57 protein-coding genes (1 of these 57 running past the window's edge) are annotated in these 57,671 nt (G+C 45.7%); 8 read left to right on the top strand and 49 right to left on the bottom strand.

The window, feature by feature from the left end; genetic code table 11:
* On the top strand, positions 1-104 hold the final stretch of the coding sequence (smrB, locus tag R7Q09_RS00285) for an endonuclease SmrB (RefSeq protein WP_005380539.1). 427 nt of this gene lie to the left of the window's left edge; only the last 104 of its 531 coding nucleotides appear in the window; its start codon lies off the left edge, out of view; it ends in the stop codon at positions 102-104.
* Positions 105-200: 96 nt separating this feature from the next.
* Here the strand turns inward: smrB and sixA are convergent, their stop codons facing one another.
* Entirely contained in the window at positions 201-665 is a 465-nt protein-coding gene (gene sixA, locus R7Q09_RS00280) for a phosphohistidine phosphatase SixA (RefSeq protein WP_005380537.1), read from the bottom strand.
* A gap of 374 nt (positions 666-1,039) precedes the next feature.
* Here sixA and R7Q09_RS00275 point away from each other — a divergent pair, with 374 nt between their 5' ends.
* Both R7Q09_RS00275 and R7Q09_RS00270 read left to right on the top strand, forming a co-directional pair.
* Positions 1,040-3,817, top strand: coding sequence for an insulinase family protein (locus R7Q09_RS00275; protein ID WP_213868038.1), 2,778 nt, complete (start codon positions 1,040-1,042; stop codon positions 3,815-3,817).
* 167 nt (positions 3,818-3,984) lie between these two features.
* Positions 3,985-4,239 carry a hypothetical protein gene (locus R7Q09_RS00270; protein WP_005384444.1) on the top strand — a complete coding sequence of 85 codons (255 nt, stop codon included), beginning with the start codon at positions 3,985-3,987 and terminating at the stop codon, positions 4,237-4,239.
* A 62-nt stretch (positions 4,240-4,301) separates the two neighbouring features.
* Here R7Q09_RS00270 and fadJ read toward each other — a convergent pair whose 3' ends face one another.
* Both fadJ and fadI read right to left on the bottom strand, forming a co-directional pair.
* Positions 4,302-6,413 (bottom strand): fatty acid oxidation complex subunit alpha FadJ, encoded by a 2,112-nt coding sequence (gene fadJ, locus R7Q09_RS00265; RefSeq protein WP_005380532.1) that lies wholly within the window; start codon positions 6,411-6,413, stop codon positions 4,302-4,304.
* Positions 6,413-7,720, bottom strand: a complete 1,308-nt coding sequence (fadI, locus tag R7Q09_RS00260; RefSeq protein WP_005384447.1) for an acetyl-CoA C-acyltransferase FadI — start codon at positions 7,718-7,720, stop codon at positions 6,413-6,415. Before fadI ends, fadJ begins: the two co-directional genes overlap by 1 nt.
* 720 nt (positions 7,721-8,440) lie before the next feature.
* Between fadI and R7Q09_RS00255 the strand changes: the two genes are divergently transcribed.
* The 4 genes from R7Q09_RS00255 to R7Q09_RS00240 all read left to right on the top strand — a co-directional run bounded on the left by R7Q09_RS00255 (position 8,441) and on the right by R7Q09_RS00240 (position 12,941).
* Positions 8,441-9,016, top strand: coding sequence for a sigma-70 family RNA polymerase sigma factor (locus R7Q09_RS00255; RefSeq protein ID WP_005380528.1), 576 nt, complete (start codon positions 8,441-8,443; stop codon positions 9,014-9,016).
* On the top strand, positions 9,009-9,740 hold the full coding sequence (locus R7Q09_RS00250; RefSeq protein WP_025767180.1) for a DUF3379 domain-containing protein: 732 nt from the start codon (positions 9,009-9,011) through the stop codon (positions 9,738-9,740). The genes R7Q09_RS00255 and R7Q09_RS00250 overlap by 8 nt, the downstream gene beginning before the upstream one ends.
* A gap of 297 nt (positions 9,741-10,037) precedes the next feature.
* On the top strand, positions 10,038-11,315 hold the full coding sequence (locus R7Q09_RS00245; RefSeq protein WP_213963847.1) for an outer membrane protein transport protein: 1,278 nt from the start codon (positions 10,038-10,040) through the stop codon (positions 11,313-11,315).
* Positions 11,316-11,624: 309 nt separating this feature from the next.
* Positions 11,625-12,941 (top strand): outer membrane protein transport protein, encoded by a 1,317-nt coding sequence (locus R7Q09_RS00240; RefSeq protein WP_054576273.1) that lies wholly within the window; start codon positions 11,625-11,627, stop codon positions 12,939-12,941.
* Between the two features lie 74 nt (positions 12,942-13,015).
* Here the strand turns inward: R7Q09_RS00240 and R7Q09_RS00235 are convergent, their stop codons facing one another.
* The 31 genes from R7Q09_RS00235 to R7Q09_RS00085 form a co-directional block, all read right to left on the bottom strand.
* Positions 13,016-13,789 carry a VacJ family lipoprotein gene (locus R7Q09_RS00235; protein WP_005380523.1) on the bottom strand — a complete coding sequence of 258 codons (774 nt, stop codon included), beginning with the start codon at positions 13,787-13,789 and terminating at the stop codon, positions 13,016-13,018.
* Positions 13,790-14,005: 216 nt separating this feature from the next.
* Positions 14,006-15,220, bottom strand: coding sequence for a c-type cytochrome biogenesis protein CcmI (ccmI, locus tag R7Q09_RS00230; protein WP_258483206.1), 1,215 nt, complete (start codon positions 15,218-15,220; stop codon positions 14,006-14,008).
* Entirely contained in the window at positions 15,220-15,705 is a 486-nt protein-coding gene (locus R7Q09_RS00225) for a cytochrome c-type biogenesis protein (RefSeq protein ID WP_005380519.1), read from the bottom strand. Before R7Q09_RS00225 ends, ccmI begins: the two co-directional genes overlap by 1 nt.
* Complete coding sequence (locus R7Q09_RS00220; RefSeq protein WP_005380518.1) at positions 15,702-16,256, bottom strand: DsbE family thiol:disulfide interchange protein; 555 nt, start codon at positions 16,254-16,256, stop codon at positions 15,702-15,704. Before R7Q09_RS00220 ends, R7Q09_RS00225 begins: the two co-directional genes overlap by 4 nt.
* A 1-nt stretch (position 16,257) precedes the next feature.
* Complete coding sequence (locus R7Q09_RS00215; RefSeq protein ID WP_017635943.1) at positions 16,258-18,234, bottom strand: heme lyase CcmF/NrfE family subunit; 1,977 nt, start codon at positions 18,232-18,234, stop codon at positions 16,258-16,260.
* On the bottom strand, positions 18,231-18,716 hold the full coding sequence (gene ccmE, locus R7Q09_RS00210) for a cytochrome c maturation protein CcmE (RefSeq protein WP_005380516.1): 486 nt from the start codon (positions 18,714-18,716) through the stop codon (positions 18,231-18,233). The genes R7Q09_RS00215 and ccmE overlap by 4 nt, the downstream gene beginning before the upstream one ends.
* Complete coding sequence (ccmD, locus tag R7Q09_RS00205; RefSeq protein ID WP_005380515.1) at positions 18,713-18,919, bottom strand: heme exporter protein CcmD; 207 nt, start codon at positions 18,917-18,919, stop codon at positions 18,713-18,715. Before ccmD ends, ccmE begins: the two co-directional genes overlap by 4 nt.
* A gap of 11 nt (positions 18,920-18,930) precedes the next feature.
* Positions 18,931-19,674 (bottom strand): heme ABC transporter permease, encoded by a 744-nt coding sequence (locus R7Q09_RS00200; protein ID WP_005380513.1) that lies wholly within the window; start codon positions 19,672-19,674, stop codon positions 18,931-18,933.
* A 109-nt stretch (positions 19,675-19,783) separates the two neighbouring features.
* A complete protein-coding gene (ccmB, locus tag R7Q09_RS00195) occupies positions 19,784-20,452 on the bottom strand; it encodes a heme exporter protein CcmB (protein ID WP_005380512.1) in 669 nt (222 codons plus the stop codon).
* A gap of 1 nt (position 20,453) precedes the next feature.
* The gene (gene ccmA, locus R7Q09_RS00190; protein WP_005380511.1) at positions 20,454-21,071 is read right to left on the bottom strand and encodes a cytochrome c biogenesis heme-transporting ATPase CcmA; all 618 of its coding nucleotides are present in this window, start codon (positions 21,069-21,071) and stop codon (positions 20,454-20,456) included.
* A gap of 289 nt (positions 21,072-21,360) precedes the next feature.
* Positions 21,361-21,855: a DUF2802 domain-containing protein gene (locus tag R7Q09_RS00185; RefSeq protein WP_025998721.1), complete on the bottom strand. Its 495-nt coding sequence runs from the start codon at positions 21,853-21,855 to the stop codon at positions 21,361-21,363.
* A complete protein-coding gene (locus tag R7Q09_RS00180; RefSeq protein WP_005380507.1) occupies positions 21,855-22,349 on the bottom strand; it encodes a chemotaxis protein CheW in 495 nt (164 codons plus the stop codon). Before R7Q09_RS00180 ends, R7Q09_RS00185 begins: the two co-directional genes overlap by 1 nt.
* A 35-nt stretch (positions 22,350-22,384) precedes the next feature.
* A complete protein-coding gene (locus R7Q09_RS00175) occupies positions 22,385-23,449 on the bottom strand; it encodes a chemotaxis protein CheW (RefSeq protein WP_170897468.1) in 1,065 nt (354 codons plus the stop codon).
* On the bottom strand, positions 23,439-24,218 hold the full coding sequence (locus tag R7Q09_RS00170) for a ParA family protein (protein WP_005380505.1): 780 nt from the start codon (positions 24,216-24,218) through the stop codon (positions 23,439-23,441). Before R7Q09_RS00170 ends, R7Q09_RS00175 begins: the two co-directional genes overlap by 11 nt.
* An 8-nt stretch (positions 24,219-24,226) precedes the next feature.
* Complete coding sequence (locus R7Q09_RS00165; RefSeq protein WP_213904021.1) at positions 24,227-25,339, bottom strand: chemotaxis response regulator protein-glutamate methylesterase; 1,113 nt, start codon at positions 25,337-25,339, stop codon at positions 24,227-24,229.
* A gap of 29 nt (positions 25,340-25,368) precedes the next feature.
* Positions 25,369-27,609 carry a chemotaxis protein CheA gene (locus R7Q09_RS00160; protein ID WP_064368703.1) on the bottom strand — a complete coding sequence of 747 codons (2,241 nt, stop codon included), beginning with the start codon at positions 27,607-27,609 and terminating at the stop codon, positions 25,369-25,371.
* Positions 27,610-27,618: 9 nt separating this feature from the next.
* On the bottom strand, positions 27,619-28,359 hold the full coding sequence (locus R7Q09_RS00155) for a protein phosphatase CheZ (protein WP_005380502.1): 741 nt from the start codon (positions 28,357-28,359) through the stop codon (positions 27,619-27,621).
* A 118-nt stretch (positions 28,360-28,477) separates the two neighbouring features.
* Entirely contained in the window at positions 28,478-28,846 is a 369-nt protein-coding gene (gene cheY, locus R7Q09_RS00150; protein WP_017635949.1) for a chemotaxis response regulator CheY, read from the bottom strand.
* Between the two features lie 45 nt (positions 28,847-28,891).
* Complete coding sequence (locus R7Q09_RS00145) at positions 28,892-29,626, bottom strand: RNA polymerase sigma factor FliA (protein WP_262591448.1); 735 nt, start codon at positions 29,624-29,626, stop codon at positions 28,892-28,894.
* On the bottom strand, positions 29,619-30,506 hold the full coding sequence (locus R7Q09_RS00140) for a MinD/ParA family protein (RefSeq protein ID WP_005380498.1): 888 nt from the start codon (positions 30,504-30,506) through the stop codon (positions 29,619-29,621). Before R7Q09_RS00140 ends, R7Q09_RS00145 begins: the two co-directional genes overlap by 8 nt.
* A 14-nt stretch (positions 30,507-30,520) precedes the next feature.
* A complete protein-coding gene (flhF, locus tag R7Q09_RS00135; protein ID WP_033907111.1) occupies positions 30,521-32,038 on the bottom strand; it encodes a flagellar biosynthesis protein FlhF in 1,518 nt (505 codons plus the stop codon).
* 28 nt (positions 32,039-32,066) lie between these two features.
* Positions 32,067-34,166, bottom strand: coding sequence for a flagellar biosynthesis protein FlhA (gene flhA, locus R7Q09_RS00130; protein ID WP_025998722.1), 2,100 nt, complete (start codon positions 34,164-34,166; stop codon positions 32,067-32,069).
* 210 nt (positions 34,167-34,376) lie between these two features.
* Entirely contained in the window at positions 34,377-35,507 is a 1,131-nt protein-coding gene (gene flhB, locus R7Q09_RS00125) for a flagellar biosynthesis protein FlhB (protein WP_005380490.1), read from the bottom strand.
* 3 nt (positions 35,508-35,510) lie between these two features.
* A complete protein-coding gene (gene fliR / locus R7Q09_RS00120) occupies positions 35,511-36,293 on the bottom strand; it encodes a flagellar biosynthetic protein FliR (protein ID WP_005384463.1) in 783 nt (260 codons plus the stop codon).
* Between the two features lie 8 nt (positions 36,294-36,301).
* Complete coding sequence (fliQ, locus tag R7Q09_RS00115) at positions 36,302-36,571, bottom strand: flagellar biosynthesis protein FliQ (RefSeq protein WP_005380488.1); 270 nt, start codon at positions 36,569-36,571, stop codon at positions 36,302-36,304.
* 24 nt (positions 36,572-36,595) lie between these two features.
* On the bottom strand, positions 36,596-37,465 hold the full coding sequence (fliP, locus tag R7Q09_RS00110) for a flagellar type III secretion system pore protein FliP (protein WP_005380487.1): 870 nt from the start codon (positions 37,463-37,465) through the stop codon (positions 36,596-36,598).
* Positions 37,452-37,865, bottom strand: coding sequence for a flagellar biosynthetic protein FliO (gene fliO, locus R7Q09_RS00105; protein WP_005380480.1), 414 nt, complete (start codon positions 37,863-37,865; stop codon positions 37,452-37,454). The genes fliP and fliO overlap by 14 nt, the downstream gene beginning before the upstream one ends.
* Before the next feature lies 1 nt (position 37,866).
* On the bottom strand, positions 37,867-38,277 hold the full coding sequence (gene fliN / locus R7Q09_RS00100; RefSeq protein WP_213885534.1) for a flagellar motor switch protein FliN: 411 nt from the start codon (positions 38,275-38,277) through the stop codon (positions 37,867-37,869).
* A 58-nt stretch (positions 38,278-38,335) separates the two neighbouring features.
* The gene (fliM, locus tag R7Q09_RS00095; RefSeq protein WP_005380478.1) at positions 38,336-39,382 is read right to left on the bottom strand and encodes a flagellar motor switch protein FliM; all 1,047 of its coding nucleotides are present in this window, start codon (positions 39,380-39,382) and stop codon (positions 38,336-38,338) included.
* 7 nt (positions 39,383-39,389) lie between these two features.
* A complete protein-coding gene (fliL, locus tag R7Q09_RS00090; RefSeq protein WP_104975528.1) occupies positions 39,390-39,893 on the bottom strand; it encodes a flagellar basal body-associated protein FliL in 504 nt (167 codons plus the stop codon).
* A gap of 85 nt (positions 39,894-39,978) precedes the next feature.
* The gene (locus R7Q09_RS00085) at positions 39,979-41,832 is read right to left on the bottom strand and encodes a flagellar hook-length control protein FliK (RefSeq protein ID WP_318071166.1); all 1,854 of its coding nucleotides are present in this window, start codon (positions 41,830-41,832) and stop codon (positions 39,979-39,981) included.
* Positions 41,833-42,112: 280 nt separating this feature from the next.
* Here R7Q09_RS00085 and R7Q09_RS00080 point away from each other — a divergent pair, with 280 nt between their 5' ends.
* On the top strand, positions 42,113-42,427 hold the full coding sequence (locus tag R7Q09_RS00080) for an NIPSNAP family protein (RefSeq protein ID WP_005380475.1): 315 nt from the start codon (positions 42,113-42,115) through the stop codon (positions 42,425-42,427).
* 40 nt (positions 42,428-42,467) lie between these two features.
* On the opposite strand, the gene fliJ is transcribed toward R7Q09_RS00080, so the two are convergent.
* The 15 genes from fliJ to R7Q09_RS00005 form a co-directional block, all read right to left on the bottom strand.
* Positions 42,468-42,911 (bottom strand): flagellar export protein FliJ, encoded by a 444-nt coding sequence (gene fliJ, locus R7Q09_RS00075; RefSeq protein WP_005380474.1) that lies wholly within the window; start codon positions 42,909-42,911, stop codon positions 42,468-42,470.
* Positions 42,912-42,917: 6 nt separating this feature from the next.
* Positions 42,918-44,237 carry a flagellar protein export ATPase FliI gene (fliI, locus tag R7Q09_RS00070; RefSeq protein ID WP_005384474.1) on the bottom strand — a complete coding sequence of 440 codons (1,320 nt, stop codon included), beginning with the start codon at positions 44,235-44,237 and terminating at the stop codon, positions 42,918-42,920.
* Between the two features lie 3 nt (positions 44,238-44,240).
* The gene (gene fliH, locus R7Q09_RS00065) at positions 44,241-45,041 is read right to left on the bottom strand and encodes a flagellar assembly protein FliH (RefSeq protein ID WP_005394317.1); all 801 of its coding nucleotides are present in this window, start codon (positions 45,039-45,041) and stop codon (positions 44,241-44,243) included.
* A gap of 71 nt (positions 45,042-45,112) precedes the next feature.
* Positions 45,113-46,168 carry a flagellar motor switch protein FliG gene (gene fliG, locus R7Q09_RS00060; RefSeq protein ID WP_005380470.1) on the bottom strand — a complete coding sequence of 352 codons (1,056 nt, stop codon included), beginning with the start codon at positions 46,166-46,168 and terminating at the stop codon, positions 45,113-45,115.
* Positions 46,161-47,903 (bottom strand): flagellar basal-body MS-ring/collar protein FliF, encoded by a 1,743-nt coding sequence (gene fliF / locus R7Q09_RS00055; protein ID WP_005380462.1) that lies wholly within the window; start codon positions 47,901-47,903, stop codon positions 46,161-46,163. Before fliF ends, fliG begins: the two co-directional genes overlap by 8 nt.
* Before the next feature lie 14 nt (positions 47,904-47,917).
* On the bottom strand, positions 47,918-48,229 hold the full coding sequence (fliE, locus tag R7Q09_RS00050; protein ID WP_005384482.1) for a flagellar hook-basal body complex protein FliE: 312 nt from the start codon (positions 48,227-48,229) through the stop codon (positions 47,918-47,920).
* A gap of 122 nt (positions 48,230-48,351) precedes the next feature.
* Positions 48,352-49,761 (bottom strand): sigma-54-dependent transcriptional regulator, encoded by a 1,410-nt coding sequence (locus tag R7Q09_RS00045; RefSeq protein WP_005394318.1) that lies wholly within the window; start codon positions 49,759-49,761, stop codon positions 48,352-48,354.
* Between the two features lie 36 nt (positions 49,762-49,797).
* The gene (locus R7Q09_RS00040; protein ID WP_005380459.1) at positions 49,798-50,829 is read right to left on the bottom strand and encodes a sensor histidine kinase; all 1,032 of its coding nucleotides are present in this window, start codon (positions 50,827-50,829) and stop codon (positions 49,798-49,800) included.
* 199 nt (positions 50,830-51,028) lie between these two features.
* Positions 51,029-52,495 carry a sigma-54 dependent transcriptional regulator gene (locus tag R7Q09_RS00035; RefSeq protein ID WP_005384490.1) on the bottom strand — a complete coding sequence of 489 codons (1,467 nt, stop codon included), beginning with the start codon at positions 52,493-52,495 and terminating at the stop codon, positions 51,029-51,031.
* A 287-nt stretch (positions 52,496-52,782) separates the two neighbouring features.
* Positions 52,783-53,193, bottom strand: coding sequence for a flagellar export chaperone FliS (gene fliS / locus R7Q09_RS00030; protein WP_005380457.1), 411 nt, complete (start codon positions 53,191-53,193; stop codon positions 52,783-52,785).
* 12 nt (positions 53,194-53,205) lie between these two features.
* Complete coding sequence (locus R7Q09_RS00025; RefSeq protein WP_005380456.1) at positions 53,206-53,511, bottom strand: flagellar protein FliT; 306 nt, start codon at positions 53,509-53,511, stop codon at positions 53,206-53,208.
* A 3-nt stretch (positions 53,512-53,514) separates the two neighbouring features.
* Positions 53,515-55,509, bottom strand: coding sequence for a flagellar filament capping protein FliD (fliD, locus tag R7Q09_RS00020; RefSeq protein ID WP_047102855.1), 1,995 nt, complete (start codon positions 55,507-55,509; stop codon positions 53,515-53,517).
* 21 nt (positions 55,510-55,530) lie between these two features.
* A complete protein-coding gene (gene flaG / locus R7Q09_RS00015; protein ID WP_005384493.1) occupies positions 55,531-55,965 on the bottom strand; it encodes a flagellar protein FlaG in 435 nt (144 codons plus the stop codon).
* Positions 55,966-56,057: 92 nt separating this feature from the next.
* Positions 56,058-57,188, bottom strand: a complete 1,131-nt coding sequence (locus R7Q09_RS00010) for a flagellin (protein ID WP_005380449.1) — start codon at positions 57,186-57,188, stop codon at positions 56,058-56,060.
* A gap of 288 nt (positions 57,189-57,476) precedes the next feature.
* A partial coding sequence (locus R7Q09_RS00005) for a flagellin (protein WP_031855108.1) occupies positions 57,477-57,671 on the bottom strand: 195 nt, incomplete at its 5' end.

Raw genomic sequence — 57,671 nt, 5'->3', positions numbered from 1 at the left:
TTTGGTTAGCACAGCATCCTGACGTTATGGCTTTTCACCAAGCGCCACTAGAATTTGGTGGTGATGGTGCGTTGTTAGTGTTGCTTTCAATTCCTGAAAAGTAACAAGCTTGCTGTAGACACGACGAAACGAAAAGGCAGGGATCTCCTGCCTTTCTTATTCGGTCTCTAATTTGCAAACGCTTATTTTGGTTTAGACACTTATGGCGTAATATGCCATAGCACTTCACCATTTTGTGTTTGTAAATCATATTCAATGCACACTAGGCCTGATGTAGGAAACATCGGAGGTGTCATGTCTTTTACAAACTCTGAAGTCAGATAACCGACCAAAGGCAAATGCGATACGAACAAAAGCGAGTCCAATTGTTCGACTTCGATTAACGCACTTGCGAAATCGAAGACATGCTCGGACTGGCCATAAGGTGTAATATCTTCACAAGTTTCAATGCTTTTTGCAGAGAAATACGCACTGATCTCTTGCCAAGTTTGTTGAGCTCTAATGTACGGACTCACCAACACTTTATCGAATTGCGCAAAACCCTGTTCTTTACAGGCTCTAGCAACCGCTTCTGATTCGACTCTGCCTCTTGGGGTCAATTGTCGTGCTGCGTCTGAATCTGCAAAATGCTCGGCTTCACCGTGACGCATGATGAATATTTTCATGTTATTTCCTAGGGATAGCTAACGCTACCAAAAGGTTGACTGCTATCTTTATTAGATAGACGGGGCTAACTTTAACAATGACGAAACAAAAATATTGATATAATTATCTGTTCATTATACCAATTCGCTTGTTAAAGATAGCGACTTTCTTAACAATCTATTAAAAGAATGTACTCAGTTCATCACACTATTTAACTGTGCAATGAGTTCAGAGCATTCACTCAAACAGTTCTTCCCCATACGCAAACGCGATGGGCCTGTGCAGAAGTCTACGAATAACAAAAATACGGCAAGCAGTATTTGTCGAAACGCAAACTTTGCGCCCCCCGCGAGGGGAGCCTAAATTACTGTAATGCGAAATCTGGAGACGCATCGTGCATCTAAGTCCTAACGATTCAAATCAATACCGCTACATTACCTTGAGCAATGAACTGCGTGTACTGCTGATTCATTCCGATACAGCTCAACAGTCGGCAGCTGCTCTGGCAGTGAACGTTGGACACTTCGACGACCCAAACGATCGCCAAGGTCTGGCACACTATTTAGAACACATGCTTTTTTTGGGTACGGAAAAATACCCTAAAGTGGGCGAGTTTCAAAGCTATATTAGCCAACACGGTGGAACAAACAACGCTTGGACTGGTACAGAGCACACTTGTTTCTTTTTCAATATTGCTCCAAATGCCTTTGAAAGTGCCTTAGATCGATTTAGCCAATTTTTTACCGCACCTTTGTTTAACGAAGAAGCATTAGACAAAGAACGCCAGGCTGTCGACTCCGAATACAAGCTCAAACTCAATGATGATTCTCGTCGCCTGTATCAAGTTAACAAAGAAGTCATCAATCCAGAGCACCCGTTTTCAAAATTCTCTGTCGGAAACTTAGATACTCTTGGCGACCGAGATGGTAAATCCATCCGCGACGAAATTGTGGAGTTTCACCACTCTCAGTATTCCGCCGATTTGATGACACTGACTCTATTTGGGCCACAGCCGCTCGATGAACAGCAAGCTTGGGTAGAAGCCATGTTTGCCGACATCCCAAATCACCATCTTCGTGGAAAATCGATTGATGTACCGATCGGCACTGAGGAAAGCACGGGCATTTTGGTTCAAGTCGAGCCGCTCAAAGAGTTCCGTAAACTAATTCTCACATTCCCCATGCCGGGAATGGATGCGCATTATAGCGTGAAGCCACTCTCCTACTTTGCTCACCTGTTGGGTTATGAAGGAGAAGGCAGTTTGATGCTTCAACTCAAAGAAAAAGGCTGGATTACTTCTCTCTCAGCGGGCGGCGGCGCGAGTGGCAGTAACTACCGAGACTTTACCGTAAGCTGCACCCTGACGCCAAACGGCTTAGATCATGTTGATGATATCGTTCAAGCAGTTTTTCAATACCTCTCGATGATCAAACAAGACGGGTTAGATGAATGGCGCTATCTCGAAAAACAAGCGGTATTAGAATCGGCTTTCCGCTTCCAAGAGCCATCGCGCCCAATGGATCTCGTCAGCCATCTGGTGATCAACATGCAGCACTATCAACCGGAAGACACGGTTTATGGTGACTACAAAATGGCGGGCTACGATGAAGAGTTACAGCGTTCATTGCTGCGATACTTAACCATCGATAATGTGCGCGTCACTTTGATTGCTAAAGGCCTGGAATACAATCGTACTGCCGAATGGTACTTTACCCCGTACTCCGTCACGCCTTTTAGTGAAAGCCAACGTCGTTTCTATCAACAAATCGATCCAAGCTGGCAATTCGTCTTACCGGAAAAGAACCCTTATATTTGCTACGATCTCGACCCCATGCCACTCGAAAATGGTGATTCACTGCCAGAGTTGATTGAGGATCTCGAAGGGTTTCGGCTGTGGCATTTGCAAGATGACGAATTTCGCGTGCCCAAAGGTGTCGTTTATGTCGCTATCGACAGCTCTCATGCCGTTGCATCACCAAAGAACATCGTCAAAACGCGCTTATGTGTAGAGATGTTCCTCGATTCGCTAGCAAAAGAAACCTATCAAGCAGAAATCGCAGGGATGGGTTACAACATGTATGCTCACCAAGGTGGCGTGACCTTAACCCTCTCAGGGTTCAGTCAAAAGCTGCCTCAGTTGCTAGAAGTGATTCTGCACCGTTTTGCTTCTCGAGATTTCAGCCCTGCTCGCTTTGAAACCATCAAACAACAATTGTTACGAAACTGGAGAAATGCTTCACAAGATCGCCCTATTTCGCAGCTGTTTAACGCACTTACTGGGTTACTTCAACCCAATAACCCGCCTTTCGCAACCTTAGTCGAAGCGCTAGAAGAAATCGAAGTCGATGAACTCTCGGTATTCGTAGAATCCATTCTTGCAGAACTGCACGTTGAAATGTTTGTTTACGGAGACTGGCAACGCCAGCAAGCCCATGACATGGCTACGACCTTGAAGGATGCTCTAAGAGTTAACGAGCAACGTTATGAAGAGGCACTTCGCCCGCTCATTATGCTAGGTAAAAATGGCAGTTTTCAACGTGAGGTGCATTGTAACCAGCAAGATTCCGCGGTCGTTATTTACCACCAGTGCGAGGATATTGAGCCTCGTAGTATCGCGCTATACTCATTGGCCAATCACCTTATGTCGGCAACGTTTTTCCACGAAATCCGTACCAAGCAGCAATTAGGTTACATGGTAGGCACTGGCAATATGCCGCTAAATCGTCACCCTGGTATTGTACTATATGTGCAGTCACCTAATGCAGCACCTGCCGAGCTGGTTACCTCAATCGATGAGTTTTTAAATGCCTTTTATATGGTGTTGTTAGAGTTAAACGATTACCAATGGCACAGCAGTAAGCGCGGCTTGTGGAACCAAATAGCAACGCCGGACACCACACTTCGAGGTCGGGCTCAACGTCTTTGGGTTGCGATAGGAAACAAAGACACTGAGTTTAACCAACGTGACAAGGTACTTGCGGAGTTGAAGAAGCTGACGCGCGCAGACATGATTCGCTTCGTTGTGAACGAATTGAAACCTCGTACTGCAAATCGTTTGATCATGCACTCTCAAGGTCAAGCGCATTCGGAGGCTCCGCGCATCCATCTAGGACAAGAAATAGGATCGATTGAAGAGTTCCAACTTCGGCCAAAAGATTGCGGCTTGGGGTGATCTAGTTGCGCAGAAATAAAATTGTCGATTACTAGAATGAACCTACAAACCCATGAGGTTGTCGGTCTCATAGATTGAATCGGCACCATAATTGGCAGAAAATTGAAATTGCGCCATTGCGGCTTATGCTCTAATTACCGCACTAAAAATAACTTAATGAGGTAATCATGAAAAAAGCACTTTTACTTGTGGCTCTTATACTGCCATTGGCATCTGCTCACGCTGAAATCTCAGTCAAAGGCGATGGTTTCGAACTAAGTGACGACTGTGTGCGCCTTAGCGGAGACAATGTATCCATCAAATCAGATGATTGCTCTTCAAAACAGTGGAATGATAAAGACAAAAAAGGTAATAGCAGCGTTCATGGGGACGACAACCCTGGTAAAGGCCACAATAAAGATAAGAAAGACAAGAAGAAGTAACCATTTCTTCTTTATGAAAAAGGCTTGCCACTGGCAAGCCTTTTTCTCTACCGAAGCAACGTTTAATAGAACGTTGTCCCTTCACCAGCTCGAGTAAGCAAGCCATCACATGGCGCGTAACGATCGCCATACTTCGATGCAAACTCATTCATTTTCTCTACGAGCTCTTTAATGCCAAATTGGTCCATGTAACGGAACGGACCACCCAAGAACGGTGGGAAACCAATACCAAATATCGCGCCAATATCGCCGTCACGTGGCGAGCGAATGATACCATCATCCAAACAACGTACCGCTTCATTCAGCATTGGCAGCACACAGCGCAACGCAATATCGTTATCGCTTAGCTTAGATTCAGGGTCGAGCTTAAGCAGTTTGTAAACCGATTTGTCGACATCTTTCTTCTTGCCCTTGTAAGTGTAAAACCCCTTACCACTCTTGCGTCCTTTACGTCCATCATTTAACAAGATATCAAACACATCCGGCCCTTTGAATCGGTCACCTAACTCATTAACCAGGATCGGCATAATTTTCGCGCCAATGTCGACACCAACTTCATCCAACAACGTAATCGGGCCAACAGGGAAACCAAAATCAAGCAACGCCGTATCAATCTTTTCGATCGGTTCGTTAGCCAACAAAATATGCGCCGCTTCGTTCATGTATGGAGCAAGAATGCGGTTCACGTAAAAGCCCGCTTTGTCTTTCACTACGATCGGGGTTTTACCTTGCTTCTTAGCAAGTGCAACAACTGTTGAAACGGTTTCATCTGACGTCGTTTCATGCGGAATCACTTCCACCAACGGCATTTTTTCTACCGGGCTGAAGTAATGCAAACCCACTACGTTTTCTGGACGCTCCGCTTTTTCTGCAATTTTGTGGATAGGCAACGAAGAAGTATTGGTCGCAAAGATAGTTTCTGTCTTAGCGTTCGCTTCAATGTCCGCCACCATTTTTTGCTTAAGATCTAAGTCTTCAAAAACGGCTTCAATTACGACATCAATATGATTAAAACTGGTAAAATCGACACCACCAGACAGTTGCAGCATTTTCGCTTGCAGATCGGCCTTGGATAGAATGCGACGTTTGCGCTGTTTCTCAAATAACTTGTAGTTGTAGTTGAGCGCGTTTAAAACGCCATCGTTGCTAACGTCTTTGATGCGAACAGGTACTTTTGCTTTTGCAACAGACACATGGCTGATTCCGGCGCCCATCAGACCACCACCAAGCACACCAACTTTATGAACTGGTGCTGGTTTCGCATCCGTGCCATTTTCTTTCTTCATTTCTGTTGTGGCAAAGAAGATCGAACGGAGCGCTTTTGACTCTGAGCTCATCACAAGCTCACCGAAGCGCTTCGCTTCAAGCTCTTGACCTTTAGCGAAGCCTTTCTCTAAGCCATGTTGAATAACTTCTAGAATTGCAACCGTTGCTGGATAGTTACCGCGAGTTTTTTGATTCGTTTTCTTCGCAGCTTGCTCAAATACAAACTTGCGCCCTAGCCCGCTACCAGACATCACCTTTTCTTTCGTCGATAGCTTTTTCGTGCCCTTGTTTTTACCTTTGTCGATAAACTGTTTTGCTACGTCGAGCAAAATGGTGTCAGGCACACAGGCGTCCACAACGCCCAATTTTTTAGCTTTCTTCGCACGAAGTTGTTTACCCGTCAGGATCAAGTCCAACGACGGTAACAGGCCAATCAAACGTGGCAGACGCTGAGTACCACCAGAACCTGGCAATAAACCAAGTTGTACTTCTGGCAGACCTAAACGCGTTTTGTCAGAATCCGTACAAACACGATAATCACATGCAAGAGCCAGTTCTAAACCACCGCCCAAACATGGGCCATGAATAGCCGCAACGACAGGATACGGTAAGTCCGATAGCTGCTGGAATAAATCCTGACCTTGCCTTGCTAAGTCTTCCGCTTCACTTGCTGTGGTGCATGCTTCTAGCATTCGAACATCTGCGCCCGCAACAAAATTGTCCGGTTTTAAGGAGTGGATGATCATCCCTTTAATACCACTGGAGTCTTTTAGCTGAGCAAAAATTTCTTTCATTTCGTCAGCAAAAGCCGCCTGCAGCGTATTCATTTTTTCATTAGGAACATCAATTGCTAACCAAGCAATATTTTGCTCATCAACCTTTAGACTAAATGCTTTTTGCTCGCTCATTACTCAACCTCCAGAATCATTGCCGCACCAAGACCACCAGCAGCACATGCGGTATTCAATGCAATACCACCGCCACGGCGTTTTAGTTCTCGTAGGGTTTGCGTCATCATACGCGCACCAGTCGCAGCAAATGGGTGACCATAAGCAATTGATCCGCCAAGCACGTTGAACTTATCCATGTCAATTTCACCAATCGCTTTTGAGCGACCAAGGTTTTCTTGAGCAAACTTATCGGAAGCAAACATCTTCACATTCGCCAATGCTTGAGCAGCAAAGGCCTCGTGCATGTCGATCAACGTCAGGTCTGACAGTTCCAAGCCTGTATTTTCAAGCACTTTCGCTGTGGCATAAGTCGGCCCCATCAGCATGTCCTTTTCCACGCCGATAGCAGAGAATGCATAACCTCGGATGTAACCAAGAATCTCCATTCCGAGCTCTTTCGCTTTACCTTCTCGCATCAACATCACTGCCGCACCACCATCAGTCAATGGCGTACTGTTCGCAGCCGTAACACTGCCATACTGACGATCAAACGCAGGTCGCAATTTCGCGTATCCCTCAACCGTTGAGTCATGACGAATATTGTTATCTTCCGAAATCCACTTTTTGTATGGTTCAGGGAAAGCCGTCATCACTTCATCTTGGATTTTTCCTTCTTTCCAAGCTTGAGAAGCCAGCGTATGAGAACGATGTGCAAGCGCATCCTGTTCTGCGCGAGAAATACCATGTGTTTTAGCCATTTGCTCTGCAGTTTGTCCCATGGATAAACCCGTAGAGTACTCTGCTACTGCTGGTGGCACTGGCATCAGGTCTTTAAAGCTCAAGTTTTTGAGGATACTAAGCTTCTGACCCATTGTTTTTGTCTTACTAAGAGCAAGCAGATTAGCGGCCAGTTTCTTTGATACGCCAATAGGCAGGACGGAAGAAGAGTCTGCACCACCAGCAATACCAATATCGATGGTTCCCGCCATGATGCTTTCTGCGACATTAACCGCCGCTTGAAAACTCGTCGCACACGCTCGAGTCACACTGTATGCATCAGTATGGATGTTCATACCAGTGCCTAATACGATTTCTCGTGCGATGTTTGGCGCTTCAGGCATTTGTACTACTTGTCCAAATACCACTTGTTCGATTAGCTTCGGATCAATATCTGTTCGAGCAAGCATTTCGCTTACTACCATTTTCCCTAAATCGACCGCTGGCACTTGGCTAAATTCCGTGCTTTGACGAGCAAAGGGAGTTCGAAGCCCCGCGACAATAGCGACACGCTCACCATTGCGTGTTTTTACTTCCTGCTTGCCCATTGTTTCTCCTTAAATACAAGAGGTCTGACCTGATGCATTGTAATGAATTTGTTAAATTTATCAAACGTGCGTTTAAATAAACGTGAAGCAAGTAGTTCAATTACTCTACTTCTTTGATTCTTATGCGATTACTAATGGTTAACTATAGAGAGTTAAAACGGTAAGAGGTATACGGAAAGTAAAATCGAAGCAAAAAAAAACCACACATAACTGTGTGGTCGGAATATCTATAAAACAATTAACTTACGCCAATTGAAAAGTAATCAGTTTCCTGATTAGGAGAAAGTAAAGTCAGCCTTCAAAAGGAAGTGTCATCTTGCTCAACATGTTAGTCGCAATGACTAACGAGATGACAAGGTGTACTATAACCCCTTCACTGCTTGATATTTTGAAATAGATCAATTTTATAGTGATTTTACGAGTTTTAAGCTCACCTAAAGCGATTATTGATTCAAAACAATTCAAGAATCCACCATCAGAAGTCCCTTTTAATGCTCCATCGAGTGAACTTATCCAAGCCATTGATTACTAATGATGATATTGTTAACAATATATATCAATTCGTGTTCGATGATATCTGACATTTGCGTATACACTTTTAGGTAACCACATGGCTTATTGTGTCAAAGGGGTTGCATGACAAATCCTGCAACCAAAACCGCTAAGCGATGAAGCAAGTAAAGTCATGCTCAGAACAAATAAGAAACTCACAGAGCGAGGATGGAGGCTCCTGTGGCCATATTAAAAATGTTTGGAAAGAAAAATTCCAACAGTCCGGTCAACTCTGATATGGACAAGCAAAGAAAATACGAAGCGCTCGTCCGAGGGTATCATCGTGACTTGTACCGCTACGCATATTGGTTGTGCAAAGATAAAGCGGTCGCGGAAGATCTAGTTCAGGAAACCTGTCTTAGAGCTTGGAAGTCACTCGATAGCCTCCAGGACGAAAAAGCTGCCAAGTCTTGGCTCATCACAATATTGAGACGAGAAAATGCGCGCCGCTTCGAACGTAAACAATTTGATTTAGTTGATATCGATGACTACGGCAATGATGCTAAAGTTAGCGATGACTCACATCATCAGCAAGAATGGCTGCAGGCACAGATCATGAAGCTCGATGTTGAATACCGTGAGCCTTTATTTCTCCAAGTTGTTGGTGGTTTCAGTGGAGAAGAAATTGGCGACATTCTTGATTTAAATAAAAACACAGTGATGACTCGACTATTTCGCGCTCGTAATCAACTTAAAGAGATGTTGGATTCTCAAGATACCAAGAGAGGACAAAAGAATGGATGATTTAGAATTTCGTCGTCGTATTTTGTCGGATCCAAAACAAAAGGATGAAGAGATTCTGCAAGCTTTAGCTGGTAGCGACGCCAACAATAAGTTTGTTGATGACGTTTTGGATCTCGATGTAAAAATTAAACAAGCCATGAATGTGGATGTACCCGAAGATCTCGCAGATAAGATTTTATTTAGCCAGACGTCGAGTGCACTTGATGAAGAGAAGGTCGTCAGACCAAACTTTGTCCGCAAAGCAATGGCACTTGCCGCTTCTATTGCGTTCACCGCAGGGTTATTAGTTGGTCAAGTAAACTGGGGAAATGTTTTGGTGTCTCCAGCACAAGCCAGTTTAGCGGATACCGCGATGAAACACGTAATTCATGAAGAACCGTTTGTTCGTCATCTTGATGAGGATGTACCGAGCTCGCAAATTAATGCGAAAATGTCGCCATTTCATTACCAGTTTAGTGAAAACTTTCCATATCACGTTTACTACCTAAACCACTGCGGTTTTGGTGAATCCAATGCGGTGCATATGGTGTTCCAAGGTCCAAAAGGTAAAGTAACGTTATTTATTACTGGTATTCCAAGCGAACAAAGTACCGACTTTAATAAGGATGGCATGACCGGAATCGTTCAGCCCGTCGGGAGTTCAAGCCTGATTTTAGTCGGGGAAGAAGGTGAAAATATTGATGCGCTCGCTACGACTCTTGCATCAATGATTAAGCCGATGTAACAACTTCGACGATTTCCAGCCTTCAAAAGGTTAAATGCCGCTAAATGATCTTATTTAGCGGCATTTTTGTATAAATAGAACGCAAAACATTCACCATCGATATACCATTTAGAGCTTAAACTCTAAATTATGCATTTTAAGTGCAATTTCCCGTCTTTTAGACATCATTTCTGCAATTTTTATTCAATTTTATCCAATGGTCGGATTTGTCCAAGCAATTATTGATACTACTATCTGCGCCACTGAGCAAAAGCTCAATTTATCGTCCAAAGAGACGAATCTAATAAGGAAAAACAAATGACTCAGAACACGCGTCTGTTTAAAAAGACTCTCCTAGCAGTAACGGTAGCTTTTGCCTCAGGTCAATCGATGGCAGCGGGTTTCCAAATCAACGCTCAATCAGCAACTGGCATCGGCCGTGCATTTGCTGGTGATGCAGTAATCGCAGATAATGCAGCAGTAATGGCTCGTAACCCAGCAGCAATGGCTCTGTTTGATAAAATGGAACTTTCGCTAGGTTTCGAAAGCATTACTTCAATGATTGAAGTGAAAGATGCGAAATATTGTGGTTCAACGTGCCAAGTAGCACCAACACTGTTCAAGCCTGTCGACTCAAACTATGACGACGCTGGCGATACTTCTATTGCACCGAACATTCATCTAATCGTTCCTGTAAATGACAAGTTTGCATGGGGCGTAAACGCATACTCTAATTTCGGTACTAAAACAGAATTCGACAATAGCTTTGCGGCAAAAGAATATGGCGGCTTAACTGATGTTAAGAGCGTAAACTTTGGCCTTGCAGGTTCTTACCGTCTCAATGAACATTGGAGCTTTGGTGCTGGTTTAGATTTAATCTACGGCCAAGGTACAATGAAGCGTGAACATGCTGCAATAGGCACACTCGTCGATGTAGACGAAGCTGATGGTTGGGCTGTAGGTTTCAATGTTGGTACTGTGTACGAGCTAGATGAAAACAATCGATTTGGTCTTGCATACCGTCATAGTCCAGAAATGGAAGCAAAAGACGATAAAGGTCAAAAAATCACACTACCTTTACCAGATATGGCCGAGTTCTCTGGCTTCCACAAAATTCAAGACACTAAGTTTGCTGTACACTACAGCATCCAATACATTGGCTGGGAAACTTTCGATCAAATTGAATTCTCTAACTTAAAAGGCTCTCCTCTTGGCTCATCGTACGATAAACAGTACCAGTGGCAAGATGGTTGGCACTACTCGATTGGTGGTACATATTACCTAAGTAATAACTGGACACTTCGTGCTGGTTACATGTACGACACGAGCGCCCAAGCTGACTTAACGTCTGTTTCCGTTCCTGACTCAGATCGCCAATGGTTCTCTACCGGCTTTACTTATCACATTGATAGTAAATCAAATGTCGACTTTGGCTTTACGTACCTAATGGGTAAAGATGTTGAGGTAAATGAATCAACACCTAACCCAATGTACAACCCAAGTGACGCTCAAAGCCCTCAAAATATCTCGAGCTTGTCAGCAACAACACGCGCTGATGCTATTCTATTCGGCTTACAATACAGCCGTAGCTTCTAAACGCTTCGCTGTTAGTTAGTAGAAAAATACTTTATATAAAAGGCTGGATTTCCAGCCTTTTTTCATATCTGCGATTTATTGCCCACTCAATTTGAGTGAACACGTGTATCTAAATCTCACAATTAGGACGCACAACTGTTCGCTGAGTTCCGTTTACAAGCCCTTCACAGTTAGATTATTAAACCACACAAATAGCATTTAAAAGCATAATATTCCAAATGACCACTTGCGCTGGATTTTCATTTCTAAAGTAAAAACTCTACCTTTAAACTTTTGTCCCACGTTATAAACAAATCAGCGAACATTCGAATGAAAACCAACAAGACTCTTCTATCAACAGCAGTGGCATTAAGCCTACTTGGCGCAACGGGCATGGCTAACGCAGCAGGTTTCCAACTTGCTGAATATTCTGCAACAGGCCTAGGTCGAGCATATGCTGGTGAAGCTGCAATGGCTGACAACGCAAGTGCACAATGGCGTAACCCAGCAATGCTAACTTATTTGGAAGGCACTCAAGTGTCCGTTGGTGCAATCTATGTGAACCCAAATATTGATATTGAAGGTGATGTAAACTTCCACGGTAGCACTTCTTCTGCATCTTCAGATGACTTCGCACATGATGCAATCATTCCAAACTTCTACCTATCACACCAATATAATGAGAAATTCGCGATTGGTTTGGCATTTGGCACCAACTACGGCATGGAAACCGATTTAGGTAAAGGCTTTGGTGCATCGCACTTTGGTAACGAAGCAAGCGTAACGACAATGGAAGCGAACTTAAACGCAGCTTACAAAGTCAATGAATCGATCAGCGTTGGTGGTGGTATCCGTTACATCATCGGCGAAGGCAGCTTTGGCGCAGCAGCTCCTAAGAATAACGTTGTAGGGTTAAACCCTGAAACTAATCAACCAATCAGTGTTCCTCAAGGTACCGCTCTAAAATACATGGAAGGTGACGATACCGCTTGGGGCTGGCAAGTTGGTACAGCATGGCAGATCAATGAAAATAACCGTATCGGATTCGCGTACAAATCTGAAGTTGAACTGAAGCTTGAAGGCCATGCTGAAGGTCTTGGTTTTGGCTTCGGTACTTCTGAACGCGACAACGGCTACATGTATCTAAACCTGCCTGCAACGGCTGAGTTGGCAAGCTTCCACCAAGTAACAGACCAACTTGCATTACACGCAAGCGTTAACTGGACGGATTGGAGCTCTTTCGAGAAATTGGAAGCACGTCTAAATACTGCTGGCACGCATATGGTTAAAGTAGAAAACTGGGAAGACAACTATCGCTTTGCTGTTGGTGCCACTTACCAGCTTGATCCTAAGCTAGCGCTACGCACTGGTATTGCATACGATACTTCAGCGGTAAGCGACAAAAACCGTACGATCACTATTCCAGAAACTGACCGCACTTGGCTAAGTATTGGCGCAACGTACGATTGGACGAAAGACTTCAGCCTAGACGCTGGCTTCACCTATATTTTTGCGAAAGACGCACCAATCGTTGAGTCTCGTGGTTACAAGTCAGACGACACTGCAGAACAAGTCGGTGGCCAATTCGTAGGCGAAACTACGGGTAATGTTTGGCTAATCGGTGTTCAAGCAAACTACCGTTTCTAACCAAGCTGCAAAATACAAAAAAGGCTTAGCATCAGCTAAGCCTTTTTTCATTTCTCTATTGTGAAGAACAACGCTTAAAAGTCTTCTAGGTATTCGTCTAAATACTCTTCTTCTTCGATGTTAACTTCTTCTACCGTTTCAACTTCTGCTTTAAAGTTTTGACGCTGGATATAAACATCGCGAGTAAGAATATATGGATCCGGCGACGAGTCTAGCTGCGCTTCTTGCGGTACTAATAAAGCACGCTTCTCCATTCCTTCAAACGCCCACTTACCCAAACTCGCCCAGAAGTTGAGATAAGAGAGGGGTAAATACGTACTATCTACGGTATCTGTCACTTCACGTAAGGTATACGGACCATAACCTGGAACCATGAAGTAAGGACCATTTCCAACACCATAGTGGCCTACCGCATCACTGAACGCTTTCTCGTCGTACTTCGTAATACCCGCGGCACTTGCAATATCGAATAAACCGAAAATACCGAACGTCGAGTTAATCCAAAAACGGTTAAAGTGGTCCACAGCTTTCGTACCATTACCCATGATTAAGTTATTAACCATGCTTGCTGGCTCATCTAAGTTCGATAAGAAGTTAGCGATACCAGAACGAATAGGAACTGGCGTGTATTCTACATACGCAAGTGATACAGGACGAACCAAATACGGATCTAAATATTCGTAGTTGAGTTCCCACATGGTTCGGTTAAAGCCTTCCAACGGGTCATACACATCAGAAGTCGTTTGATTTGTTTCTTGTCCTGTTACTGCTTCATCAGGCGCACTTGAACAGCCAACCAGTCCAACGGCTAACAGCAACAAGAAGGTAGATTTACCCTTGTTATACATTTTATTTTCCATAACGACTATTAATGTACCTAAGTCACCCCGATTAACCATTGTACGTATGTTGAGCAGGATACATAGTAAAGATGACTCAGATATGGGAATAAATAAAGGCCAGCAATCGCTGGCCTTCGGTATTCTACTCGATCGTTTAGAGTCATACCACTAAAGGCAACTGACTCTACCTCGTTGTCATGTTTCAGAGACAGATGTTAACAATTAATACTGCTGATCAATGGTCACTTCTACTGGTGCGCCAAATTCAACTACGTCACTTTCTCCGTGCCAATCTTGATCACGCGTTGCTACGTTACCGTCAGAATCTACACGCACACGGACGATTAGCTTATCGAGTGAAGATAACTTTTGCCCTTGCATCATGGCATTGCCATCATCTAATACGACTGTGCGAGGGAAAGTACCTAGCGGATAACGAGCAGCAGCCACAGGCATTGGGGAGCCATCTGAACGATGTACTGACACAATCAGAACTGCGTTTGGATCCAACTGAGCATTTGGTGCCACATCAATTGTCACAGCTACACTCTTATCTGGTGAAACCGCTTCGCCCATTTGCTTACGAGCACTCTCAATACTGCGTGACAACATCTCGTAGCGGCTATCTTCTGGACCAATCATTTGCTGCATGATTCCCCAGTACTTGATGGCAGCCGGGAAGTCTTGACGCTCAAACGCATCGAACGCCAACAAAGAAAACACACGCAGATCGACATAGTCTTGCTGCATCAGCTTGCCGAGTAATGAGCGAGCCGTCGCTTGATCCATTTCCTCTTGAGACAGCATCAGAGCTTGTGCATAACCCAACATCACATCTGGGTCTTTTGGCTCTAGGTGGTACGATTTTTCCATCGCATCGATAGCTGTGGTGACATCACGATTTGCTAACGCAATACGACCTAGCAGTAACCAACCTGTCGAGTCTTCCGGCTGGTAATGTAAGCGAGTTCGAAGGGCAAGGGTCAAATCCGCCATTTCATCGTCACTCAGCGGCTCAGAAGAAGCCGACATCAGCTTTTTCGATAACTCAGGTAGATTTGCAGACACTTCTTGCCATTGAACAATATCGTCTGACGCGCCAAATTTATAATACAAACCATAGCTCAGCACCACCGTCAGAATTACCGATGGAACTAAAACCGCGATTGGAGAAACCTTAGTTTCTTTTTGCGCTTTATCACCAGGGATATCGTCAAGCAGTGATTGCTTTAGATCAGAAATCAGTTCGTCTTCACTTTCAACTAGACCTTCGTCAGTTTCTTCTGCAAGCTCAGATAGTCGGTCTTTATAAAATGCCTTGTTAAGCTCATCGCGTAACACATCATCATTGTTCGCTTTTTGTTTAAGCAGCGGCAAAGCCACCAGCGCACAAGCAATAAGCGTGAGAACAACGGTGGAAATCCAAAATAGTGTCATTACTTCTTATCTCCGTTGTTCTCTTCTTCAAGCAATGCTTTTAAACGAGCTTCTTTTTGCTCATCCCATTGCTCGTCACTGCTCGCTTTTGCCTTAACTTTAGATTTACGGCTACGCAGCACAATCAAACCAAAACCACCCAGTACTACAGCGAGTGGCCCTAGCCACAAAATCGCAGTCGCGACCGTAAATGGTGGGTTGTAAGTCACGAAGTTACCGTAACGGGCGATCATGTAATCAACAATCTCATCTTTGGACTTACCTTCTTTGGTCATTTCGTACACCTTATGGCGTAAGTCCTGAGCAAGTTCAGCGTTAGAATCCGAGATCGTGTTGTTCTGACATTTAGGGCAACGGAGCGTATGGCTTAACTCTTTGAACTGCTGTTCTTGTTCCAAATTATCAAACTCGTACACTTCAATGGCCGCATGAGCAGCAAGAGATAATGTCATCGCAGCAAAAACGGCAAGAATTAGCTTTCTCATTGCTTCGCCTCCTCAACCAATTTGTTGTAAAGCGGCTCCAGTGTTTCTGACCAATTACGTGGGTTTACATCCCCTACATGGCGATAGCGAATCACACCATTTGCATCAATAATGAATGTTTCTGGAGCACCATAAACACCAAGGTCAAGGCCAAGCATACCACTGCCATCAAATAGGCTGATCAAGTACGGGTTGCCGAGATCATTCAGCCAACCTATTGCTTTATTACGATCATCTTTGTAATTCATACCGATGATCTTAACGCCCTTACCCGCCAATTCGTTTAGGTATTTATGCTCTGCATAACACGTTGGGCACCACGTTGCCCAAACGTTCAAGAGCAACGGTTCACCTTTAAAAATTGATTGGTCGTACTGTTTTCCAGGCTCAGCCAGATCTTCTAAATGAAATTCAGGAACTGGCTTGCCAACCAAAACCGACTCCAATTTAGTTGGATCATCGCCCTCTTGATTACGCATTAATTGGGTTGCGAAAATGCCCGCTAGAATCATGAAAGCGACAAGCGGAATAAATAAGATTTTCTTATTCATGTTATGCCTCCTGCTCTTTTGACTTCGCGTTTTTCTTCGGCGATTTACGGAAGCGGTAGCGTTTATCAGAAATCGCTAGTGCGCCGCCTAATGCCATAATCAAAGAGCCAGCCCAAATCCAACGAACGAACGGTTTATAGTAAATACGAACAGCCCAAGATCGGTTGTCGTCTAAACGTTCACCCATTGCAATGTATAAGTCGCGGCTAATACCACGGTCAATGGCTGCTTCAGTCATCATAGACTTAGCCGTACGGTAGAAGCGCTTCTCTGCGTGAAGCGTATTCACGTATTTGCCATCGTGTGTGATCTCAAAGTCTGCGATGTAGCCATCGTAGTTTGGACCATCTTTATCACGCAAGCCTGAGAAGTAGAAATCATAGCCTTGAATTTGGAAGTGTTCGCCAGGTGCTAAACGTACATCACGCTCGATGCTGTAGTTCTGTACCATCGCAATACCGATAACAGATACCGCCAGACCAACATGACCCAACATCATTGCCCAGTGGCTACGTTGCAGCTTGCGAACACCTTCACTAAAGCTATGACGGTGCGTTGCGCGCTCGTACAGTTCAAAGCCATGCATCGCAATAATCCAAATCGCCATCACCCAACCAATGTAAGCCATGGTTGAGAAGAAATCGGCAAACAGGTACACGCATAGCGCGGCCAAGGCGAAAGCAAGCACACCTGAAACGAGCATTGGTTTCACAAGTTTAGATAAATTGTCTCGCTTCCAACGAATAAGAGGACCAATACCAAGCAGAAAAGCAAATGGCATCATTAACCACGCAAATAGCATGTCAAAGAATGGCGCACCGATAGAGACCGACCCCAAACCAAGCTGCTTGTGTACGAGCGGCAACAGTGTCCCCACTAACACCACAACAAGAGCGGCGATAAGTAATACATTGTTGGCTAAGAGCGCATTTTCACGTGAGACTAAGTCGAAGTTACCTCGTACACGCACTGCTGCCCCTTTTACGGCAAACAGCAATAAAGAGCCGCCGATAACGAAAACGAGGAAGCCTAGAATAAACATACCGCGCGACGGGTCAGACGCGAACGCGTGCACCGATACTAAAATACCGGAACGGACTAAGAAGGTGCCCAACAAACTCAACGAAAATGCAGAGATTGCCAATAGTACCGTCCACGCTTTAAATGTGCCGCGTTTTTCTGTCACGGCAAGAGAGTGCATTAATGCGGTACCCGCTAACCAAGGCATGAATGATGCGTTTTCTACTGGGTCCCAGAACCACCAGCCACCCCAGCCAAGTTCGTAGTAAGCCCACCAAGAACCCAGTGCGATACCAAGTGTTAAAAATACCCATGCAGCGGTTGTCCAAGGACGAGACCAACGAGCCCAAGCCGTATCAAGGCGTCCGGTCATTAGGGATGCGATCGCAAAAGAGAACGCAACCGAGAAACCAACATAGCCCATGTAAAGCATTGGCGGGTGAACAATCAAACCAGGGTCTTGAAGCAGAGGGTTCAAGTCACGTCCGTCAACCGGGAAGAACGGTAACGTACGTAGGAATGGATTTGACGTTAAGATGATAAACAGTAGGAAACCCACTGAGATCATGCCCATAACAGCAAGTACACGTGCAACCGACTCTTGCGGCATACCACGACTAAACGTCGCTACAGCGACAGTCCAAGCAGCTTGGATTAAAACCCATAGCAACAGTGAACCTTCGTGTGCACCCCATACTGCGGTTAAACGGTAGTACCAAGGGAGCTGACTATTCGAGTTGCTCGCTACATACTGTAACGTGAAGTCGTTGGTATAAAATCCCCAACATAAAATGGCGAAAGAGAACAACAGCATCAGGAACATAGACCAAGATAGCGGTCGCGCTGTGTTCATGAGCATGGTGTTATTATTCGATGCTCCCCACAATGGCAATACGCTCAACAGCACTGCCATTGCAAGCGAAAGAATGAGAGCAAAGTGACCGATTTCAGCAATCATTGGCCGCTTCCTTGTTTCTGTTCGGTGCTGTATTGAAGCGGTTCATGCGTTTTCTTCATCGCTTCTGCAATTTCTGGTGGCATGTATTCTTCATCGTGCTTCGCTAGGACCTCAAATGCCTCAACTGTCGTGGCATCTTTCAGTACACCTTGAGCAACAATACCCTGCCCTTCACGGAACAAGTCAGGAAGAATACCGTCATAGGTAATCGTCACTTTCGGACCGACATCGTGCAGGTCAAAACTCACTTTCAAAGAATTAGGATCTCGACGAACTGAGCCCACAACCACCATTCCACCGATACGCAGACGCTGGCCTACTTCTGGCTTGGTGCCATCTGGCTTACCATTAACCAATTCCGTTGGAGTGTAGAAAAGGTCCATATTTTGGTTAAGCGCATAAAGTATCAAACCAATGGTGGCACTAATACCGATAAAGATCGCTAGTACAATACCTAGCCTCTTTTTACGTCTCGGGTTCATAAGGTGTTCTCCATGTTCTTCGCTGCGTCGATACGAGCTTGACGGTCAATTTTTGCTTTCACTTCTTTCAATAATGCATCACCGCGGCGAAGGCTAGTGATCAGAAGAATCAGCATGGATAAGAAAGTAATACCAAACGCACTCCATACGTATGATGCGTAGCCACCCATGGCAAAAAAGTCGCTCAGAGATTCAAAATGCATAATCAGTTACCTCACTGAGTTTGTTCTGTTGCGAGTTTGCGCACCCAAGGGCGGTGACTTTCTTTACTGATGATTTCGTTACGAAAACGGACCATCGTCACGGCACCAAAGAAGAACGCAAAGCCAAAGATGTTCAGCAATAACGGCCAAAGCATGTCGGATGAAATAGAAGGTTGTTCAAATTTCGTGATCGTCGCACCTTGATGAAGCGTGTTCCACCATTCCACGGAAAAGTGAATGATAGGTAGGTTTACTACGCCTACGATCGCTAAAATACCAGCAGCTTTTGCGGCGGTTTTTTGATCGTCAAACGCATGGTAAAGCGCAATCACACCAAGGTAGAGAAATAGAAGAATCAATTCAGATGTAAGACGGGCATCCCATACCCACCAAGTGCCCCACATAGGCTTGCCCCAAACAGCACCTGTAAGTAGAGCAATAAAAGTAAATACTGCACCAATCGGAGCCATCGCAAGTGCCGCCATATCAGATAGGCGAACTTGCCATACTAGGCCAATAAATGCAGCGATCGCCATCGACATATAAACGCCCATAGACCAAATAGCTGATGGGACATGAATGTAGATGATTCGGAAACTGTCACCTTGTTGGTAATCTGAAGGCGCAAATGCAAGCCCCCAAACCGTACCAACCGATAAGCATACGAGGGCCAATACAGAAAACCAAGGCAGAAACTTACCACTCAAACGATAAGCTGCTTCTGGCTTGGCATAAGGATGTAGCCATTTCCACATGTTTTGTTCTCACTCTTACTTCAGGGACACTGTCTAAAGGGTTGAGACCGTAGCAGTGCTTTAATAATAATTCTTTGATCAAGCGCCGCTTCATTGGCACTTTATTGAGTTAGTTGACACTAACTCGTAATGCGGCACTGATGGCAAAAGGCGTTAATGTCATCGCCCCCATTAGCATCGCACCTAAAATCGCTAGTTGACCGTTATACGCCATACCGAGTGCGGCAGCATCAATTGCCGATGTTGCGAAAATCAAAATTGGGATGTAGAGCGGAAGAATAAGCAAACTCAAAAGAACGCCACCCTTTTGCAACCCAACAGTCAACGCCACACCAATGGCACCAATAAAACTTAGTGTTGGTGTACCGATCATCAAGGTTAATACAACCGATAGCCAAGTATTGAAGTCGAGCGAAAGTAAAACCGCCAATAATGGGCTAATTAAAATCAGAGGTAACCCTGTTAACAACCAATGTGCTATGACCTTTGAAACCACTACAAGTTGCAATGGAATCGGCATTAGCATCATTTGTTCTAGTGCACCGTCTTGAAAATCATCACGAAATAGACGCTCTAATGATAATAAGGCGGACAGCAATGCGGCAACCCAAACGATGCCCGCTGCAATACGTGCTAACAAATTAGGCTCTGGTCCAATACTCAGAGGAAAGAGAGTAATGACAATAATAAAGAACCACAGCGGGTTCAGAATGTCTGCCTGACGGCGAAATGCGATTAGGAGCTCACGACGAATGATGGTGGTCATCGAGGAAATCATATCAGTCACCCAGCTTTATTTTTCTAAGTTTCGGGCTGTCCGCAAACATATCTTGATGCGTCGTCAACACAACAATACCGCCATTATCAGCATGACTTGCGAACAAAGATTCAAGCACCTTGACACCTTGCTTATCAATGGCAGTCAACGGCTCATCTAAGATCCATAAAATTTGCTTACTGAGCCATAACCTTGCCAATGCGACTCGTCGTTGCTGACCTGCGGAAAGTTGTGCTACAGGCACATCTTCTCGACCAGCTAATCCTACTTGAGTCAAAGCGATAAAGATTTCTTCGTCTGAAGAGCGATTATTTTGAATAGATTGATAAAAACGTAAGTTTTCTAATGCGGTAAGCTCTCGTTTCACTCCTGTTTGATGTCCTAAGAAAAGCAGATCTTGATGGAAAACATCACGAGATTTTTCAACCTCTTCGCCTTTCCATTTAATGACACCTTCTTCTCTATCACCTAACCCTGTCACAATCCGTAGCAATGTAGTTTTACCAGTACCATTACGCCCTTCGATCTGGACCAATTCACCAGGCTTAATTTCAAACTGCAGGTTTTCAAACAGAACCCTTTCATCACGGATTGCTGTCAGGTTAGACACTTCTAACATAGAGCTTCAACTAAAAAATGAACGAGCCGCTATATTAGCACAGCTTAGTTATGACAAAACAGGATAAGAGGGCTAGGTTACATGTAAGTTCATGTATTTTTGTTAATTAATCATCACACTTTAATAAAATTAACTATAAGTAGTTATAAGCGCTCATTTTGAATTTGAGAGGCCAGAGCTAAGAGCAAGATCGACTGAAGGTTATCTAGGGTTGTATTTAAGAAGAGCATTAGCGGCTAAAAACAAAAAAGAGGCGTAATAACGCCTCTTTTTTATCGCTTGATAACCTTTAGCGTCGACGACGTCCACGCGCTGGATATTCTGCGTCATCTGATGGCTGACCACTTAATGGTGGAATCTTCTCTTTCCCTGCCAGTTTCTTCTGCAGTGAAAGCATCAACTCAGCTTCGGCTTTTGGTAGTTCGCACTCTTCAATCAGCTCGTTGATATCAGCGCCAAGCTGTACCATTTTAGAAGCGCGACTGTACAAGCGACCATCAGTATCAGCGTGTTCGAGTTCGCGAATTCTCTCGTTTAAGTGCTGAATAATGTCTTGTTGCTCCGTCACTTTTTGCCCAAGACCAACAACAACCGAGCGCACTTCGAGTAACTGCTTACTCAACTTTTGCACTTCTTTATCTGCGTGTCGAGATTGAGCTCGTTGTTGGTCTAACTGCTTTTGTAACCCCGAGCGAATCCGCAGTTGCAAAACAACCAATACTAACACGATAAAAGCGACGCCACCCGCAAGGAATGGAGCAGATAAAAGAGTCTCTTCAGCCATTAAAGGTGAGCCATCTCGTCCCACTCGTCATCTGTTAGCAGCTTGTTCAAATCTACAAGGATAAGAAGCTTGCCGTCACGGTTGCTCACACCCTGGATGAACTTCGCACTCTCGTCGGTACCAACTGAAGGCGTCGTATCAATTTCAGAAGAACGCAGATAAACGACTTCTGCCACGCTATCTACTAAGATACCAATCACTTGACGCTCAGACTCGATCACAATAATACGAGTGTTGTCGGTGACTTCGCCTTCCATCAGGCCAAAACGTGAACGTGTATCGATAACAGTAACTACATTACCGCGTAGGTTGATGATACCAAGTACATAATCTGGTGCACCTGGAACAGGGGCAATTTCAGTATAACGAAGTACTTCACGAACTTGCATTACGTTGATGCCGTACGTTTCTTCTTCTAGCTGGAACGTCACCCACTGAAGAACTTCGTCATTCGATGCATCTTTCTTCACTTCTACTTCAAAAGCTTGAGACATAGTTAATCCTCGTTAATGTCGTTCCCGACTTAAATCTAATTCAGTGATTTGACATCTAAACCGGCGTTTAGCATGTCAATGAGCGCCTGGACATGAATTAAGGCACACATTTTTTCTTTTACCATGCCCGCTAGCCAAGGGCGTTTACCCGCCTGCTCACGCCAGCGAACCTTGTCGATATTAAGCGTTTCCGTCCCCATTAATTGGTTACTGGCCAACCCCCACATGCTCTCACCAAGCATGACGACATATTGGTAGTTATCTTTATAGCTATCATCACGAAGCTTATCTGCCATCACCCATTTCGCGGTATCGACGACATCAAACTGTTGCTCGCGATTTGTTTGTAGCCCCAAATACCAGGCGGGTTTTCCTATCAAATGGTTAAGCTCGCTAATGCGATGAATACCACCTAACTCATCAAGAGGTACAGCAAACGTGACACCATTCACATCAAAGTAAAGAACTTGGAAGTCCTCACTTCGCTTCGTGCTTTCCCAGACCGTTGGTATATCGGAATCTGCTTGTGTTTCGAGTTCAGTATCGACGTTCGATTCTATATTGATACTTTGTTCGATCACTGCGTGAGGTTCATCCACCTCTGGTTGCGCTTCCTCAAAAACTGGCTCATCAATCACCCAGTCCTGTATTTCCTCAACACCCTGAAGCTCAGGCACCTCACTAAAGGTTTGTACCTCAGGCTCAGCCGCTTTTATCTCTGCTGCAATATCAATCGTATTTTGTTCAAGAATACTATCAATATCCAACTCAGCCACTGGGTTGCTTGCTTCAAGCTGACTTAATAGCCTTTGAACATCTTCCAGGTTTGGAGCTTCCAACTCTGGCGGATATGTTTCTTGAAACTGGTACGTTTCTGGCTCCGAGTATTGTAGCTGTAATTCTGGCTCTGGCTCTGGCTCTGGCTCTGGCTCTGGCTCTGGCTCTGGCTCTGGCTCTGGCTCTGGCTCTGCAGATGATACCTCTTGAGCCAACAGGTCAAGGTCTTCCTCAAGAGTCGTTATTTCAGTTTCATCATCCAGTAATGCATTAAAGTAGTCATCAAGTGCTTGTTCACTGGACAGCACATCATTACTGCTCATCGAACGCCAACCTCTCCAGGTAAATCAGTAGCTGTTTATAGGCAAACACACCACGACTACCAGAAGCAAAATGCGACGCTGGCAAGTGCTTTAAACTGGCATCGCGGAACTTGGTATCAATAGGCACCGCTGAGGTCCACACTTGATTTGGGTAATCTTTTTTCAGTTGCATCAATGTCTGCAATGACGCTTTCGTGCGCTTATCGTACATGGTTGGGACGATAGTCACTTTGAAACCGCCCGGGCGAGATTTTTGCATAATGGTTAGCGTACGCATCATGCGCTCTAGACCTTTCATTGCCAAAAACTCTGTTTGAACAGGAATCAAAATTCGGTCACTGGCTGCCAACGCGTTCACCATCATCACGCCAAGGATTGGCGGACAGTCAATCAACACATAGTCATAGTCTTGTGAGACAGTTTGCAGCGCCCGTTTTAAGATTAATCCCATACCACTGCGATTACCCATTACGCGATCAAGCGTGGCAAGGGACATATGCGCGGGAATGATATCCATTCCTTCCAGCTCTGTTTCTAAAATCAACGGCTTAACCGTCTCACGAGAAAACGTCTTCAACTGGAATAAATCAAATAGGCTCGAAGTTACTGCATCAGGATCATAACCGAGATAAGTAGTCAGTGAGGCGTGAGGATCAGTATCAACCATCAATACTCGATGGCCTTTCTGGCTCAATAAGCCCGCCAATGTCACTGTTGAGGTGGTTTTACCCACGCCTCCTTTCTGGTTAGCTACACTCCAAACAATCATGATGAATCCTAAGCTAGGCCAACTTCCACCAACATGCGTTCAGCAATGCGGTCAAGCGGTAAATCTTCTGAAGAAATGCCTGCTTTAGCAACCGCTTGGGGCATGCCATAAACAACACAACTGTCTTCATCTTGTGCCCAAATTGTTGAGCCTGAAGACTTCAACATGCGAGCGCCCTCACGACCGTCTGCACCCATGCCTGTCAACACTAAAGAGAGCACTTTGTCGCCATATACTTTTGCGGCAGAACCAAAAGTCACATCCACACATGGTTTGTAGTTCATGCGGTCGCCGCCATCAATAATGCGAAGACGAGCAGCGCCCGCTCGTCCATCCACCATCATTTGTTTCCCACCTGGTGCAAGGTATGCCACACCGGGCTGTAACACATCGCCATCTTGTGCTTCTTTCACTTGAATCTTACACAAGGTGTTCAAACGACTGGCAAACGCAGCAGTAAACGTTGCTGGCATGTGTTGAATCAATACAATCGGATGCGGATAGTTCATCGGCAAACGCGTCAGAATTTTTTGTAGAGCAACGGGGCCACCTGTTGATGTTCCAATTGCCGTCAGTTGATACTTCTTACCAGAAGCACGGTACTTTGTCGCAGCAGGTCGAGTTGGTGTTGGAGTCACAGGTGAAGCCGTTCTTGAACCTAATGGTCGAGTAGTCGTGCTGGTACTCGCTGTTGGGCGAGCGATAGGTCGACGCATGAAAGCGCGCTTCGAGGCAATCTGAATCACACGCTGTTGAAGTAATGACACCGCTTCTTCACGGTTACGCGCAATGTCCTCAAACTTTTTCGGTAAGAAGTCCAATGCGCCCGCATCTAGCGCATCAAGCGTAGCTTTCGCCCCGTCGTGGGTCAGGGACGAAAACATTAGAATTGGCGTTGGAGCAGCGGCCATTATTTCACGTACAGCTGTAATGCCATCCATCACTGGCATTTCAATATCCATCGTGATGACGTCAGGTTTGAGAGATTTGGCTTTCTCAACCGCCTCTCTACCATTTACCGCAACGTCAATCACTTCTAGGCGCGATTCTGAGTTGATGATTTCGCTCACGCGACGTCGGAAAAAACTCGAATCATCAACGACTAGTACTTTAATCGCCATCTTATTCCTTTTAATAACGTCAGCTTTGCTTAAAGGCGTGAAGCCGCAGCATATCGCTTAAGTAAATCAGGCACATCTAGAATTAATGCAATATGGCCATCGCTAGTAATTGTCGCACCAGCCATACCTGGAGTGCCCTGTAATAGATTATCGAGTGGCTTAATAACCACTTCTTCTTGACCAATAAGCGTATCCACAACAAAACCAACGCGCTGGTTACCAATCTGTACAATCACCACGTGACCGTGACCAGTACGCTCTTGGACGTTTTGCGATTTGGATGCCAACCAGTTTTGTAAGTAAAATAGTGGGATAGATTTCTCACGCACAATAATCGTCAGCTGACCATCTACCACGTTTGTACGACTAAGATCCAAGTGGAAAATTTCACTCACCGAAGCCAGTGGTAGAGCAAAAGGATGACCGCCAACACCAACCATCAGAGTCGGTAAAATCGCTAACGTTAGTGGTACTTTGATCGTAATCTTAGTGCCCTTGCCTAGCTCAGAATCGATATCGATTGAACCGTTTAAGGTATTGATCGCCGTCTTAACCACGTCCATACCCACACCACGACCAGAGATGTCAGAAATTTTATCTTTACTTGAGAAACCAGGTGCGAAGATAAGGTTGAAGCACTCTTTATCTGTTAAACGTGCCGCCGCATCTTCATCCATCATGCCACGCTTCACCGCGATGCCACGCAGTTTGTTCGGGTCCATACCGCCACCATCATCTACGATGGATAGTTCAATATGGTCCCCTTCTTGCGATGCTGACAAAATCACTTTACCTGTGCGTGATTTGCCGGCCTTCGCGCGTGCGTCTGGCATTTCAATACCGTGATCAACCGAGTTACGTACCAAGTGAATCAACGGATCGGCCAATGCTTCTACAAGGTTCTTATCGAGATCGGTTTCTTCACCGCGCATTTCTAGCACGATGTCTTTATTTAGGTTACGAGCCAAGTCACGAACAACGCGTGGGAAGCGGCCAAACACTTTCTTAATTGGCTGCATACGCGTTTTCATTACCGCGCCTTGTAGATCCGCAGTTACCACGTCAAGGTTAGCGACCGCTTTGGACATCTCTTCGTTGTCGCTATTCAAACCAAGGCTTAGTAGACGGTTACGCACCAATACGAGCTCACCCACCATGTTCATGATGGTATCAAGCGTCGAGGTATCAACACGAACGGTTGCTTCAGCCTGAGGTTTTTTAACCGCTGGTGCTTTGGCTTCTTCTTTTACCGCGACTGGTTTAGATTCTGGCTTTGGTGCTGGCGCTGCTTGAACAGGTGCTGGCTTAGCAACAGGCTCAGGTTTCGCAGGGCTTTGCTCTACGTTTGCTGAAGCAGGCTTCGTTGCCATGTCCAATTCTTCTAGCGTTGGGCCTTTACCTGAACCATGTAGCTCATCGAGTAACTTTTCGAACTCTTCGTCCGTCATTAAGTCACTGTCTTGATTTGATGAAGATGCCACTGGAGCGGAAGGCTCTGCCGCTTTAGGTGGCTCTACTGGTACGGATGCAGATGCAGCAGCCTCTGCCGTAGAAGGGCTTTTTCCTACACCGTGCAGTTCATCGAGTAAACGTTCAAACTCATCATCAGTGATATCACCACTTTCAACTGATGGCGCACTCGATTGAGGCGGTTCAGATGGCGTTGTAGATGTCGCAGACATTGAAGCGCCTGGCGCTGAACCTTTACCATGAAGCTCATCAAGTAGCTTTTCGAATTCGTCTTGGGTAATTTCATCAACAGAGCCGACACTTGATGGTGCTGACGGCGCAGCAGGTTCTTCGATGATAGGCTCGGGAATAATAGGCTCTGGAGTAGCCACTGGTTCTTCAACTACGGTTGCCGCTACTTCATCTTCTGACTCAGGTTTGCATAGACGATGAAGTTCTTCAAGAAGCTCAGGGTCCGCAGCTTCTAACGGCTCACGATCTTGAACAGCCTGGAACTGGGTATTAACCGTATCCAAGGCTTTTAGCATCGTATCCATTAAGTTTTGCGTTACCGTGCGTTGACCGTTTCGTAAAACGTCGAACACGTTCTCCGCACCATGACAAGTATCGACTAGCTCTGCCAATGAAAGGAAGCCGGCACCGCCTTTTACGGTATGAAACCCGCGGAAAATAGCATTAAGTAAGTCTTTGTCTTCTGGGTTATTTTCCAATTCAACCAACTGCTCAGAAAGCAGCTCGAGAATTTCCCCAGCCTCAATGAGAAAGTCCTGAAGAATATCTTCGTCTAAATCGTAGCTCATACGTTACCTTTAAAATCCAAGACTGGACAACAAGTCATCGACTTCGTCCTGCGATGAAACCGCATCTTCTCTCAGTTCTGGATGAAGAATCGGGCCTTCGGCTTCGCTTGTTTGTGTATTCTTTTTATCTGCCGGTTCTGACAAAACTTGAATATGTTCTTCAAGTTTATTTCCAGAGAATACGGTTAGGATTTCCACTAAGCGGCCTTCAACTTCATTAACCAACGTAATTACGCGGCGAATGATTTGGCCAGTTAGGTCTTGGAAGTCTTGCGCCATGAGAATTTCGGTCAATTGGCCGCGCAATTCAGTGCTGTCACCTTCGACTTGCACTAATAGCCCGTCGATTCGGTGACACAGTGCTTTAAATTCGCTTAATTCTATGCGCCCGTGCATGAGTTCATTCCATTGAGGACGAACTTTTAGAAGGCAATCATGCAGGTTGTCAGCGATAGGAAGGCAGCAGTCGACCGCATCCATTGTTTTGTTGGCTGCAAGCTCTGTCTTCTCGATCACATAATTGAGACGATCCCTAGCATTAGGGATTTCGTCTTTCGCAATTTCGGTCATGCGCTGATCGAGACTGAACTGCTTGAGTGATTCGTGAAGGTCTCGAGTTAACGCTCCAATTTCTTGCAGCATTGGGTTATCGGCACCTTCGTAGATCGAGGCAACAAGCATATTGGCTTGGTCTTGTTCCCCGTTTTCTAGCATTTGAACGAGTGACTTCGCCTGCTCTAGTGAGATCATTCTGAATAGACCCTTTTACGTTTAGTTCTTCTTATCACTTTGAAAACGCTAAACGAGTCATTTAATAGGTATTTAATAATTGGTATGAATGACTCGAATAACAAAGAGAAAGAGAGAGTTATAAACGCTCGAAAATTTTATCTAATTTTTCTTTTAATGTTGCAGCAGTAAATGGCTTAACAATGTAGCCGTTTACACCTGCTTGAGCAGCTTCAATGATCTGCTCACGCTTCGCTTCAGCCGTGATCATTAGAACTGGCAGATGCTTAAGTTCTGCATCCGCGCGGATGTGTTTAAGCAAATCGATGCCTTGCATACCTGGCATGTTCCAGTCAGTTACAACAAAATCGAAGTCACCTTTTTTCAGCATTGGTAATGCGGTTAAACCATCGTCCGCTTCTTGAGTGTTATTGAAACCCAAGTCACGAAGCAGGTTTTTAACAATACGGCGCATTGTTGAGAAATCATCAACAATAAGGATCTTCATGTTTTTATTCAAAATTGCCTCCACTGAATCGTAAAATCAGTGTTTTTAGTCATTTTGTGTCCACGCACTGAGCTTGGTACGTAAACGTTGCATCGCTTGACTCAGTATTTGACTTACGCGAGATTCGCTTACGCCTAACACATCGCCAATTTCTTTCAAATTGAGTTCTTCATCATAATAAAGCGAAAGAACCAAAGCTTCACGCTCTGGAAGCTGTTTTATTGATTCAACCAGTGCTTTTCGAAATGATTCATCAACTACCCCTTTGAATGGGTTGCTGTCATCGGTTTCATCCACTGGTGAAATCACATCATCAGAAACGCCTAAATCTTCAATACCGACTAATTTTGAGCAGTTGATATCGGTAAGAGCACTATGATATTGATCCAGTGTCATACCGAGATGCGTGGCTACTTCAGAATCAGTAGGATCTCGATTTAATTCGCCTTCCAGCTCCGCAATCGCTTGGTTAATCTCTCGATTATTTTTATGAACAGAACGCGGTACCCAATCGCCTTTACGCATGTCATCTAACATTGCGCCACGAATACGGATACCTGCATAAGTTTCAAAGCTCGCACCTTTAGAACCATCATAATTCTGCTGAGCTTCGATAAGACCGATCATGCCGGCCTGAATTAAATCCTCTACCTGAACACTCGGCGGTAAACGGCCTAGTAGGTGGTGAGCAATGCGCTTAACCAACACTGAATAACGTTCAATGAACGCCTGCTGGCTATTAAATTTGCCATGTTGGTCATAGGTTATCGCTTTATTCACCAAAAGGGTCCTCTGCGAATTCGGTACGATTTAACAGCCTTTCCACAAAAAATTCCAAGTGTCCACTTGGTGTTTTCGGTAGTGGCCACGTCAACGCTTTGTTTGCTAGTGAGCTGATAGCTAAAGCGGCAGGCGAGCGTGGGAACGCATCAACGACAATTTTTTGTCTTTTTACAGCCTGTCGTACTTTATCATCTAATGGAATACATGCTACGAGTTCAAGGCTAACATTCAAGAATCGCTCTGTGACTAGTGTCAACTTTGCAAACAATTCTCGCCCTTCACGGTAGCTTCTGACCATATTTGCTACAACTTTAAAGCGTTGAACTTGGTGTTCTTTACTCAACAGCTTGATTAATGCATAGGCATCTGTGATTGACGTCGGTTCATCACACACAACTACAACCACATCTTGAGCTGCTCGCGAAAAACTGATTACCATGTCAGAGATACCAGCAGCGGTATCAATCAGCAGGACATCCATTTCGTCTTCAAGACTACCAAATGCTCGAATGAGTCCAGCATGCTGAGCGTGAGAAAGCTCTGTCATGCTCTGTGTGCCAGAAGTTGCAGGAATTATCTTTATACCATAAGGCCCTTCGACAATCGCATCTTTTAGCTCACATTCACCCGCTAAGACATGTCCTAGATTACGTTTTGCACGAATTCCGAGCATCACGTCCACATTGGCCAGACCTAAATCAGCGTCGAGAACCATCACCTTCTTGCCTTGGCGAGCCATACAAATCGCCAGACCCAGTGTTACGTTTGATTTCCCCACACCACCTTTGCCGCCAGTAACAGCAATCACTTTGGTCAACGATGGTTGTGTTAAGCGACGGAGGCCGCTTGCTTGATCGTGTATCATATTCTCAGTCATAGTAGTCCGCCGCCTTAGAGTCCTTCACTGTCACTGTTCCAAAAGTGAGGTTCGTTCTCTGTCGACTTCTCTAACAGTTCATTTGCTTTCGCAAGCATATATTTTGGTTGCGCTATCACAATGTCTTCTGGTACGCGCTGACCATTAGCGATGTAAGCTACTGGCATTGCGTTTTGAATCACTACACTGATGAATTCGCCTAGGCTTAATGACTCATCAAGCTTCGTCATAATACAACCCGAAAGTGGTATACGTCGGAAGTGATCCAGCGTTTCTTGTAGAACACGACGTTGTGCGGTAGCCGGCAAAACAAGGTAGCTGTGAATCACTTCTCCGCTCTCTTGCATTAGAGTGTCGAGCTGCTCGGAAAGCCTCACATCTCGTTGCCCCATCCCTGCCGTATCGACCAAAATCAGTCTTCTGTTTCTTAGCTGATATATAACATCGGCTAACTCGTTAGAATCTTTAGCAACTCTTACGGGACAACCCATGATTCTTCCATAAATTGAGAGCTGCTCATGTGCACCTATGCGATATGTATCTGTTGTCACAAGGGCCACATTGTCGGCACCGTATTCCATGGCTGCGCGTGCTGCGAGTTTCGCTACGGTTGTTGTTTTCCCAACCCCCGTCGGACCCAACAATGCGACTACGCCACCACGTTTTAAAATGTCCTGTTTAGGAATATTGATTTGATCCGCCACCAGCGACAATAACGCTTTCCACGCTCGCGCTGGCTTTGTATCTTCCGGAATATAACAGGCCATCTGGTCTGCTAACTCCGGAGAAACGCCCATTCGCTCTAAGCGCTTAATCAGCATTGCTCTTAGCGGCTCACGGCGTTCTACTTCTTGCCACATCAGGCCAGAAACTTGGTGCTCCAACAGACGACGAATTGACGTCATCTCTTCGCGCATGCTTTCTAGCTCATCGGCCGATTCGTCACGCTCATCACTTGGGCGACGTCGGTCATATCGCGTCGGGTCCAGCTTGGGCGTCGGACGTTCAAATCGATTGTCCTGTGCGATTAGCTTCGCCAAAGGTGAATCTGGTTGATATGGCGCTGGCTTTTCTTGGTTGTAGCCGTCGCGATGCTTATTTTGGCGTTGCAGCAAAGCAGAGAGCGAATCTTCATTTTCCGCTACGTGGTCGTCAGCATCTGCTGCACCACCGCTATATTGCTTAAGCATATTAGCGAATCGCTGCGTCATTGAGCCTGTTTTTTCATTGTTACTGTTATTACTGTTCAGGCTAATTTTATCTTCATCTAAATGACGATCTTGGTAACGATCAGCAGAAGACGATGACATTTGACGATGTTCGTTATAGCGATTCGATTGAGAAGCACCGCGATTTTGCTGTGACGCTGCGCTTGCTTGAGACGGATTAGATTCACTATCTATCGCCGCAACAATCGCTACTCCACCAGCCACTTTCTTGTTTGACATGATCACCGCTTCCGCGCCTAACTCCTCTTTCACTTGGAGCAGCGCCGTTCTCATGTCTTTGGCAAAAAATCGCTTTATTTTCAAACTATGAATCCATTAATGATGCGTGAGATCAGTTACCCACGGCTTGCACAATTCTGATCTGTTTTTCATCCGGGATTTCTTGGTAAGACAGTACCCGGAGATTAGGTATTGTGTTCTTCACAAATTTCGCCAACGTCGAGCGTAATACACCAGAAGTAAGCAGAACGGCAGGTTCGCCTTTCAGTTCTTGTTCCTGTGTCGCTTGGCTTAGTGAAGATTGCAATCGCTCAGCGAGTCCCGGTTCAATCCCCGCGGATTCGCCTCCTGATGCTTGCATAGTTTGATGCAATATTTGTTCCAGTTCGGGAATCAAAGTAATCACTGGTAACTCAGGCTCTATACCATTGATTTCTTGAACAATTAGACGTTTAAGACTAATTCGAACTGCTGCCGTCAATATGTCAGCTTCTTGACTCTTACTTGAGTACTCAGCCAAAGTTTGAACAATCGTGCGAATATCGCGGATTGGAATGGCCTCGTTTAACAAGTTTTGTAGGACTTTCACCACCACACCTAATGGTAATTGGTCAGGAACAAAGTTCTCGACCAACTTAGGCGCGCTGCGTCCTAACATTTCTAATAAATTCTCTACTTCTTCATGACCAATTAGCTGTGACGCGTTGTTGGTCAATAGCTGGCTCAGATGCGTCGCTAATACCGTTGATGAATCAACAACCGTATAACCCAGAGCCTGCGCGTGCTCACGCTGATCTTCTCGGATCCATACGGCTTCCAGTCCAAAAGCAGGGTCAATGGTTGGTTCACCATCAATCATGCCATACACCTGACCTGGGTTAATCGCTAGCTCTTGATCCGGACGGATCTCTGCTTCGCCCACCGCAACCCCCATCAATGTAATTCGGTAACTGTTTGGGGTCAGCTCAAGATTGTCACGAATATGAACCGCTGGAATTAGGAACCCAAAATCTTGCGATAACTTTTTACGCACGCCTTTTACGCGCTCTAACAGTTCCCCACCTTGGTCTCTGTCCACCAAAGGGATTAAGCGATAACCGACTTCCAAGCCAATAATATCGACTGGCTGGACGTCATCCCAAGACAGTTCGCGCTGTGAGGAAGGTTCTGTACCTTCATCTGCTGTTGCTGGTAAAGCGGGCTCTTTCGCTTTCTGCTTCTGCCGTTTGTCGATGAAATATGCCGCTGCACCGGCCGCGACTGCCAGGCTCAAAAACGCAAAGTGCGGCATGCCCGGTACGATGCCCATCACACCAAGAATAGCTGCAGTAATCATCAGCGCTTTTGGGTTGTCGAACATCTGGAAGACCAGTTGTTCCCCCATGTCTTCATCGGTGTTTTGGCGCGTCACCATCATTGCCGCTGCAATCGACAGCAATAGCGATGGGATTTGTGCGACCAAACCATCACCGATTGTCAGTAAGGTATAGATTTCAATCGCTTCACCGAAACCCAATCCATACTGCGCCATACCGATCGACAGACCGCCGACGATGTTGATAAACAGAATCAAAATACCGGCAATCGCGTCCCCTTTTACGAACTTCGAGGCACCATCCATCGAGCCATAGAAATCCGCTTCTTTGGTCACTTCAAAACGACGAACTCTTGCCTGCTCTTGGTCTATCAATCCGGCATTCAAGTCCGCATCAATCGCCATTTGCTTACCCGGCAACGCATCAAGCGTAAAGCGAGCACTTACCTCAGAGATACGACCCGCACCTTTGGTCACCACCATAAAGTTGATGATCATTAAGATGAGGAAAACCACTAGGCCGACCGCGTAGTTACCACCAATAACGACGTTACCGAACGCCTCAATTACGTTACCTGCCGCATTACCGCCTTCATGACCATGCAGTAAGACGACACGAGTCGAGGCAACGTTCAAAGCCAAGCGGAGCAACGTGGCGATCAGCAATACCGTTGGAAAAGCAGCGAAGTCCAAAGGGCGACGTGTGTAAACGGTCACTAACAACACCACCATCGACAGCGCGATGTTAAAGGTGAAGAACATATCCAGCAAAAATGCTGGAATCGGCAGTACCACCATCGCTAGGGTGGCCAAAACCATCACCGGAGCACCAATAGCTGGCATTTCACGTTGAGGGATTCGTGGCAATTTATCTGCAAACGGCAGGCTTAACTTCATACTGCGAGAGATCTCAATCGATTGAAGCGTCACGTAAGCTCTTACTATTAATACGCGACCGCTTTAGCCTAAAAGTTTAGGTAGGGTTGATAATTAAAGCGTTTTAAGCAATCTATGTACCATAATTAGCGCCAAAATAATGACTAAACACTCAAATAGAGCTTAGCTTTTGATCAAACGAGCTTTTTTAAGGCTTTACCGCTTTTCGTATCAATGACGGTGCTCGGGTGGGATTGGCAAATCATAATCTTGAATTTTCGGGCGCTGTCCACCTCGTTTTCGGTATTGCTTCAATTGGAATACAAATGCCAAAACCTGAGCGACGGCAGTAAACAACCCATCGGGGATCTCTTGCTCGAGCTCTGTCGTGTGGTACAACGCACGAGCCAAAGGTGGTGCGGGCACAATCGTAATGTCATGTTCGCGGGCGACTTCTCGAATCTTCATCGCCATGTGGTCAGTACCTTTAGCGATCACGACTGGCGCACGGTCTGTCTTCTGCTTATAACGAAGCGCTACCGAGAAGTGCTCAGGGTTAGTAACAATAACATCAGCTTGAGGAACATCCGCCATCATTCGACGTTGAGCCGCTTCCCTTTGCAACATACGAATACGGCCTTTCACTTCCGGCTTACCTTCAGTCTCTTTGTATTCGTCTTTGACTTCTTGCTTGGTCATTTTTAACTGATCGGCGTGCTGCCAAATTTGAAATGGAATATCGATGGCAACCACAATCAATAGCGAGCAACTGATCAGCAAAATAAAGTTCAGCAAAATATCTAAAGCATGGAAGATGTTTTGCGGATACACATCCATGCTCAATTGAATCAGATCGGCCTGCGATGCTTGGATCAAATAGATGGCGACACCAGTGACCAGAACCACTTTAAGGATTGATTTGATCAACTCTACCCAGCTTTGCATGCCAACCATTCGCTTTAAGCCGCTAAGCGGATTCATTTTCGACAGCTTGGGCATGGCCGCTTGGGCAGAAAAACTGATTCCTCCCACACCTGCTGCTCCAATCATGGCGGCGGTAAACAATGTCGCTAACACCAAAAATAGTGGGAACAACAAATCACTCATCGCGCCCAAAGCGATATCAAACAGTTTTGCAGTATCGAAAATCTCTTCTCGTTGAAGATCAAATAAACGGCTCATGATGGAAAACAATGAACGTGCTAACGCCTCGCCAAACCACATCAATGAAATGGCGCCAACGATCAGCACAGATGCTGATGCGAGCTCTTTAGATCGAGCGACCTGCCCCTTTTCTCTGGCTTGTTGTAACCGTCGGGGCGTGGCTTCTTCGGTGCGTTCCTGACCGTCTGATTCTGCCAAATCTTAGCACTCCAAGCGAATAAGCCGACAAATCTGCGCCTCACCCACTGTCCAGAACATTTCATAATGACTGTATAGACCAGCCAGTATGTACCAACAAAGTAATAGACCCACCATCAAAGCAAAAGCAAAACCAAGCGAGAAGATATTCAGCTGTGGTGCGGCACGGGTCATTACACCAAACGACAAGTTAATGGTCAGTAGCGCAATAATGCCAGATAGAGACATACTCAGTGCCGTTTGGAACATAATACCAAGCCAGCCTGCCATTTCACGGAAATCAACCGCGTTGAGCGAGCCGGAGCCAATCGGCAAAGTTTTAAAACTGAACACCACCAATTGCAGCATTTTTAAGTGTCCATCGGTGGCAAGGAAAAACATTGTCGTTAAGAACATGAATAACTGGCCAAGCAATGGCGTGTTCTGACCATTTGCGGGATCAACCATAGAAGCAAAGCCCAAACTTGATTGCATACCCAATATTTGACCAAGTAGGACAAAGGTTTGAATCATAAATTGAGTAACCATACCCATCGCTATGCCGATGATCATTTGCTCGGCAATGGTCATGAAGCCACGAAACGAGAGTAGCTCAATGTCTTGAGGTACGGCGGGGATAGCTGGCATGACAGCGAAAGTGATGGCTAAACCGAGGTAAAGGCGGATTCTTGGCGAAACAAATCGGGCCCCGGTTACTGTCATCACCATCAACATGGATGAGATACGAACATAGGGCCAGAAGTAGTTTGCGATCCAATCTAAGACAACGCTAGTGGGGTACTCCATAGGCGCCTCTAATAAAGCACCTGAGGTAAGCGTTCAATCAAGCCATAGAAATATTCCATCAACATTTGCGTCATCCAATGCCCAAACAGCATCAGGGCCAAAAGCGTGACAATCAAACGCGGTAAGAAGCTCAATGTTTGTTCGTTGATGGATGTCGCAGCTTGAAAAATCGCAACTACAAGGCCGATAAGCAAGCTTGGGATGATAATGGCGCAGACCATGATAAGCACCATCCAAAGTGCTTCACGGAAAAGCTCGACAAACATTTCTGGTGTCATGTCTTATCCTCTATCTGCGCTTAACTAAAGGGCAAAGCTGCCCGCGAGTGTCGAGAGTATCAAGTTCCAACCATCGACCAATACGAACAACATCAACTTGAACGGCAACGAAACAATCATTGGTGACAACATCATCATACCCATTGCCATCAGTACCGAAGCGACTACAAGGTCAATAATCAAAAACGGCAAGAAGAGCATAAAGCCAATTTGGAATGCAGTTTTTAGCTCTGAGGTGATAAAAGCCGGAATCAACACCGCCATCGACACATCTTCTGGATTCTCGACTTGCTCTCCTGACATGGTTACGAACGTCTCCAAATCTTTGATTCGGGTCTGCTTAAGCATAAATGCTTTCATTGGCGCTTGTGCAGCATCAAACGCTTCTCGCGCCGTAACTTGCTCGTTCAAATAAGGCTGAACAGCTTTGTCGTTGATTTCGTTCAGGACAGGAGACATAACAAAAAAGGTCAAAAACAGCGCAATACCAATAATAACCTGATTAGAAGGCGTTTGTTGCAAACCCATTGCCTGACGCAATATCGACATCACCACCACAATTCGAGTGAACGAGGTCATCAGAATCACCATGGCAGGCAAGAAGCCAAGCATGGTCATTAACGCTAAAATTTGTAGTGTAACCGAGTAGTCTTCACTGCCATCAGGGTTCGTGGTCATGGTGAATGCTGGAATACCACCGCCACTAGAAACGGACATAGCACGGCTAGCACCAGTATCACTTTGCATAGCCTGAACTGTAACACTACTTCCATCGGCTAAGTTATCTGGCAGCGCTGACTCCTCTGCTTCAGCAAAGGTAAATGAAGAAAACAGCACGCCGACAAAAAGTAACAACGTACTCAGGAGCAAACGAATTGGATTACCCTTTGTCATGTTTTTTGATCAGCTGGCTAAATTGAGTCGCAAAAGCATTGGTCGCCAACTCTTCCTCTTTCAGTGGCTTATCTAACTTGGCTAAAGTTTGGATCGATTGGCTAGTAATCCCAACCAAAAACTGTTCTTCACCCACTTGAACTACTGCGATTCTTTCTTTTGTACCCACTGGCAACTGACTCACTATACGCAAGCCCTTTTGTTGTCCCATCGCTGGCACTTGCATACGTTTCAGCAACCAAGCCAGTAAAAGAATCACGCCGATTACAAGCACAAGCGAGCCAAGTGTCGTCGCAAGATCCAGATTATTTGGTGCGGCAGCAAATGCATAAGGAGCACTTAGCATTAAGCTCAGTGCTCCAGTGATTTGCTTCAGTCGCATTTTGATTGAACGACTCATCTTAACGCAGCTTCTTAATTCGTTCAGTTTGGCTGATCACATCCGTCAAACGGATACCAAACTTATCGTTGACGACCACGACTTCGCCGTGAGCAATCAAAGTACCGTTAACCAATACGTCGAGCGACTCACCGGCTAGACGATCCAACTCAACAACCGAACCTTGGTTAAGCTGCAACAGGTTCCGAATGCTAATTTGAGAACGACCGACTTCCATCGAAATCGTCACCGGGATATCCATAATAGTGTCGAGTTTACGACGCTCATCTTCGCTAATTGGGCTTGAAGTGTCTTTTAGCTCTTCCAGTGGCGCAGCCAATACTTCATCTACGTCTACAGAAGGGGAAGACGGGTCTTCGCCAAGAGCGGCTGCCCATTCGTCTGCTAGCTTTTGATCGTCACTTGGTTCCATTTTTCTATCCTGTGTTACGCCTTACTCATGCCATAGCATGTCTATTTAATAAGGTATCTTAATGGTCTATATCGTCTTCACTCTCAAGCTCGGACATGATGTCTTTACCTAAGAAAGCTAAATCTGTTTTGACGACATGTGGGCGCTCAATTTCCTCAGAAATTTGCACCGCTAATTTGTCTTCCGAACGACCCATTTTTACGCGATAGGTCGGTAGGTCTTCTACAAACATCGTCGCATGTTCTGGCATTTCAATCGGGATGATATCGCCCGGTTGCAGCTCCATGAGATCACGCAAAGAAATGTCTTTTTCGAGCAAGTTCACGCGGAAGTTAACCGGACAATCCATGATCTCTTCACGTAGTGCTGAGCTCCAGCGAACGTCCGTTTCCATCTTGTCGGACTGAACACCTGCATCCAATAGTTCACGGATAGGCTCAACCATGGAGTAAGGCATAACGACATGAAAATCGCCGCCACCGCCGTCAACTTCTATATGGAATGAACTCACGACAATCACTTCTGTCGGGCTGACAATGTTTGCCATGCTTGGGTTTACTTCAGAGTCGAGATATTCGAACTCTACCCCCATCACTGGCGACCACGCTTCTTTATAATCTTCAAATACAATTTTCAGTAACAACTGAATGATGCGGCGTTCCGTTGGGGTAAATTCGCGGCCTTCGATTTTGGCGTGGAATCGACCATCACCGCCAAAGAAGTTTTCTACCAGAATAAAGACTAAACGAGCCTCCATGGTGATCAACGCAGTGCCTTTTAACGGACGAAAACGCACCATGTTCAAACTGGTTGGCACGTACAATGTGTTCTGGTATTCACCAAACTTCATCATCTGCACGCCATTGATCGACACCTCTGCCGTTTTACGCAGCATATTAAACAGACTAATACGCATGTGCCGTGCGAAGCGCTCGTTGATAAGTTCGAGCGTCGGCATTCGACCACGTACGATTCTGTCTTGCGACGAGAAATCAAAATTGACGGCACCCTCAGTGTCGTTTTCTATCGGTTCATCGACGTCATCAACATCGTCAACCCCATGCAATAGCGCATCAATTTCGTCTTGGCTTAATAGATCGGTCACGTTTTACCTATTGAATAACAAAATCTGTAAACAGTACTTTTTCAATCACTGGCTTACCGACCGCAGCATTCAGCGCTGCTTTGATATCTTCGGAAGCACGATCGCGCAATTCCACTCGTCCTGTAGGAGAGCGCAATTGATCAACCGTCGCGGAAGCAAACGTTGATAGCATAGAGCTTTCAATCAGTGGCGAATGATACCGCGCCAACTCTTCATTTTCTGCACCGCGAACCATTAACTGCGCTTTAATTTGAACCAACCTATCGCGGCTATCCCCAGTAACGTTAAATACAAATGCCTGAGGAAGATTCACATACGCGATGGGCGCAGCATTCGATGCCTTCACTTGAGCCTGTTGAGACGATTCAGCCTGAGCAGGTTCATCAGAGCCCATTAGAAAAAATGCCGCTGCCCCGCCACCAAGTAGTAATACTACAACAGCGATGATGATGATAAGTAACTTGCTTTTTCCTTTCGGCGCATCGGCCCCTTGTAACTGTTCTTCTGCCATTCTTGTCTCTTATTGTTCTTTTGAGTTACCAAGACGTTTTAGTGAGTTGCTTGGTAACCGTATGCCATTGCCGTTAAACGGCCTTTTATGCGTAAAAACTAATTCCATCACGCTTTGAAGCGACATTCAAATCCAGATTGACATCAGATTCAAAACCCTCTTCGGACTGTCCAGAAAAACCGCCACTTTGCGCGCTTTGACCATGTTGTTCAGCAGTATACCTACCTTGCTGTTGCCCGCTGTTTTGTTGCTGGACGGAAGAATCAGCCAGCTGCATACCTTGTTGCGCTAGCATTTCTCTCAAACGAGGGAGCGTCTGTTCAATAATGTCACGAGCTTGCGGGTTGTTCACTGTAAAATGTACATTGGCAACGTCGTTATTCATGGTCATACGAATTTGCATACGACCTAACTCTGGTGGATCAAGACGAATATCGAGATTTTTCAGATTCTTCGACATCATCATTTGCACTTTTTCCGCAACTTGCTCGTTGGCTAGCTCTTTAGTTAGTTGCAACGGAAGCTGAGCTTGTTGTGCAGCATCAATACGCGCTTGTTGCTGTACATTAATTCCTTGCTGACCTGCCATAGCCTGAAGCTGTCCAGCGAAGCCATGTTGGAGGTCCGGCTTATCTTGTTTATCCGCAGTCGACTTTAGCGCACCAGTCTCCAATGCTGCGTTCATCACTTTCTGGCTAATCTCTCCGTCTTTCACACCTTGAAGCGACGTCGGCACTTGCGCGGCTATCAACGTATCAGGCGTTGGAGATAATGCGACTTTTTCTCCACTATGAGCAGTTTGTGGCTGGGGTACTTGAGCCGCTGTATGCTGGATTTGCTGAGACACTGCCATAGGTCCAGCCTGGCGAGTTAAATTATGTTGTACTTGTTGCTCTGCGAGAATCTGTTTAATGTCATTAGGGAGCGCAACAAATTGGGCAAGGTCTTGATCAGGAATATCCGCCGTGATCCTTCCTTGTTTCAACCCTTCAATGATCTGAGCTTCTTGCCGAGTCAGTGGTTTTCCTTGCGCCAACTTAGTATCTATAACTTCAAGTTCATCCAAGGAGACTCGTGGAAGCGCGTCGATGTTGGAACCATCAACGTCTGTTAACAACGGCGACAGATCATTAGCTACTTCACCACTGACTGCGCTCTTAGCCGTCGGATGGCTGGCTTGTTTCGCTAGCTCTTGCCAAGCAGCAAACTCAGGCGAAAGTTTGTCGATATCGATAGGTTGACCATTCTTATCTAAAATTGGCTCTAAGTCTTGTCCTGGGATCATCTGTGCTTGTTCAAGCGAATGAACTGATGGCGTTTCATTCAAAGCCAGCTCATCAAGGTGTGTCGAAACGGTTGCTTGCTCGTGGAACGAATGCACTAAATTCGCGCTCTGAGGCAAAACTTTGCCACTATCGATGGATGCATTACTCGCATTCAGGGTTTGATTCGCTTGTTCAATTCGACCAAGAAGCTGTTGTCCTTCGCCCATCGTGCTTTTTACGTCCACTGTATTTGATGGGTTGCTCGTATCGATTGATGTTGATTTCACTTTTTCAATAGCTTCAACATCATTCTCCAAAGGTGTGCTGTTACTCGCCTTTTGTAAACTTGCTTCTTCACTTAAGGTTGCATTCGGTTTGTTTGCTGATATTTCATCAAAACCATGGGGCTCGTCACTGACGGATTCTTGGCTTTCTTGCGCCAACAATTCGTCCAAGACGTTAGCAGAAGAAGTACTGCCTACATCCGCTCTTTCTTTTTCTTCAACCACTGTCGATTCTGTTGCTACTTTTTCGGGCTTTTGTTTACCAGCAAACGCATCGGTTAACGTTTCTAAAAATCCCTTGCTCTCAGTGCTCTCTGCGGACGCTTTAGCGGACACATCAGAAACTGGCGTCTTGGTAGTCGCAGATACATGGGACAAATTCACACTCATTTAGAAACTCTCGTTCTCGTGGCTCTGAGTATATCGCTGGCAGGCAGCAATACTGGCGGCAAACTAAGGTCAAAAAGACCCGACACTGACAGCTAAAATGCAAAAATCACACCACAATATTGAGCCAATTCTCGGCAAGCTAATAGATGGCATGTTTATGGAACAAACATCAACAATACTATCCGATAACCTGGTTCCTAACATGATGTACAGCTACTTGATTGACTTTGAAAAACGATAAGCGTAAACAGACACTTGGCTTAACAATTAAGGAATCACTTTGAAGATCACAGAATTACGCCAATATAGAATCAGAGCAGGCAAAACAGAACAGTGGCTAAGTTGGATGAAGGAAGAACTGTTGCCCTATCAACGCTCACAAGGCATGCGTGTACTGAATACTTACGTCCACACTGGTGATGATGGACATGACTATTTTGTTTGGCTTCGAGAGTTCGACAATGAACAAGCACGCCAGGCTCTCTACGAAAAAACATACAACGAGTGGTGGGTTCGCGAGATTCGACCGAAGGTATTTGAGCTAATTGAACAAGACTCAATCAAAGTTACCTTACTTGAATCGGTAGAGATGTAGTCAACTGCAACACCGTAATGCAATATCGAACCGATAACCTTTAGAAACGATGTGGTTTTCGACTGTAAAGTAAGGTGGAAAACTCGTCCATTTGCTTTTGTTCGCGCTTAGCTTCAGCAAGTTGTTTCTCTTTTTCGCGTTTGTCTATCATCCACTCATAGGATTTGCGTTCTTTACGCACGGTTAACCAATATTCTTTACAGTTTTCAACCTGCTCTTTGAAATGACTTTCTGCTTGCTTTTGCTTAGATAAAGTCTCATCTAGCTGGGTAAGGAATCGATTTAAGTGTCCATATTGACTTGCCGTTAGGCCCGCCTGACCACGGTCGACGAGTTGCTGGCAATAATCAAGCCGATACTTTTCAATTTGTTCAACCTGACGGTAATAATCTTCGAGTTCAGAACGCGCTTTGTTCAGTGCAAGCACAGCTTGGTCTTCACGATCCTTAGTTTGCTCAAGTAGAAACTCCATCGCATTATTCATGCGCTATCACCCACCCAAAATGTTTCTAAGCATATTGACGCACATATCATATGGCACTGATTCTTTCATGCTCTGCTGCAAGTATTCGTCTAACTTCGGTTTCAAAGTAAATGCGCCATCAATAGCAGGATCGGTACCCGGTTTGTACGCTCCAATCGAGACCAAATCTTGATTCTTGCGACAAATAGACAAGACCTGTCGCACCGCTTTTGACATCAGAACGTGCTCTTCGGTCGTGATTTGCGGCATAACACGGCTCACCGACTTCTCGACATCAATCGCCGGATAATGGCCTGCATCCGCCATTTCACGAGAAAGTACAATATGGCCATCAAGAATGGCTCGCGATGCGTCCGCTATCGGATCTTGCAAATCATCCCCTTCGGTCAACACGGTAAAGAACGCCGTAATCGAGCCTTGTTCGGCACTTCCATTACCCGCTCGCTCGACCAGCGCTGGCAGCTTGGCAAATACAGAAGGCGGGTAACCTTTCGTCGCTGGCGGCTCACCAACAGAAAGTGCGATTTCACGCTGTGCTTGTGCAAAACGAGTCAACGAGTCCATCAATAGCAGAACATCTAACCCTTGGTCCCTGAAGTATTCAGCAATCGTTAATGCCGTTTGGCACCCCTTTAAGCGCATTAGAGGTGAAGCATCGGCAGGCGCCGCGACCACCACTGAGCGGCGACGACCGTCCTCACCCAAGATCTCTTCGATGAACTCTTTAACTTCACGTCCACGCTCACCTATCAGGCCGACGACCACAACCTGTGCGGTGGTGCCTCGCGTCATCATGCCAAGCGTGACCGATTTACCCACACCAGAACCTGCAAACAGACCGATACGCTGACCTTTACCAACCGTCAACAAACCATTGATGGCTTTTAGGCCAACATCGAGCGGTTCAGAAATTGGTTTTCGAGCCAACGGGTTGATCGGCTCGGCATTAAAAGAGGCACGGTGATCGGTATACAAAGGGCCAAGTCCATCAAGTGGATTCCCAACCCCGTCTATCACGCGCCCAAGTAACTCCATGCCGACAGGCAAACCAGCGTCACTGGTTAAAGGGGTGACTCTCGCGCCAGGTAAAATGCCCGTAATTTGTTCGCTTGGCATTAAAAATAGGTTGTCACCTGAAAAGCCGACAACCTCAGCTTCCATCTGACCTGACATGGTTTCCACTAAGCATAAACTGCCAATTGGTGCGCGACAGCCGGTTGCTTCCAACGTTAACCCAACCACACGCACCAGTTTGCCAGAGGCGACAGGGCGCGTCGTAAGGCCTTCAACTTTGTAGCTTTTTAAGCGGTCAGCGAGTGCTTGCATGGATTACTCACCCTCTTGATGACGGTTTGCGCCACAAAAGCTGTGCAATACGCTTTTGACGCGTTCTTCCATGCGATAATTAATGCTTGATTCACCGGCTTCAATCTGGACGTCACCTCGATTGAGCGATGGCTCAGCAACTAACGTCCAGTTGCGACAATTAAGGTCTTCTTCACCATAAGCTGAACGAATAATCGCGACATCTTCTGGATTCAGGTGCAAGGTAATAGGGTGGCCTGATATTGGTAGCGCTTCAACCGACTGCTTCACTGTATCTAAAATAATTTGAGGGTTGGTTTGTACTTCAACGTGCACAACTTCTTTAACTAAACAGAGCACCATATCCACCAGCTGCTTTTCAACCTGAGCATTCATCAACTCCAAAGGTTGAGCAAACTGATTGGCCAAGTTCATAAAAGTTTCAACTTGCTGCTGAATGTATTCTTGCCCTGCAGTCACCCCTTCAGCTTTTCCGAGCTCGAGACCTTCAGCATGGCCGGCTTGCAACCCTTCTTCTTTACCTTTGTCGTAACCTTGCTTAAAGCCAGCTTCCTGACCTTGATGTAAGCCTTCTTGATAAGCACCTTGCTTAATCAGTTCAATTTGTTCTTCGGTTAGCGCAAGTGGCTGCTCTTCTTCAGGCTCATCAAAATTCGGCACCCACCCCGGGTCATAGTTGAACGCGGTTTGTTTTGCTTGTTTGGCTTTAGGCTCGCCATAATCAGGCAGCCCCCAACGTTGAGGTTCGATCATCGAATCATCTTCATCAGGACGGATAAATCCACGTTTTCTATCGCCAGCCATGGGTTACCTATTGTGTGTTCGATTAAGAAGTGAGGGTGCTCCGCAATAGGATAATTGCGAAGCAATAGAAATTATAAGAATTCGTCAGCACCGCCAGACAACATGAGCTCACCAGCATCCGCCATTCGACGGGCAATTGCTAAGATTTCTTTCTGAGCGGCTTCTACATCTGCCACTCGTACTGGCGGCATCGCTTCTATGTCATCACGCATCATATCAGCAGCACGTTTAGACATGTTCTTGAAGACTTTCTCACGTAACGAGTCATCTGCACCTTTGAGTGCTTTTTGCAACACGTCTTGTGGTACGTCACGCAGCAACTTCTGAATACCTTGGTCGTCCACTTCGACTAAGTTTTCGAAGACAAACATTAGGTCTTGGATTTGCGTCGCCATGTCTTCGTCCTGATCGCGAATTTGTTCCATCAACAAACCTTCGACGTTGTTGTCTAGGTAGTTCATGATCTCCGCTGCTGCTTTCAGGCCGCCAATTTTGGCTGCTTGTGCACCCGCTTGACCCGCGAACTGTTTCTCCATGATTTCGTTCAGCTCTGCCAATGCTGATGGCTGAACTTCTTCAAGGTTGGCAATACGCATCATCAGATCCAAACGCACGCGCTCAGGGAACTGAGACAAAATCTCTGCAGATTGGTCTGCTTCTAAATAAGACAATACGATAGTTTGAATCTGTGGGTGTTCATTGACAATAATGCTCGCCACTTGGCGTGGGTCCATCCATTTCAAAGAATCCAAACCTTTTGAGCCCGTACCAAGTAGGATCTGGTCAACTAAGTTGTTGGCTTTGTCTTCACCAAGAGCGGCAACCAGTGCATTACGCATAAAGTCTTCGCTGCCCATACCAATGTTGGTGTATTTCTGGATATCCTCCAAAAACGCACGATGAACAGCAGATACCTTGTCTTGGCTGAGATCCTTCGCGCGAGCCATCGCACTACCAACACGCTGAACCTGTTTTGGTTCTAGGTGACGGATAATGCCAGCTGCATCTTGTTCATTAAGGCTCAGTAGCAAAATTGCCGCTTTTTCTTCGCCAGTAATGGTTGAAACATCCAGCTCTACTGGCATTCCCGCGGCGTTGTCATCTTGAGGTACGATATCGTTAGCCATTGTCATTCATCCAGTTTTTCACTACTTGAGCAGCCAGTTCAGGTTCATTCGCAACCAGAGCGCGAACCGCTTTCAATACATCTTCATCTTTATGAAGGTTTGGCAAATCAATACTTGAGCCAAACTCGAACAGTTCGCTGCTTTCGATGTCACTGCCAATCAAGCTAGTTTCACCATCCGCACCAATCGGCAAGCCGTCTGGTCCGTACATTTCGTCTTCATCATCGCTGGTAGGGTTAAGCAATTTCTTCATTGCTGGGCGAACCAGAACCAACACAACCACAATAATCACTAATGCACTTGCGAACCAACGAACCCAATCACTGAAGTTAGGGTGCTCCCAAATTGGTGGTTCTTCTAGCTGCTCAGCCTCTGGCTCAGCAAACTTTACACTCAATACATTCAGTAAATCGCCACGACCTTGATCAAAGCCGACGGTACCAATTAATACTTGGCGAATGGCATTGATTTCAGATTCGGACATTGGGGTATAAGTCACTTCACCCGTATCAGGGTTAACTTGACGACGGTCTTTAATCGCAACAGAAACGGTCTGACGAGCCACCGTTCCGGTCTGCTTTCGCTCGTGGCTGATGGTGGTATCTAGCTCGAAGTTACGCGTGGACTCTTTACGAACTGAACCCTGCCCCATGACAGAACCATCTTTCATTTGAGCCACATCTTGCGGAATTGAGGCATCCGCTGGAGGCTGATTACTCAACGCACCCGGAATACCCGCTACCATGTTACCGTTATTGTAATCTTCGAGTGCGTACTCACTGCGGGTCGCAGGGGTGTTCGGATCAAAGCGTTTGCGAGTTTGTTCAACCGCACTGAAATCCATTTGGATATCAACCTGCGCCGTATAGTTGCCATAACCTAAAATGGGTAATAGTACGGAATCAATTTTTTCGCGCAGCGCTTGCTCTTGGCTGCGTTCTAATTCTTGTTCTTTGCGTCGCGCCGCAGAAGCGGGATCTTGGGAGCCTGAGCTGAGTAAGCGGCCATGCTGATCTGTGACGGTAATTCGAGAAGTTTTCATTCCCGGCACGGCACTCGCTACCATGTCGACAATAGAATCCACTTCTTGCTGCTTAAGGTTCGTGCCTGTCGACAATGTCAAAAATACCGACGCAGACGCTTCCTGGTTATGACGCACAAACACGCTGTGCTTTGGCAGTGCCAATAACACTCGTGCTTTGCGAACTTGCTTCATTTCTTCAATTGCTTGAGCTAATTGGCGCTCTCGACTGAGTTTGAGACGCTCTTGCTCGAGACGTTGTGAAACACCAAAACCCATGTCTTGCAGCAAAATATCATCGCCTGCTTCTGTAGCTTGGTTAACGCCGGAACGAACCATGCCAAGTTTGATCGAGTTGTACTCACTCGATTCAACAGAAACAGTATTGCCATCAAGCTTATAATTGATTTTCTGCTGGTCCAGATAATCCAGAACGGGGATCAATTCTTCGGTCTCATACGCACCAAGTGGGCGCATCTCCGGTTCTTTGACCCAAAAGAACAGCATCACGATCAATGCAACACAGATGGAGATCGACAGCACAAGCACAACCTGACGAAGTAAATCGAGGTCGCCCACTGCCATATCGAATTTTGACGCACTGCGCTCCTCTAGATCTGGATTTTGACTCTCCACATCCACATCGGAACTTGCTACCAGTGCACCATCTGAGCCGCCTTCAGTGACGGTTAAATCTGTAGACTTGTCTGCCACACTTATTACCTAAATTACACTGGCATGTTCATGAGATCTTTATATGCCTCAACGAGTTTATTGCGAATTTGAACCGTCGCATCAAAAGCGACACTAGACTTGTTACGAGCGATCATAACGTCAGAAAGGGATACATCGGCATCACCACGATCAAAACGGGTTTGTAAATCACCAGATGCTTTTTGAAGTGTGTTCACGTTATTGATGGCTTTAGTTAGGAGATCGTTAAAATCCGCTCCAACTTTCGCCCCACTTGCAGTAGGAGCCGTATTGGTTGCTTCTACCATCATGGCGCGCATTTCTGCCTGAATACCATCAATTTTCATTAGCACCTCTAAGCCAAAAGATTGACTATTAACAAAACTGATTATTGACACAGCAATTAACGTGCCATAAGACATTAGCAATCAATTTACTTACACTTTTCGTCTTATGGCCGTTGTCTGTGTTAATTCGGGATATCTATACCAGCATCACGCATTTTGGCAAGCTTATAGCGCAAGGTTCGAGGGCTTATACCCAGTTTCTCCGCCATTTCTTTGCGTCGACCATTACACTCAACCAAAGTCTCTAAAATAATGGCGTATTCTTGATCGCGCAGCTCGCTGCCTAAGCCTTCTCCACCAGTTACTGGGCGGCTGACACTCTCAGCTTGAGCAACTGGCTTAACATTGGGCACGACCATATCTGCATTTTGCACCACGTGTTGTAAGCTATTGGCATCTTGCCAATCTACGCCCTCAAGCAAAATGTGCTCAGCATCGATGTCGCCATTTTCACTTAATATCAGCGCTCGTTGAACCACGTTATCCAATTCACGAACATTACCCGGCCAAGGGTATTGCAATAGTTTTTCTAACGCAACGGTCGAGAATTGAGGCACTGGCATGCCCATTTTACTGCAATGACGCTCAGCAAGATGCTTGGCAAGCGGTGCAATATCGCCTTTACGTTCTTTAAGTGCAGGCCACGCAATTGGGAATACATTCAGGCGGTAATATAAGTCCTCTCTGAAGTTTCCTTCTGACACGTATTGCTTAAGATCACGGTTACTCGTCGCTAACACACGAACATCTAACTTGATGCTTTTGCGACTGCCTAGGCGCTCTACTTCTCGCTCTTGCAAAACACGCAATAACTTCGCTTGCAGGTTCAAGTCCATTTCGCTGATTTCATCAAGCAAGATTGTGCCACCTTGCGCTTGTTCGAACTTTCCTGGGCATGCCTGAACAGCACCAGTAAATGCGCCCTTTTCATAGCCAAACAGTGTTGCTTCGAGCATATTGTCAGGAATCGCGGCACAGTTAATTGCGACAAAAGGACCATTTTTACGATTTGACGCGTTGTGAATATAACGCGACATCACTTCTTTACCTGAGCCACTCGGACCTAGCACCATAACATTCGCATCTGTACGCGCCACTTTATCGGCCAACGCGAGTAAGCGCAGACTTTTCTCATCAGCAACGATAGCATCACCGTTGTCATCACTTTTTATCGGTGCATAACGACTGACCATATTTAGCAACACTTCTGGTGCAAATGGTTTCGCCATGTAGTCAATCGCGCCATCTTTCATTGCAGACACGGCATCTTCAATGTTGGCGTACGCCGTCATTAGCAATACTGGTAAGTTAGGCCAATTCTGCTTGATGCTTTTGAGCAGAGCTAAGCCACCCATACCCGCCATTTGCACATCAGAAACGACGATATCAACCGTATTCGATTTCAGCTTTAACAGTGCATCTTCAGCACAGTCCGCTTCCAACCACTCATACCCTGCCAGAGCCAGAGTATCGACTAGGGCTTCACGAAGACCTTCATCGTCTTCTACGATCAGCACTTTGCTTTGCGCCATTATGATTCTCCAGAAATTGTTATTACCAAAAGCCGCTTATTGCGCTTCTGTTTGCACTCGCTCTAGCGGAATGCACATGGTGAAGCAGGCTCCATCACCCTGCTCTGAAATAAGTTCCAATCGACCGTCATGGGCACGGCAAACCATTTGAACAACTGCCAACCCTAATCCAGTTCCTTGAGAACGTGTGGTAAAAAATGGCTCCATAATTTTGGCTTGCAGTTCTTCGGGCACTCCCGGTCCGCTGTCTTGCACAGAAATGCGTAACTCACCATTTACCGGGCGGAAAAAAATATCGACTTGCGATTCTTTACCAGACATTTGAATCGCATTCATGACCAGATTACTCAATGCGGATGCAATGGCGTTCGCATTGCCTAGTAGTTCAGTTTGTTCTTCTTCCACTTCTAGGCAGTAATCAATACTGTTGTTTTTTAGCGCGGTTTCGACCATCGGCTGATATTCCGCTACCAACTGGGCAATCGTAAATGGCTTAATGACTTTATTATCACCACCTTTAGCAAAAAGCAGCATATCATTAACCTGCTTTTCCAAATCGTGCAGTCGATCCATTAATTTGGTTTGGAAGCGATCTTTTGTCGCTGGAGGAAGATTTGGCGCTCCCAAATTGGATGCATATAACATAGCGCTCGACAGCGGCGTTCTTACTTGATGAGCAAGCGATGCAACCATACGTCCTAACGACGATAAGCGCTGTAAATCACTGACACGAGCTTGAAGTAAACGGGTTTCGGTTAAATCGGTAATCAGGATCAATTGACCTGTTGTGGACGCCGAGATGGCGAGTCGAACTTTACGGCCATTACGTAATGAAACTTCATGGCCATCATCTTCACGTGGGTCAAACACCGCCTGGATAACGTTGAACCATTTTTCGTTAACCAGTGGAATCTCGAGAATTCGGTGCGCTTCTGGATTTGCTTCACGCACTACTCCGTACGTATCGAGCAAAATCACTCCAGCAGGCATCACATCGAGCACCTGTTTGTAGCGCTCAACCTGATTCTCTACGGAATCTAAATGGGATTGATTGGTGTTGTTATCCATTACTGCCTGTCGAAATATCGCCGCTAAAACTAAAATAGCTTGGCAAGCAATTAGCGTACCAAGCTATTTTTTATATTTATCAGGACGTTAAGCTATCGACAATAAGTTGACACTCAGAGATAACGGTTTTGGATGCCAGAAAAGCGATGTTAACCAGCCCAAGTGATTATTCAGATATCGTCTTAAAACTTCACTTTACCTAGCGCTGTAAGTTGTACTTACGCATTTTTTCCACCAGCGTAGTACGTCGCATACCCAGCATGTCGGCCGCTCTTGCAACAACGCCACCCTGCGCTTCTAATGCTTGGCTGATCATATTAACTTCTAAATCAGCCAGCAGCTCTTTCAAATTAACCCCTTCCGGTGGCAGCGCTTGCGGGGCGTTCATGCTGTGATCAAGGTCGTCTTGATCTTCAAAGCTAAAATCTTCAGAGAAGATATCTTGGAATACATCACGCTCTTGCTCTTCCACCGAAACAAATGGATTGCTCTCTGGTTGGAACTCTGGGATGTCACTGTAGCGATATTTGGTTGGTAGATGGTTTACATCCACCAAGCTATTTGGATACAGAATAATCATTCGCTCAACAAGATTAGCCAACTCGCGTACGTTGCCCGGCCAGTTATGCTCCATAAGTGAGTTGATTGCACGAGGTGTAAAGCAGATAGGTTGTCCGCCCTCCGCCTCTAAACGTGTCATCAGTTCTTGCAGCAGCAATGGTATATCTTGTTTGCGCTCTTTCAGCGCTGGCATCTCAATTGGAAACACGTTCAGGCGATAGAACAAGTCTTCTCGGAACGTGCCTTCTTCAATCATATTTTCTAGATTACGGTGTGTCGCCGCCACCACTCGAACATTTACCTTGATGGTACTATTGCCACCTACACGTTCAAAGCAGCGTTCTTGCAATACACGAAGCAACTTTACTTGCATCGACATTGGCATATCGCCAATCTCATCAAGAAAGATAGTGCCACCGTCTGCGAGCTCAAATCGACCTTTACGGGCAGTTAACGCACCAGTAAACGCGCCTTTTTCGTGACCAAATAATTCGCTTTCTAGGAGCTCAGGCGGTATTGCACCACAGTTAATAGGTACAAATGCGCCATCGCGGTATGAAGAATGATAGTGGATGTTACGCGCAACAACTTCTTTACCCGTACCGGACTCACCTAAGATCAACACGTTTGCTTCCGTGTTTGATACTTGCTCAATCAGGTGTCGAACTTCTTGAATACCTCTACTTTGACCAACTAAGCTGCGAAAAAGCGTGTTTTTGCGCGCACTAGCAACAACATTCACTCCTTTTCGCCCCAGAAAATCTTTGCAGTGGCGTAACGCTTCACTAAGCTGTGGGTAATTAAGCGGGAGCTCTAGTTCACCAACAAAATTTGGAAGATCATCAACAGGCAAAGGAAAACGGCCCATGACTAGAAGAGGGATGTGGTAAGCGCTGTTTAAATGAGAGATAACCGTACTCGCCGCTTGACCTGCTGGAATATTACCAACAATACAGCACGACCATACGCTAGACCAATCAACATCGCTGAGCTGATCAGAACTGACCGCTTCGCAATTTTCTCCAACAAATTCCAATATATTGCTTAAATTTAAACGACTTGATGCGTCATCATCAATTACAAGCAGCTTTGCCAAACCATGCATAAGTAAGAATGATTGCCTTTATTTTAGGTGCGTTGCGGCCAAACCTTGATTTGCGCAATTGGGTGCTAAAGAAGGCAGAACCACCACACTCAATTTACGATAGACAAAATAGGAAAATCAGCAACAAAAAAGCCATTAGGGCTACTAATGGCTTCTATTTTATTTGAATATAAAAATAAGGCAACCAAGCAATGGAGAGGTGTGAGCTTGATAGAAACTTTGCTACACAACTCGTTGCGCAATTGACAAATATATTCGTCTAGTATCTTAACACATTGTTTTGACTATTAAATACCAACTTCAGCAGCGGTAAGATTATGAAACTCTGTTGGGATTTGGTCCCAAGCGGACTTGATCTCACGGATAATGTCGATAACGTCGTCGATCAGCTGAGGCTCATTTTGATGGTTAGCAGCAGAAATTTGCGTGATCATAAACTCATACAGTGAATCTAAGTTTGAAGCAATATCACCACCGTCATCCATAGATAGACAGCTGCGTAGCGCGATAATGATGTCTAACGCTTTACCCAAGCGCTCACCTTTTGCTGGAATATTGCCTGCTTGCATGGCTGCTTTACCTTGAATAAGGCGCTCAATCGCACCAGCCATAAGCATTTGAATGACTTTGTGCGGAGAAGCCGCGCTAAGCTGGCTGTCGACTGATACCTTTTTGTATGCTTGCAAAGAACCGCGCATAGTAATCCTCTTTTAAATAAATTTTTTGTACTGCTGAAGTGAACGCTGGCCATAACGAAACTTATGGAGCTCTTTTCCGACCTTTGACGTTTCCGATTGCATCAGCTCGACAATTCTTTTGGTACGAGTTAGCAATGCTTGCCACTCTGCATCCTGCTTAACCAAAGGATTTTGATGAATAATTGGTAACAGGTTTTGCAATAACCGTTCCCTGATATCGACCAAGCGAAGAATTTCTTCAGCATTAAAATCAATTTTTTCTAATTCTTGCGTAATTAGTTGATCTATATCACTAATTTCCATGAGTTCTTTTTGCATTTATTAACCCAACGCACTCATCAAAGCGCCCAACTGGCCCTGCATTTTACCGGTCGCATCTTGCATCGCGGTAAACTTCGCATGAGTACGCTTCTCTAGGCTTTCCATGCGGCGATCTAATGCCGCTTGATCGTCACTCAAACGGTAGTTTTGTTCTGTGAGACTTTTTTCTCGAGTACGAATACTGCCTGTAATACCTGTGATACCGTGAATCGCATCTTCTACTCGTTTAGCAAAACCTGTGTTGCCACCGAAGAACTTTTCTAACTCGTTGAAGTTATTGTTCAACTGGCGGTCTAGCATGTCATAGTTGATTTCTAGTGTGCCTTGACGTGTGGTCGTAATGCCAAATTCTGTTAAGGACTTTAGGTTTTCAGGCGCCTTATCGATTCGAGTAGAAAAGACCGATTTTAATCGTGAATCTGCACTGCGTACGGTGCTGTCACCTGACAACGGCCCTTTTTGACCAGTTACCGGATCCACACTCGCCAACGCTTGGGAGGTTTGATAAAACGAGTTATACGCTGCCACAAAGTTTTCGATATCGTTGCGTACACTTTGACGGTCGTACTCGACACCAATTTCAGCAGGCGGTTTATTCGGTTCTGATTTGCCTTTTAGTGTTAAATCAACACCTTCGATCGCATCTTCAATCACATTGTTGTGGCTAGATAGCTTTGCCACGCCATCAAGCAGAACTTCTGAATCTTGCCCTGCTTGTACTTCTGTCATTCCAAGGTATTCTTCAAAAGCAGATTGTGCCTTTGCGATTTTCGCTTCTGCTTCATCAATTTTTTCCAGACGCTCACGTTCTTGAGGATCAAGTTTAGCGCGATGAATTTGCTTAGCTTGCGCTTCGGAAAGTTCACCACGTGCCACTTTTTCGTCTAACGCTTGCTTTTCACTCGCAATTTTTTGCTCGATTTCCGCTTTTTCTTGCTCAAGAAGCTGCTTAGCCTCTTTCGTCGTAACGTAAGAATCGGTTAGGGTGCCCGATGCGGCATTATTCCAGCCTGGTACATCTGGTGCCTTCTCTATTGCCTTTTCGTCGAGTTCGAGCTCTGGTTCTTCATAAGAGTCCAACAAAGTACCTGACGCAGTTTCTGTCCACCCTGGAATTCTGTCTTCAGGGCGTAAACTCGCGCGTCGGTTGGCTTCATCAATGGCTTCTTGACCAGCTTTGGCTGCTTCTGCCCCCGCCGCAGAGATTGGCGCTTGCGATGCATCATCTTGTACATCGTCTGCCGCTTTTTGCTCTTCTGGAGGTAGAGGATTGCCGTTTGCATCCAGCTCTTCTGCTGGTTGTTCCGGAAATTTAAGAGGACCTAAGACATCTTCCGCCGCTGAACGAGCTTCTTCAAGCGCGTTGACGCGGTCTTCAAGTGTTTGGTATTCGAAATATTTAAGAGGGTTGCCTTTTTCTGCCTCCACACTGACTCTGATTTGATGATCCTTACCAGAGAGGTTAGAAGCAAGGATAAGGCGTGGACCTTCGACGTCGTTAATAAGAGATGCACGAACGCCAGGGTTATCTTTAGCGCCATTGATGCCACGTACGACATCGATGAGCTTAGATCGGGAACGAACATCGATATTAAAACGCTCATCACCAAGCGAAATCTGCAGCTTACCAGGGCCAAATTTTGCGTCTTCTGGCAATACGTCAGAAGCGACTTTATGGCTCTGAGCAAGCTGCAACACATCGATAGCATATTTGCCAGCGATAGCATCTGTGGTTGCCGTGGCAGATACAATATTGTCATTGGTCGTTTCGACGGTGCGAACGGCAAATGCTTTCTCCTGACGAAAGTTCGCCATGAGATTTTTCATCGTATCCAATGATTCTCTGAGTCGCCCGTAAGCACTGATACTGGCGTTAATTGTCGTGCGCTCGTTGTCGATGCGTTGCTGCTTTGGTACGCGTTCGGCATCCACAATTTTGCTGACCATGGAATTAATATCCATGCCGCCAGACATCCCCAAAGGGCCTAAACTCATCAAATCACCTCTAAAAACGACTTACACTTTTTCAGTCAACAACCCGCTGTTGGCTGTGTGCTCAGCTAGGCGACGCAATACCACTAGCATTTCTTCATCAGGAATTTGACGAATCACGTCACCGGTATTGGCTTCATAAATCGTCACCACATCTCGTCCGGATTCTTCATCCACTCGAAATGCGACTCCTTTGTTTATGGACGTGACAAATTCATTCATTTGTGCGACCAATTTTTCACGTTCTTCTTTGTTCAGTTCTTGACGGCTTTCAGCCATCTCGATCGCAGCTTGAACAGAGAAGTCGTATTCGGTGTTTTTCGCTTTTTGCGGCGAAATCTCACCATTTGAATTTGCTGGGCTAGACGTGCCTATATCATTGCCATTTTTATTTGCAAACTTTGTGCCATTTGGCGTGCCGTAAGGCTGGATGTTCGATGCGTAGGAGGATATATCCATTACAATCTCCCTTCCACCTTATGGGCTAACGATAGAATCTATCGCTTTGGTGCCCCAGCACTAAGGTGTTGACCTCAGGCTGGGTTTACCACTTAGCCCAACAAGCTTAGCGCTGCAGATGGAGACTGCTTCGCTTGAGCCAGGATTGAAGTACTTGCTTGCTGAAGAATTTGCGACTTAGTCATCGCAGTGGTTTCCTTCGCGTAATCAGTATCTTTAATACGGCTTTTAGACGCGTTAACGTTCTCGTTAATGTTGTCTAGGTTGCTGATTGCGTGGTTGAAGCGGTTTTGGAAAGCACCGAGTGAAGCTCGTTGGCTGTCTACGGACTTAAGAGCGCCGTCGATAACCGCTACTGCTTCTTGAGAGCCAGCTACTGTGGTTACGTCGATGTCTTTCACTGTTACGTCTTTCGGACCACCAAAGCCGATCTCGTCTGCTAGGTTGCCAGAAAACTCAACATCACCTTCAACTTTTTGAGAAGAAGCAAATACTTGTAGTTTGCCATCTTCGCCAACAGAGGCTTTTACATCATCGTTTTGACCGTTGATGTATGTCGCTAGCTGTTCAATATCATCGCCTTGCTTAGCGCTGATTGATAGCTCTTTCTCTTCACCCTGCTTGTTGGTGTAGCTCATTTTGAACTCTGTTTTCTCACCAACAGTCCAAGATGCGTCTTTACCCTCTTCTGCTGCGTAGCTCTTACCACCCATTGCTGAAGTGTCTGAGCGTAGGTTACCCATAGAAAGCATCACTGCTTCACCTGAGTCCGCACCGATTTGGAAAGATTGAGTACCGTAAGTACCGTTTAGAAGCTTGTTACCACCGAAAGAGGTAGTTTCAGCAATACGGTTTAGCTCGTCGTTTAGCGCTGTTACTTCTTCTTGGATCGCTACACGTTCTGCTTTTGAGTTAGAACCGTTCGCAGATTGAAGCGAAAGATCACGCATACGTTGTAGGATGTTGGTAGATTCATTCATTGCACCTTCAGCAACCTGTGCAATAGAAATACCGTCGTTTGCGTTTTTCACTGCCATGTCTAGGCCACGGCTTTGTGCATTCAAGCGGTTTGAAATCTGTAGACCTGCAGCATCGTCTTTCGCGCTATTGATTTTATAACCCGAAGACAAACGCTCCATTGATTTTTGTTGACCGTCAGCTGCCTGGTTTAGGTAACGCTGTGCAGTCATCGCAGAAACGTTAGTATTAACGTTAATCGCCATAATTGATCTCCTTAAGGCTTTAGTGAATGTACCGTCGTGTCTCTCACCTCACTTAGGTACATCTCATTTCTCTCAGTCCCTTTAACGGCGACCGATGAATATCCTTTAGAAGAAATTTTCAATTTTTTGCGATTATTTTCTTTGGCTTACTGAAATGTGATGAAGCTCTAATGTCGTGATTCGCAGAAATCCTGGGGCCCCAAAAGACAGAAAAAAACCCAGCCGAAGCTGGGTTTACTCGCTCATCTCTCACCACGAGCCAATGAGGTTCTCGTCTTAGGTTTGAAATTAACCTAGCAGACTTAGCGCTGAGTTTGGCGCTTGTTTCGCTTGCGCAAGGATTGAGCTTGACGCTTGCGATAGAATTTGTGATTTGGTCATTGCCGTTGTTTCTTTCGCGAAGTCAGTATCTTTGATACGGCTCTTCGACGCATTCACGTTCTCGTTAATGTTGTCCAAGTTGCTGATTGCGTGGTTGAAACG

It is taken from the genome of Vibrio sp. 2130-1 (assembly GCF_033339515.1).
The sequence above is the reverse complement of the archived record's forward strand: the minus strand, read 5'-3'. Positions and strand labels throughout refer to the sequence as shown.

Excerpts from the sequence above, each read along its gene's own strand:
- sixA (WP_005380537.1), bottom strand. The coding sequence starts at position 665 with ATGAAAATATTCATCATGCGTCACGGTGAAGCCGAGCATTTTGCAGAT.
- R7Q09_RS00270 (WP_005384444.1), top strand. The coding sequence starts at position 3,985 with ATGAAAAAAGCACTTTTACTTGTGGCTCTTATACTGCCATTGGCATCT.
- fadJ (WP_005380532.1), bottom strand. The coding sequence starts at position 6,413 with ATGAGCGAGCAAAAAGCATTTAGTCTAAAGGTTGATGAGCAAAATATT.
- fadI (WP_005384447.1), bottom strand. The coding sequence starts at position 7,720 with ATGGGCAAGCAGGAAGTAAAAACACGCAATGGTGAGCGTGTCGCTATT.
- R7Q09_RS00255 (WP_005380528.1), top strand. The coding sequence starts at position 8,441 with ATGGAGGCTCCTGTGGCCATATTAAAAATGTTTGGAAAGAAAAATTCC.
- R7Q09_RS00250 (WP_025767180.1), top strand. The coding sequence starts at position 9,009 with ATGGATGATTTAGAATTTCGTCGTCGTATTTTGTCGGATCCAAAACAA.
- R7Q09_RS00245 (WP_213963847.1), top strand. The coding sequence starts at position 10,038 with ATGACTCAGAACACGCGTCTGTTTAAAAAGACTCTCCTAGCAGTAACG.
- R7Q09_RS00240 (WP_054576273.1), top strand. The coding sequence starts at position 11,625 with ATGAAAACCAACAAGACTCTTCTATCAACAGCAGTGGCATTAAGCCTA.
- R7Q09_RS00235 (WP_005380523.1), bottom strand. The coding sequence starts at position 13,789 with ATGTATAACAAGGGTAAATCTACCTTCTTGTTGCTGTTAGCCGTTGGA.
- ccmI (WP_258483206.1), bottom strand. The coding sequence starts at position 15,220 with ATGACACTATTTTGGATTTCCACCGTTGTTCTCACGCTTATTGCTTGT.
- R7Q09_RS00225 (WP_005380519.1), bottom strand. The coding sequence starts at position 15,705 with ATGAGAAAGCTAATTCTTGCCGTTTTTGCTGCGATGACATTATCTCTT.
- R7Q09_RS00220 (WP_005380518.1), bottom strand. The coding sequence starts at position 16,256 with ATGAATAAGAAAATCTTATTTATTCCGCTTGTCGCTTTCATGATTCTA.
- R7Q09_RS00215 (WP_017635943.1), bottom strand. The coding sequence starts at position 18,234 with ATGATTGCTGAAATCGGTCACTTTGCTCTCATTCTTTCGCTTGCAATG.
- ccmE (WP_005380516.1), bottom strand. The coding sequence starts at position 18,716 with ATGAACCCGAGACGTAAAAAGAGGCTAGGTATTGTACTAGCGATCTTT.
- ccmD (WP_005380515.1), bottom strand. The coding sequence starts at position 18,919 with ATGCATTTTGAATCTCTGAGCGACTTTTTTGCCATGGGTGGCTACGCA.
- R7Q09_RS00200 (WP_005380513.1), bottom strand. The coding sequence starts at position 19,674 with ATGTGGAAATGGCTACATCCTTATGCCAAGCCAGAAGCAGCTTATCGT.
- ccmB (WP_005380512.1), bottom strand. The coding sequence starts at position 20,452 with ATGATTTCCTCGATGACCACCATCATTCGTCGTGAGCTCCTAATCGCA.
- ccmA (WP_005380511.1), bottom strand. The coding sequence starts at position 21,071 with ATGTTAGAAGTGTCTAACCTGACAGCAATCCGTGATGAAAGGGTTCTG.
- R7Q09_RS00185 (WP_025998721.1), bottom strand. The coding sequence starts at position 21,855 with ATGGCTGAAGAGACTCTTTTATCTGCTCCATTCCTTGCGGGTGGCGTC.
- R7Q09_RS00180 (WP_005380507.1), bottom strand. The coding sequence starts at position 22,349 with ATGTCTCAAGCTTTTGAAGTAGAAGTGAAGAAAGATGCATCGAATGAC.
- R7Q09_RS00175 (WP_170897468.1), bottom strand. The coding sequence starts at position 23,449 with ATGAGCAGTAATGATGTGCTGTCCAGTGAACAAGCACTTGATGACTAC.
- R7Q09_RS00170 (WP_005380505.1), bottom strand. The coding sequence starts at position 24,218 with ATGATTGTTTGGAGTGTAGCTAACCAGAAAGGAGGCGTGGGTAAAACC.
- R7Q09_RS00165 (WP_213904021.1), bottom strand. The coding sequence starts at position 25,339 with ATGGCGATTAAAGTACTAGTCGTTGATGATTCGAGTTTTTTCCGACGT.
- R7Q09_RS00160 (WP_064368703.1), bottom strand. The coding sequence starts at position 27,609 with ATGAGCTACGATTTAGACGAAGATATTCTTCAGGACTTTCTCATTGAG.
- R7Q09_RS00155 (WP_005380502.1), bottom strand. The coding sequence starts at position 28,359 with ATGATCTCACTAGAGCAGGCGAAGTCACTCGTTCAAATGCTAGAAAAC.
- cheY (WP_017635949.1), bottom strand. The coding sequence starts at position 28,846 with ATGAAGATCCTTATTGTTGATGATTTCTCAACAATGCGCCGTATTGTT.
- R7Q09_RS00140 (WP_005380498.1), bottom strand. The coding sequence starts at position 30,506 with ATGACTGAGAATATGATACACGATCAAGCAAGCGGCCTCCGTCGCTTA.
- flhA (WP_025998722.1), bottom strand. The coding sequence starts at position 34,166 with ATGAAGTTAAGCCTGCCGTTTGCAGATAAATTGCCACGAATCCCTCAA.
- fliR (WP_005384463.1), bottom strand. The coding sequence starts at position 36,293 with ATGGAGTACCCCACTAGCGTTGTCTTAGATTGGATCGCAAACTACTTC.
- fliQ (WP_005380488.1), bottom strand. The coding sequence starts at position 36,571 with ATGACACCAGAAATGTTTGTCGAGCTTTTCCGTGAAGCACTTTGGATG.
- fliP (WP_005380487.1), bottom strand. The coding sequence starts at position 37,465 with ATGACAAAGGGTAATCCAATTCGTTTGCTCCTGAGTACGTTGTTACTT.
- fliO (WP_005380480.1), bottom strand. The coding sequence starts at position 37,865 with ATGAGTCGTTCAATCAAAATGCGACTGAAGCAAATCACTGGAGCACTG.
- fliN (WP_213885534.1), bottom strand. The coding sequence starts at position 38,277 with ATGGAACCAAGTGACGATCAAAAGCTAGCAGACGAATGGGCAGCCGCT.
- fliL (WP_104975528.1), bottom strand. The coding sequence starts at position 39,893 with ATGGCAGAAGAACAGTTACAAGGGGCCGATGCGCCGAAAGGAAAAAGC.
- R7Q09_RS00085 (WP_318071166.1), bottom strand. The coding sequence starts at position 41,832 with ATGAGTGTGAATTTGTCCCATGTATCTGCGACTACCAAGACGCCAGTT.
- fliJ (WP_005380474.1), bottom strand. The coding sequence starts at position 42,911 with ATGAATAATGCGATGGAGTTTCTACTTGAGCAAACTAAGGATCGTGAA.
- fliI (WP_005384474.1), bottom strand. The coding sequence starts at position 44,237 with ATGCAAGCACTCGCTGACCGCTTAAAAAGCTACAAAGTTGAAGGCCTT.
- fliH (WP_005394317.1), bottom strand. The coding sequence starts at position 45,041 with ATGGCTGGCGATAGAAAACGTGGATTTATCCGTCCTGATGAAGATGAT.
- fliG (WP_005380470.1), bottom strand. The coding sequence starts at position 46,168 with ATGGCTAACGATATCGTACCTCAAGATGACAACGCCGCGGGAATGCCA.
- fliE (WP_005384482.1), bottom strand. The coding sequence starts at position 48,229 with ATGAAAATTGATGGTATTCAGGCAGAAATGCGCGCCATGATGGTAGAA.
- R7Q09_RS00045 (WP_005394318.1), bottom strand. The coding sequence starts at position 49,761 with ATGGCGCAAAGCAAAGTGCTGATCGTAGAAGACGATGAAGGTCTTCGT.
- R7Q09_RS00040 (WP_005380459.1), bottom strand. The coding sequence starts at position 50,829 with ATGGATAACAACACCAATCAATCCCATTTAGATTCCGTAGAGAATCAG.
- R7Q09_RS00035 (WP_005384490.1), bottom strand. The coding sequence starts at position 52,495 with ATGCATGGTTTGGCAAAGCTGCTTGTAATTGATGATGACGCATCAAGT.
- fliS (WP_005380457.1), bottom strand. The coding sequence starts at position 53,193 with ATGCGCGGTTCTTTGCAAGCATACAAAAAGGTATCAGTCGACAGCCAG.
- R7Q09_RS00025 (WP_005380456.1), bottom strand. The coding sequence starts at position 53,511 with ATGCAAAAAGAACTCATGGAAATTAGTGATATAGATCAACTAATTACG.
- fliD (WP_047102855.1), bottom strand. The coding sequence starts at position 55,509 with ATGAGTTTAGGCCCTTTGGGGATGTCTGGCGGCATGGATATTAATTCC.
- flaG (WP_005384493.1), bottom strand. The coding sequence starts at position 55,965 with ATGGATATATCCTCCTACGCATCGAACATCCAGCCTTACGGCACGCCA.
- R7Q09_RS00010 (WP_005380449.1), bottom strand. The coding sequence starts at position 57,188 with ATGGCGATTAACGTTAATACTAACGTTTCTGCGATGACTGCACAGCGT.